Origin of the sequence: Rhizobium sp. Root1204, from assembly GCF_001424965.1 — a bacterium.
Taxonomy (GTDB): domain Bacteria; phylum Pseudomonadota; class Alphaproteobacteria; order Rhizobiales; family Rhizobiaceae; genus Pararhizobium.
On record NZ_LMCZ01000017.1, the window covers coordinates 1 to 57,671 of the forward strand.

At 52.7% G+C, this 57,671-nt stretch carries 50 protein-coding genes and 1 pseudogene (1 of these 51 running past the window's edge); 28 read left to right on the forward strand and 23 right to left on the reverse strand.

What is annotated here, in order from left to right; all coding sequences use genetic code 11:
• Nucleotides 1-164: 164 nt before the first annotated feature.
• The 4 genes from ASC96_RS16410 to ASC96_RS16435 all read right to left on the reverse strand — a co-directional run bounded on the left by ASC96_RS16410 (nt 165) and on the right by ASC96_RS16435 (nt 6,749).
• Nucleotides 165-2,060 (reverse strand): hypothetical protein, encoded by a 1,896-nt coding sequence (locus ASC96_RS16410; RefSeq protein WP_156397548.1) that lies wholly within the window; start codon nt 2,058-2,060, stop codon nt 165-167.
• A gap of 19 nt (nt 2,061-2,079) precedes the next feature.
• Nucleotides 2,080-3,501, reverse strand: a complete 1,422-nt coding sequence (locus tag ASC96_RS16415; RefSeq protein WP_060504225.1) for a tyrosine-type recombinase/integrase — start codon at nt 3,499-3,501, stop codon at nt 2,080-2,082.
• A 1,444-nt stretch (nt 3,502-4,945) separates the two neighbouring features.
• On the reverse strand, nt 4,946-5,938 hold the full coding sequence (locus ASC96_RS16430; RefSeq protein ID WP_082512116.1) for a CHAT domain-containing protein: 993 nt from the start codon (nt 5,936-5,938) through the stop codon (nt 4,946-4,948).
• The gene (locus ASC96_RS16435; RefSeq protein WP_060504274.1) at nt 5,916-6,749 is read right to left on the reverse strand and encodes an IS5 family transposase; all 834 of its coding nucleotides are present in this window, start codon (nt 6,747-6,749) and stop codon (nt 5,916-5,918) included. Before ASC96_RS16435 ends, ASC96_RS16430 begins: the two co-directional genes overlap by 23 nt.
• A gap of 902 nt (nt 6,750-7,651) precedes the next feature.
• Here ASC96_RS16435 and ASC96_RS16445 point away from each other — a divergent pair.
• The 5 genes and pseudogenes from ASC96_RS16445 (at nt 7,652) to ASC96_RS31815 (ending at nt 15,248) form a co-directional block, all read left to right on the forward strand.
• Nucleotides 7,652-9,070, forward strand: coding sequence for a GNAT family N-acetyltransferase (locus ASC96_RS16445; RefSeq protein WP_162246364.1), 1,419 nt, complete (start codon nt 7,652-7,654; stop codon nt 9,068-9,070).
• Nucleotides 9,071-9,208: 138 nt separating this feature from the next.
• A pseudogene (locus ASC96_RS31805) lies at nt 9,209-9,628 on the forward strand (transposase); the annotation flags it as partial.
• Between the two features lie 811 nt (nt 9,629-10,439).
• Nucleotides 10,440-12,371 carry an AAA family ATPase gene (locus tag ASC96_RS31810; protein ID WP_082512117.1) on the forward strand — a complete coding sequence of 644 codons (1,932 nt, stop codon included), beginning with the start codon at nt 10,440-10,442 and terminating at the stop codon, nt 12,369-12,371.
• 31 nt (nt 12,372-12,402) lie between these two features.
• Entirely contained in the window at nt 12,403-14,634 is a 2,232-nt protein-coding gene (locus tag ASC96_RS16470; RefSeq protein ID WP_156397554.1) for a hypothetical protein, read from the forward strand.
• A 296-nt stretch (nt 14,635-14,930) separates the two neighbouring features.
• A complete protein-coding gene (locus ASC96_RS31815; protein WP_244482105.1) occupies nt 14,931-15,248 on the forward strand; it encodes a hypothetical protein in 318 nt (105 codons plus the stop codon).
• 140 nt (nt 15,249-15,388) lie between these two features.
• Here ASC96_RS31815 and ASC96_RS32695 read toward each other — a convergent pair whose 3' ends face one another.
• The 3 genes from ASC96_RS32695 to ASC96_RS16485 form a co-directional block, all read right to left on the reverse strand.
• The gene (locus ASC96_RS32695; protein ID WP_156397556.1) at nt 15,389-15,790 is read right to left on the reverse strand and encodes a hypothetical protein; all 402 of its coding nucleotides are present in this window, start codon (nt 15,788-15,790) and stop codon (nt 15,389-15,391) included.
• Nucleotides 15,791-16,259: 469 nt separating this feature from the next.
• Nucleotides 16,260-16,709, reverse strand: coding sequence for a carboxymuconolactone decarboxylase family protein (locus ASC96_RS16480; protein WP_060504236.1), 450 nt, complete (start codon nt 16,707-16,709; stop codon nt 16,260-16,262).
• 89 nt (nt 16,710-16,798) lie between these two features.
• The gene (locus ASC96_RS16485; protein WP_082512118.1) at nt 16,799-17,419 is read right to left on the reverse strand and encodes an Rrf2 family transcriptional regulator; all 621 of its coding nucleotides are present in this window, start codon (nt 17,417-17,419) and stop codon (nt 16,799-16,801) included.
• Between the two features lie 306 nt (nt 17,420-17,725).
• On the opposite strand from ASC96_RS16485, the gene ASC96_RS32700 reads away from it, so the two are divergent.
• Entirely contained in the window at nt 17,726-18,430 is a 705-nt protein-coding gene (locus ASC96_RS32700) for an SH3 domain-containing protein (protein WP_156397558.1), read from the forward strand.
• Between the two features lie 66 nt (nt 18,431-18,496).
• On the opposite strand, the gene ASC96_RS16495 is transcribed toward ASC96_RS32700, so the two are convergent.
• On the reverse strand, nt 18,497-18,712 hold the full coding sequence (locus tag ASC96_RS16495) for a cold-shock protein (RefSeq protein WP_060504237.1): 216 nt from the start codon (nt 18,710-18,712) through the stop codon (nt 18,497-18,499).
• Between the two features lie 235 nt (nt 18,713-18,947).
• Here ASC96_RS16495 and ASC96_RS16500 point away from each other — a divergent pair, with 235 nt between their 5' ends.
• On the forward strand, nt 18,948-19,514 hold the full coding sequence (locus tag ASC96_RS16500; RefSeq protein ID WP_156397561.1) for a hypothetical protein: 567 nt from the start codon (nt 18,948-18,950) through the stop codon (nt 19,512-19,514).
• A gap of 153 nt (nt 19,515-19,667) precedes the next feature.
• Here the strand turns inward: ASC96_RS16500 and ASC96_RS16505 are convergent, their stop codons facing one another.
• The 3 genes from ASC96_RS16505 to ASC96_RS16515 all read right to left on the reverse strand — a co-directional run bounded on the left by ASC96_RS16505 (nt 19,668) and on the right by ASC96_RS16515 (nt 22,696).
• Complete coding sequence (locus ASC96_RS16505; protein WP_060504239.1) at nt 19,668-20,036, reverse strand: response regulator; 369 nt, start codon at nt 20,034-20,036, stop codon at nt 19,668-19,670.
• Nucleotides 20,037-20,099: 63 nt separating this feature from the next.
• Entirely contained in the window at nt 20,100-22,175 is a 2,076-nt protein-coding gene (locus tag ASC96_RS16510; protein ID WP_060504240.1) for a PAS domain-containing protein, read from the reverse strand.
• 107 nt (nt 22,176-22,282) lie between these two features.
• The gene (locus ASC96_RS16515) at nt 22,283-22,696 is read right to left on the reverse strand and encodes a DoxX family protein (protein WP_156397575.1); all 414 of its coding nucleotides are present in this window, start codon (nt 22,694-22,696) and stop codon (nt 22,283-22,285) included.
• 459 nt (nt 22,697-23,155) lie between these two features.
• Between ASC96_RS16515 and ASC96_RS16525 the strand changes: the two genes are divergently transcribed.
• Both ASC96_RS16525 and ASC96_RS16530 read left to right on the forward strand, forming a co-directional pair.
• Nucleotides 23,156-24,706: a PAS domain-containing sensor histidine kinase gene (locus ASC96_RS16525; protein ID WP_156397564.1), complete on the forward strand. Its 1,551-nt coding sequence runs from the start codon at nt 23,156-23,158 to the stop codon at nt 24,704-24,706.
• A 219-nt stretch (nt 24,707-24,925) separates the two neighbouring features.
• Nucleotides 24,926-25,699: an alpha/beta hydrolase gene (locus ASC96_RS16530; protein ID WP_082512119.1), complete on the forward strand. Its 774-nt coding sequence runs from the start codon at nt 24,926-24,928 to the stop codon at nt 25,697-25,699.
• A gap of 143 nt (nt 25,700-25,842) precedes the next feature.
• Here ASC96_RS16530 and ASC96_RS16535 read toward each other — a convergent pair whose 3' ends face one another.
• Together ASC96_RS16535 and ASC96_RS16540 are read right to left on the reverse strand one after the other, a co-directional pair.
• Nucleotides 25,843-26,592 (reverse strand): SDR family oxidoreductase, encoded by a 750-nt coding sequence (locus ASC96_RS16535; protein ID WP_060504244.1) that lies wholly within the window; start codon nt 26,590-26,592, stop codon nt 25,843-25,845.
• A gap of 196 nt (nt 26,593-26,788) precedes the next feature.
• On the reverse strand, nt 26,789-27,700 hold the full coding sequence (locus ASC96_RS16540) for a LysR family transcriptional regulator (RefSeq protein WP_060504245.1): 912 nt from the start codon (nt 27,698-27,700) through the stop codon (nt 26,789-26,791).
• A 93-nt stretch (nt 27,701-27,793) separates the two neighbouring features.
• Between ASC96_RS16540 and ASC96_RS16545 the strand changes: the two genes are divergently transcribed.
• From ASC96_RS16545 to ASC96_RS16560, 3 genes are all read left to right on the forward strand, one after another.
• Nucleotides 27,794-28,624 (forward strand): SDR family oxidoreductase, encoded by an 831-nt coding sequence (locus ASC96_RS16545; protein ID WP_060504246.1) that lies wholly within the window; start codon nt 27,794-27,796, stop codon nt 28,622-28,624.
• Nucleotides 28,625-29,545: 921 nt separating this feature from the next.
• Nucleotides 29,546-30,460 (forward strand): alpha/beta hydrolase, encoded by a 915-nt coding sequence (locus tag ASC96_RS16555; RefSeq protein WP_060504278.1) that lies wholly within the window; start codon nt 29,546-29,548, stop codon nt 30,458-30,460.
• Nucleotides 30,461-30,577: 117 nt separating this feature from the next.
• Nucleotides 30,578-30,991, forward strand: a complete 414-nt coding sequence (locus ASC96_RS16560; RefSeq protein WP_060504248.1) for a cupin domain-containing protein — start codon at nt 30,578-30,580, stop codon at nt 30,989-30,991.
• 72 nt (nt 30,992-31,063) lie between these two features.
• On the opposite strand, the gene ASC96_RS16565 is transcribed toward ASC96_RS16560, so the two are convergent.
• Nucleotides 31,064-31,549, reverse strand: a complete 486-nt coding sequence (locus ASC96_RS16565) for a MarR family transcriptional regulator (protein WP_060504249.1) — start codon at nt 31,547-31,549, stop codon at nt 31,064-31,066.
• 172 nt (nt 31,550-31,721) lie between these two features.
• Between ASC96_RS16565 and ASC96_RS16570 the strand changes: the two genes are divergently transcribed.
• The 3 genes from ASC96_RS16570 to ASC96_RS16580 all read left to right on the forward strand — a co-directional run bounded on the left by ASC96_RS16570 (nt 31,722) and on the right by ASC96_RS16580 (nt 34,082).
• On the forward strand, nt 31,722-32,780 hold the full coding sequence (locus tag ASC96_RS16570; RefSeq protein WP_060504279.1) for an alkene reductase: 1,059 nt from the start codon (nt 31,722-31,724) through the stop codon (nt 32,778-32,780).
• 43 nt (nt 32,781-32,823) lie between these two features.
• Nucleotides 32,824-33,171, forward strand: coding sequence for a DoxX family protein (locus ASC96_RS16575; RefSeq protein ID WP_060504250.1), 348 nt, complete (start codon nt 32,824-32,826; stop codon nt 33,169-33,171).
• Nucleotides 33,172-33,335: 164 nt separating this feature from the next.
• The gene (locus ASC96_RS16580; RefSeq protein WP_060504251.1) at nt 33,336-34,082 is read left to right on the forward strand and encodes an NAD(P)H-binding protein; all 747 of its coding nucleotides are present in this window, start codon (nt 33,336-33,338) and stop codon (nt 34,080-34,082) included.
• 788 nt (nt 34,083-34,870) lie between these two features.
• Here the strand turns inward: ASC96_RS16580 and ASC96_RS16585 are convergent.
• The gene (locus ASC96_RS16585; RefSeq protein WP_060504252.1) at nt 34,871-35,290 is read right to left on the reverse strand and encodes an Rrf2 family transcriptional regulator; all 420 of its coding nucleotides are present in this window, start codon (nt 35,288-35,290) and stop codon (nt 34,871-34,873) included.
• A 103-nt stretch (nt 35,291-35,393) separates the two neighbouring features.
• Between ASC96_RS16585 and ASC96_RS32705 the strand changes: the two genes are divergently transcribed.
• The 5 genes from ASC96_RS32705 to ASC96_RS16610 all read left to right on the forward strand — a co-directional run bounded on the left by ASC96_RS32705 (nt 35,394) and on the right by ASC96_RS16610 (nt 41,191).
• Nucleotides 35,394-36,059, forward strand: a complete 666-nt coding sequence (locus ASC96_RS32705) for a DUF1971 domain-containing protein (RefSeq protein ID WP_162246365.1) — start codon at nt 35,394-35,396, stop codon at nt 36,057-36,059.
• Between the two features lie 9 nt (nt 36,060-36,068).
• Entirely contained in the window at nt 36,069-37,280 is a 1,212-nt protein-coding gene (hmpA, locus tag ASC96_RS16595) for an NO-inducible flavohemoprotein (RefSeq protein ID WP_060504253.1), read from the forward strand.
• A 48-nt stretch (nt 37,281-37,328) separates the two neighbouring features.
• Nucleotides 37,329-38,495 (forward strand): hypothetical protein, encoded by a 1,167-nt coding sequence (locus tag ASC96_RS16600; RefSeq protein WP_244482106.1) that lies wholly within the window; start codon nt 37,329-37,331, stop codon nt 38,493-38,495.
• A 56-nt stretch (nt 38,496-38,551) separates the two neighbouring features.
• Nucleotides 38,552-40,075 carry a mechanosensitive ion channel family protein gene (locus ASC96_RS16605; protein ID WP_060504254.1) on the forward strand — a complete coding sequence of 508 codons (1,524 nt, stop codon included), beginning with the start codon at nt 38,552-38,554 and terminating at the stop codon, nt 40,073-40,075.
• Nucleotides 40,076-40,219: 144 nt separating this feature from the next.
• Nucleotides 40,220-41,191 carry an alpha/beta hydrolase gene (locus ASC96_RS16610; RefSeq protein WP_060504255.1) on the forward strand — a complete coding sequence of 324 codons (972 nt, stop codon included), beginning with the start codon at nt 40,220-40,222 and terminating at the stop codon, nt 41,189-41,191.
• 396 nt (nt 41,192-41,587) lie between these two features.
• On the opposite strand, the gene ASC96_RS31820 is transcribed toward ASC96_RS16610, so the two are convergent.
• A complete protein-coding gene (locus tag ASC96_RS31820; RefSeq protein ID WP_082512121.1) occupies nt 41,588-41,800 on the reverse strand; it encodes a DUF2934 domain-containing protein in 213 nt (70 codons plus the stop codon).
• Between the two features lie 199 nt (nt 41,801-41,999).
• On the opposite strand from ASC96_RS31820, the gene ASC96_RS16615 reads away from it, so the two are divergent.
• From ASC96_RS16615 to ASC96_RS16630, 4 genes are read left to right on the forward strand one after another with little or no spacing between them, the layout of a single operon-like run.
• Nucleotides 42,000-43,550: an ABC transporter substrate-binding protein gene (locus ASC96_RS16615; RefSeq protein WP_060504281.1), complete on the forward strand. Its 1,551-nt coding sequence runs from the start codon at nt 42,000-42,002 to the stop codon at nt 43,548-43,550.
• Between the two features lie 34 nt (nt 43,551-43,584).
• Nucleotides 43,585-45,126: an ABC transporter ATP-binding protein gene (locus ASC96_RS16620; RefSeq protein ID WP_060504256.1), complete on the forward strand. Its 1,542-nt coding sequence runs from the start codon at nt 43,585-43,587 to the stop codon at nt 45,124-45,126.
• A gap of 26 nt (nt 45,127-45,152) precedes the next feature.
• Nucleotides 45,153-46,007, forward strand: a complete 855-nt coding sequence (locus ASC96_RS16625; RefSeq protein WP_082512122.1) for an ABC transporter permease — start codon at nt 45,153-45,155, stop codon at nt 46,005-46,007.
• Between the two features lie 3 nt (nt 46,008-46,010).
• A complete protein-coding gene (locus ASC96_RS16630) occupies nt 46,011-47,000 on the forward strand; it encodes an ABC transporter permease (RefSeq protein ID WP_060504257.1) in 990 nt (329 codons plus the stop codon).
• Nucleotides 47,001-47,561: 561 nt separating this feature from the next.
• On the opposite strand, the gene ASC96_RS16635 is transcribed toward ASC96_RS16630, so the two are convergent.
• The gene (locus ASC96_RS16635) at nt 47,562-49,745 is read right to left on the reverse strand and encodes a PAS domain-containing protein (RefSeq protein WP_244482109.1); all 2,184 of its coding nucleotides are present in this window, start codon (nt 49,743-49,745) and stop codon (nt 47,562-47,564) included.
• Nucleotides 49,746-49,964: 219 nt separating this feature from the next.
• Nucleotides 49,965-50,612 carry a response regulator transcription factor gene (locus tag ASC96_RS16640; RefSeq protein ID WP_060504283.1) on the reverse strand — a complete coding sequence of 216 codons (648 nt, stop codon included), beginning with the start codon at nt 50,610-50,612 and terminating at the stop codon, nt 49,965-49,967.
• Nucleotides 50,613-50,894: 282 nt separating this feature from the next.
• Here ASC96_RS16640 and ASC96_RS16645 point away from each other — a divergent pair, with 282 nt between their 5' ends.
• From ASC96_RS16645 to ASC96_RS16655, 3 genes are all read left to right on the forward strand, one after another.
• The gene (locus ASC96_RS16645) at nt 50,895-51,305 is read left to right on the forward strand and encodes an EF-hand domain-containing protein (RefSeq protein WP_060504259.1); all 411 of its coding nucleotides are present in this window, start codon (nt 50,895-50,897) and stop codon (nt 51,303-51,305) included.
• Nucleotides 51,306-51,494: 189 nt separating this feature from the next.
• Nucleotides 51,495-52,274, forward strand: coding sequence for a hypothetical protein (locus ASC96_RS33850; RefSeq protein WP_060504260.1), 780 nt, complete (start codon nt 51,495-51,497; stop codon nt 52,272-52,274).
• Between the two features lie 62 nt (nt 52,275-52,336).
• On the forward strand, nt 52,337-52,987 hold the full coding sequence (locus ASC96_RS16655; protein ID WP_060504284.1) for a response regulator: 651 nt from the start codon (nt 52,337-52,339) through the stop codon (nt 52,985-52,987).
• 160 nt (nt 52,988-53,147) lie between these two features.
• Here the strand turns inward: ASC96_RS16655 and ASC96_RS16660 are convergent, their stop codons facing one another.
• From ASC96_RS16660 to ASC96_RS16670, 3 genes are all read right to left on the reverse strand, one after another.
• Complete coding sequence (locus ASC96_RS16660) at nt 53,148-53,420, reverse strand: hypothetical protein (RefSeq protein ID WP_060504261.1); 273 nt, start codon at nt 53,418-53,420, stop codon at nt 53,148-53,150.
• Nucleotides 53,421-53,872: 452 nt separating this feature from the next.
• Nucleotides 53,873-54,610, reverse strand: a complete 738-nt coding sequence (locus ASC96_RS16665) for a hypothetical protein (protein WP_156397570.1) — start codon at nt 54,608-54,610, stop codon at nt 53,873-53,875.
• Nucleotides 54,611-54,778: 168 nt separating this feature from the next.
• Complete coding sequence (locus ASC96_RS16670; RefSeq protein WP_060504263.1) at nt 54,779-55,741, reverse strand: SDR family NAD(P)-dependent oxidoreductase; 963 nt, start codon at nt 55,739-55,741, stop codon at nt 54,779-54,781.
• A 93-nt stretch (nt 55,742-55,834) separates the two neighbouring features.
• Here ASC96_RS16670 and ASC96_RS16675 point away from each other — a divergent pair, with 93 nt between their 5' ends.
• Nucleotides 55,835-56,764, forward strand: a complete 930-nt coding sequence (locus ASC96_RS16675) for an AraC family transcriptional regulator (protein WP_060504264.1) — start codon at nt 55,835-55,837, stop codon at nt 56,762-56,764.
• A 58-nt stretch (nt 56,765-56,822) separates the two neighbouring features.
• Here ASC96_RS16675 and ASC96_RS16680 read toward each other — a convergent pair whose 3' ends face one another.
• Nucleotides 56,823-57,155 carry a hypothetical protein gene (locus tag ASC96_RS16680; protein ID WP_156397573.1) on the reverse strand — a complete coding sequence of 111 codons (333 nt, stop codon included), beginning with the start codon at nt 57,153-57,155 and terminating at the stop codon, nt 56,823-56,825.
• Between the two features lie 103 nt (nt 57,156-57,258).
• On the reverse strand, nt 57,259-57,671 hold the 3' portion of the coding sequence (locus ASC96_RS16685; protein WP_060504266.1) for a hypothetical protein. It continues 133 nt past the right edge of the window; only the last 413 of its 546 coding nucleotides appear in the window; its start codon lies off the right edge, out of view — the gene reads right to left on this strand; the stop codon is at nt 57,259-57,261.

The following is a 57,671-nucleotide window of genomic DNA, read 5'->3' on the forward strand; positions in this document are numbered from 1 at the left end:
GCCAAAACGGCATCGTCGATCTTGTCCTCATCGATCTCCATCAACCGACGTTACCACGCGCGGCGCCCAAAATCCTGCGGCCCTGCTCGGATGGATACGGTTTAAGATTCTTCAGACGAGTCTGGGCCACCCAGACTCGATAGTCGAATTCAATGTCTTCCTGCTTAAGGAGTGACATAGCCTGCCGACCTCCTGCTCAGGATCATCGAGATGATCTTTTCGCATCGCGTAATGCGATCATGGATGACACTGTGAGCCGTTGCCGCAATCCCGACGTTACACAGGCGTTCAAGCATGTTGTTCCGCTCCGTCTGAATTAGGTCCAGTGCATCTGGAAACCAGCGCGCTCTCCGGCACCCATCTATGCAGGCCTGACCAACGCAGCGTCTCCCGTCCACTGTTCCAACATTAAAGCCTGGTGGTGGATCATAAGGATCGGAGCAGCGGTTTCCCCATCTTGTGAGGTGCCCGGTCTCAATAAGATTGTTTATCTCTTTCTGGGATAAACCTTGCCTCTGGAGCAGGAGTCTCAGGTTTTCTTTCGAGAATGTGTTTGCCTCGATTAACGCCATCGATAGCTCGAACACTTCCACGAACAGCGCGCTCCATCGGTTGTGGAGCTGCTTCCTGTTCCAGTAGTTTTTTGCTGAGCGCTTGTTCTTGTGGTCACCCAACAGTTGGGTAATGCTCTCCGTGGCACCTGACATATTAGCGCCGTACGCCAGTGCCGCGCTGCGTAGAGCACCAAGTGACGTGGGAAAATCAAGATTTTTCAACGCCATCCCGAACACGGTAGGACTAGCTCCGGTTTTTGCAAAAGTACCCAAAGAACCTATCTCGCCTGATGCGTAGTACAAAAATAGGTCGTCTTTAATCGTTTCGAGTTTGTCTAAGTATGATTTTTCTGAGGTATTCAAAAATTTCTTTAATTTCAGTTCTTTTATTTTCCTTTTCACTTCTTTTCGAAGGGGTGTAGTAAGTCTCTCCAAGAATTTTATGAGCTGATATGGATGCGCGTAAGGCCTAATAAGTGAGAGACAGTGCACGAAGTTGGGCTCGTCGTCTGCATTTTGAACTGTCCGATATTTTGGAGCGGCGAATTGGATGACTCGTTCACTTTGCCCAAATATGAGCGAAACTGGCTTAAAGGCATACACTCCAATGCGTAGCCCCATAATCACAGCTAGGTTGAACCGGGTCTTAATGAGCAAAAGGGCGACAAACGGCAAAAGGTCCCTTTCACTCGGGTAGAGGTAAGCAAGGTAGCCAGTTGGCCCCTTCAACCGTTTATGATTTCCATCTACCCTTAAAACCATTGCTCCAGGGTGGTTTTCTAGTCCGGCTATCGCCGTCCGCAACCCGTCATCTACTCGACGACCTCTAACTGATTGAATTTCAGTGCCAAATACGTGTAAAATGACATAAATTCGGTTTGCTAAGTTTTGCCAATCGCGAGATTTTCCTCCATGCTCCCGACGAGGGTCATGACCCAAAAGTTTCAGCGAATCGAACTCTTTAGATCGATCTATAATGATTTCCACCTCCCTCTTGAAGTGGATGTACATTTTGACGACGACCTCTATCGGGACAACGTCCTTAACTTCGGTGGATGTGCTAAGGAAGGTATTTAGCGGAATGTTTTCTTCCAGAATACCTAATGTCCTCAAAACTCTTCGAAAAAAGCTGATTTTCTTGTAGTTCCCGAGCCTCTCTACTAGAAAAATGTAGATCATTGAGGACGTATTCAGGTCAATGTCGTCGACATTCGAGACTGCGATCCCATGGTAGTTCTTAAGCCACGTTAGGAACTCTACTATGAGGTTGAGGCCTCGTCTTAAAACTATTAGCGTGGAGTGTGAACGACCTTTCAAAATGTGATCGTATATACGATCCGCGTTGTTAAATATGACCGGATATTCCTTGTAATCTTCGAAGGGGAACTCGTTTTCCTGTGCTCTCGTCGGACCACGGTAACTCGCTATAGAAATAGTGGTCTCGTTGACGGTTTTGCCGGGAAACCGCAGTACATCGTCGACTTCCACCGGTATTGAAGTGGACACTCTGAACTTTCCGATGCGACTAGAATGACGCTTCATTGCCTAGCGTCTCCTCCATCGCATCTAAAAAAAACTGCAAATAGCTTAGGCCAGCCTTCCCCAGGCGAAGTCGTCGGAGATAGCGAGCGGTGTCCTTCGGCAGCGCGTGCCCTAAACGTTCTTGGACTACTGCGACGCCCTCAGCGCCATAATCTTCTATCTGTTTGTGAGTTAGTTTTGAGGGGTCTTGCCCTTTGTCTCTGGCACGACCGGTGATAATCGCTTCTAATGAAATGCAGGCAAATGTGTGCCGCAGCACATGAGGCGTAATAAGAATGTCCTCCCCTGTGGTCTCTTTCGCGCGTCGTCTCGCTTCCGCGATGGCATAGGCTACCGATCTCGCTGTCAGCCTCCCGCGTCGGCGATTGATAAACATCGCTGACCTGTTTCCGCCGGAAGGTGTTGCGCGCACCAACAAATAGTAACGCCAAATCGCCCTCATCAAGTAACTTGGGATATATACCGTGCGGATTTTGTCGCCTTTACCCAGTATCCGCATGGGAAGCATATCTTCGCTAGATTCAAATGAAGCCTTCTCATCGGGCAGAACGCCTATCATCTCATCGTTTCTCGGATCGTAACGAAGTTGATACGCGTGACGTGGAAACTGTGGTTTTGCTAAAGAACGCTGTTTTTTGGAGCGGTTATGCAGCGACCCAGGCACCAGTGTGTTTTCAATCAGCTCATCGAGCCGCATACCCGTCCAAAGATAGAGGAGCACGACAAGATACCCTACAGGCTTGTCGACGTGTCGCATGATCGCACGTAACTGTTCTGGCGTGAGTGGTGTACTGTCCCCTGGGTCTATCCTTCTCCGATATTTTAGTTTTTGTTCCGATAGGCGTAGAGAGAGCGGAAGGGCTGTCGCCAACGCGTCGACAGACTTGAGCAAAACCTGCTGGCGCTCGTAGAGAGGAGGAACAGCCTTTGGCCAATCAACTAGTCCCTCTGTGGCCAGCCATTCGTAGCAAGCATGCGCTTCGCGTAGTCTCGTGCGAATTGTTGTCCTCATATCAAGACTGTTTTGAATCGAAGTAGCCCAATACTCCTGCGTCCAAAAGCCCCGCACCATATGTTCGCGGTAAAGGTCCTCTATGTGCCATCTCGCCAAGTTCTTCCAGTGAATTATTCCGTGGTCCGGATGGCATTCAATGCAATACATCCAAGAAACTATGTTTGTAAGGTTGTATCCTATGGCACGAATAGCATTATGAGATCGGTGATACGTGCCGACATTGTTGATAATTCCTTTAGCTAATCGTATTTTGCCGCTGCATCTTTCTTGTAGATAGAGATTCATTCCGTCGATATATTCGTCGTCATCACCAATTATGTAGGGGATGTGAGAAATACTTTTTAGGAACGGAGATCGGGTTCGAGGGGAAATCCAGTTCAGTGACGCCATCACGGTCCTCAATTCTCAATGTTCAGCAACTAGGAACAGCGCGCGCGGTCCTGCAGACGCCGAGCTTGTGCGGTGGTTTTTGAATTATCGGTGTATGTGAATCGAGTGCGACTACGGGATTTGCTGATCTAGATGCTCTAGGACATCCGCCCATTCCGTTTCAGCCATGAATAAGGATCGCTGTTCCGGGTAGAAGAATATGGCTGAAGGCTTGCGTATACAAATGTTAGCGATTTGCCCGTTTTCAAGAATATCAACGGTCGTTTCACATTCACAATCTAGACGATAGTGAAGCATTCGAAGGGCGGTGTTCGGCACTGACGCATCTCCGGCGAAGTAGGCCTCTAATATTATCTTGATCCCAAATAGTCCGAATGCCCTTGTCTCTCGTTCCTGTTGCCGAACCGTAGCGGTCAGCAAGCCTTCGTCGGACAACGTTGAGCGTATTTGGAGGACGGTTCTGTGGCGCGCACCCCTAGCATGCTCGTTGGGGCGATCTCCTGACCACGTCCAGGGAGGCCTCGCCGACATGCGTTCCCAAAAGGAGGCGTGAGTTTTCTCGGTCGATTGTGTTGCTACAGGCGTCTCGTTCACAGTGTAGCACCTTCAACATATTCCGCGTCCGTTCCTACCGCGTGCTTTGCGTCGCCCCCCCAGAACGCTATCCTACCATCGCACCAGCAGGCACGTAGCAGATCGACTGTGGCAGACCGATCAAGCCCTATGATGGTCAGGGCAGTGAGGTACTGTTTGATCCGGATTTTTTGTTCCGGCTGGCTGAGCTGCCGCATTCTTCTATAGCTTAGTTGGAGCGGGGCCGATCTCGTTGTGAGATTAAAGAGAACTTGCTCAATAATGTCATTGCGCATTGTAAAGCTCGCTACAAGGTCACGTGGAGCCCAATTGAACATGACTTGGTGTCAGATTGCAAATTTACTGTTCGAAGAAACTACTTAGACGAAGTTTATAATACTATTGATGACTCAAAGGAATTCTCGCGTTTTTCAATGTCGATAATTTTATTCTGTATTTATTTCCTTGCTGGCCAGCTGATTGATTTTTTATTAGAGGAGTCTGCTTTAATTGGTTTTGTTTTAAATTTTGGACATCTGTTTTTAAATCGTACTAATTTTTTAAAGATATGCTATTGGTTGGCCGATTGGTAAGTGTCAGTTGCGGGGTGATGTTGGCGCTACGACCAATACTTGGCCCGACCATCATCATTCGACACGGTAACAATTCCTTGTGTGTTGCCGACCAGGAGTAAGAACTCCTTTGATCGTCGTCTAAAATGCCCCTAAACCCGCCCGTTAGCTTGAGACGTCAGCGACGATTAATACTTTCTGCCTTCTTCAAAAAAATATCGAGCCCATAAGTATATTTTTCGTCCTCCACCGGCAGCTCATGCCTCAAGCCCCTCCGCGTTCGAGCCAAATAGAGAATATCATTCCAGCTTGTTCGCGACGAGTACAAGGCTGTCGACGTCCTGATCTTCACGTGCCAGGTACTGTGGGAGGTCGGCGTTGTCGAGCGAAGCACCACGCATACGTACCTTGGCTTGCCGCAATGCCGCCCCGACAGACTGCGCGCTGGCAATAGCCGCGTAAAACTGCGTGGCAAACACCGTTGCCGCAATATCTCCAATTGGCTCACTCATCGCGATTACGACGGGGACTGCTGGTAATATCGTCTCGGCACCATCAAGCGTTTCGCAGGCGTTGAGCACCAGCAATGTCGGGGGAGTGTCGGTCGCGGCCAAGGCCTCTGCGAGAAGGTCAAAACGAAGTTCGCTGCTCGCCGGAGCATCTAAGCTGCCGTTCTCCAGGAAAACCGATCCGCCGCCGCCGTGACCCGAGAAATGGACAACGTGCGGCCGGTGGTCATTGATGCCGTCGAGCAAGTCCTGAAACGTAGCCGCTGGTTTGTGTTCAAGGTCGAGGAGGTCGCGGTATTTCGAGCCCCGTAGCGCTTGCTTAACCTGGCGAACCTCAGCTTCGGTTCGAAGCCAATAGCTCTCCTTAACCGCCACGCCATCGGGCGTCTCATATTCCGTCTCGGTCGCCTCTGGGTTCGAAGTCAGATAGAGAACGCGAAGCTTTTCTGGCTTCGGAGCAGGGACCTCTACGAAGCGCACAGTCGGCGAGGTTAGCCGGGAGACCTCCCTGGCATGCTTGATATCCTCCTGACGTCGCTTTGTTAGAGCCCGGCCTGCGGCTTGCGAGATTGTCTTTTCAGCAGCTGACAGCGACTTCTGTTTCGCTGCTTGGTCTCTGGTATTCCTTGGGAGCTTCGCCTTCAGGTCAGCAATCTTCTTTTCCGCAGTCACGAGCTTTTTGTCTTCGGCTTCGGCTGATCGAATATACGACCGTTGGCTGGTGTCCGACTTCGTTCTAAGAGTCGGATTCGAAAAGGTCTCAGTAATCGCAATACCTTGCAATGCGGCGGGTCATAAGGCGAATGTGTGCAATCATGATCCATGCCTCGGCTGAGGCGATGGACCTTTCAACGTCTTTTGCCAATCTCCGGCATCTACCCAGCCACGCGAAGGTCCGCTCGACCACCCATCGACGTGGCAGAATTTCGAAGCCTTTCGCCTTGTCGCTGCGCTTGATGATCTCGACCGTCCAGCGTCCGATCTTATCCAGCCGCCGCCTCAGCTTTTCGCCCGCATAGCCACCATCGGCAAAGACGTGCAGCAACCATGGCCACCTGTGGCGGATGGATTTCAGGAGATCAGGAGCGCCATCGCGATCCTGTATGTCGGCGCTGTGCACCATGAGACCGACCATCAACCCGAGTGTGTCGACGATGATATGGCGCTTGCGGCCTTTGGTCTTCTTGCCCGCGTCATAGCCCCGGATACCGCCGCTTTCCGTGGTTTTGACGCTCTGGCTATCGATGACACCTGCAGTAGGGCTCGCCTCTTTGCCTTCAAGTTCGCGTGCTTCCATTACCAGGTAATGGTTGATGCGTGTCCAAAGCCCCAGCGCCCTCCATTCGTAGAAATAGCGCTGGACGGTTGAACAGGGTGGGAAATCCTTCGGCAGCATTCGCCACTGGCAACCGGTCGTGGCGATGTAGAGCAGAGCGTTTACGACCTCGCGCAAATCTGTAGTCCGGGGACGACCCAGGCGGCGGGGTATCGGCAGAAAAGGTCTGACCAACTCCCATTCTCGCTCCGTCATATCGCTTGCGTAGCGTGCCGTTCGCCGGGCATATTGCCGACGGGTGATTTTGGTCCAGGCCATCGTGAACTCCATCGAATCTTTGCAAATCCGAAGGAATCATAACCTACTGAAATCACCCACCTCTTTTTGAGGCAGCCTCTAAGGGCGTCGCTGCGCTTCTTCGATGACGCAGCACGGGCTGATGCGGCAACACCTTCCGCCTTGCTAACGTCCTTTCGTAGATCAGCCTCGGCTTTTTGAAGGCGAGCGATCTCGTTGCGAAGTGTGTCCACTCGTCCCATTCGGTGCTCCCGGCGGTGATTGAACAGTTCACTCGCAGCACTTCACAATTATTGTCGGCTACCTGACAAGTTGATTCTTTTTTAACGAGTAAGGTTCTGAAAAAGTTATTGAAACCTGCGCAGATGATCTGTGCCTCTCGCACAGGGGTGGTGGCGCATGCCGAAGAATCGGTGAATAATCAGCCGTATCAGGTGAAAGCCTGTAAGCGCGCGCCATCGCCTTTCGCAGGCGGCCCGTGATCGAATGATCCTGGCACCCATCAGACTTTTCAGAAGCTCTTATCAGGAGAACGCTTATGCTTGCCCAAAAGCAGCCTTCAGCCGACGTTTCCGATCCCATCGAAGCAGCCTTGGCTTACCATAATGGTGATGTCCGAGCGACAATTTCGACGCTGTTGGCAGACTGCGGCCATCTGAGGGACCAGCTGTCGGTGGCAACAGGGTGCATCAGCAAAGGGCTGACGCGCGGGTGGACGCCGGAGCTTGAGCGAAAAATTTAGCTGCGACCAGTTGGGATAGCACTCCCCCATGTGGCGAATAATGATGATCGCGCGGGATTGCTCGCTTATTCCGGTTGGAAATTCTCGCCAGCGCGCACATGTCACCTTGACCTTGTAGTGTCGCTCAAGAATGTGCGAGCCTTTTGCTGCGGACTACATAGGCAAGGATGCAAAGACAAAAATGCCGCCGAACAAACGCATAAAGGGGCTTAGTCCGCTGTCGCGAAATCTCCTTGCTGCGGGAGAGGGAGACGAGGTCGATTTCAAAAAAATTCCTGATGGCGTCAGCCAGGAAGACCTTGTGGCATTTGCGAACTCCGACACGGGCGGGCAGATTCTGGTTGGTGTCATCGAAGGTATCGTTGGCAGCGCTCAGGTCGGCGTTGTACGGGGATGCGACGTCAGTGATGGCGCGATCTTGCAGATAACTAACAAAGCCGTCAGCTGCATCCCACCCGTCTCCATAAAGATCACAATAGAGAATCTTGATGCGCAACCAATTTTGCGCATTGCAATACCCTCAAGCGAGACACGTCCTCACTGCACTTCAAAAGGTATCTACAACCGGCGGGACGGTTCCCGGAACCGGGCACTTCATCCCAACGAGTTGCTTCGCATATTCCTCGACACCGAAGCTCGCGCATTTGCTGAGCGGTTTGAAGCGGCGGCTGACCGGATTTCGAACGACCTGTCTACCCTTGAGCATTCGCTCGACAAAAGCATCAAATACATGGGTGATCAGCTTGGTTGGGCAGAGTCACAAATGTACGATACGGAGAGCAGCCTGGACGAAATCCTTCGAAGGACACGCGGCGTAGAACAGTCGACCGGAGATATTACGGAGCGCTTCAGAGCGCTCTTTCGGCAGGACGGCCGCGATGATCCGGTCCAAAAGCGAGAGCGGAACAAGCTAGTCAATAGGTTTATCAAAGCAATAGATGGGAGCGACGACCACCTCGAAACCATAAGGTCGGGAGGGGATTTGGCAATGACGAGCTTCACAGGATTATCTCCCGAACTGACTGAGGAGGATGGAAAACTCGCTTTGCAAGTAGCTGTTGATCACGTCCGCCGCCGCGAGGATATGCGAAACTATGACGTGTTCTGCAAAGCTCCAAAGAAGTGCGACGAAGGGGAGTTGGATGCGTTCTGCGCGATAGTTGGGGAGGGCGGAGAAGTCATCGATGGAATGAAGGATCGCGCGAAGGAAGCACTTCGCCTCGGTTTCATCACTTACAAAGGAGAAGTAGTTGGTACGGCGGGATTGAAGAAGCCAAAAGCGTCTTATCGCACCAAGGTGTTTGCGAAAGCGAAGAGCAGTCAGCCTCCTACAAAATACCCGTACGAGCTTGGGTGGATTTATCTGCAGGAAATACACCGGAAAAAGGGGCAGATGACCAGGCTCATCAATGAGCTGATGCCGCTGGCGAAAGGTGCTGGGATGTTTTCCACGACACGCTCAGCAAACGCGATCATGCAGGAGATGCTTGCTCAACTCGATTTCCGAGCTGAGGGCGAAGCTTATCCATCGACGCTTCAGCCCGACGAGACCCTGCAGCTGTTCCTGCTCGACGCCGAGGAAGCCAGAGCCATTGAATAGTCCCCTTGCATGTGTGCAATCTCCGCTTCCTGTTGTGACCGCACTGAAGTAGCGATTTCCAAGTGATACATGTCATTTTCAACAACTTTGGGTACTTATTCTCTAATTTTGCAGATAGGCCATGAGCGGACGGTCGCCCTCGCCGGGCGGCAGGAACGATCAGCGCCACTGGTCGCCGACATGCAGGTGTGGCACGTCCATCACCGCGCCCGCGTCGCAACCAAGTCCCCACTCGGCGAGGCTTTGGCCTACATTGCAAAATACTGGTATGGTCTGAAGCTCTTCCTGGCCGATGGGCGCATCTAGATCGACAACAACAGCGTCGAGCGGACCATCCGGCCGATAGCCCTCAATCGCAAGAATGCGCTCTTTGCCGGGCACGACACTGGGGCTGAGAACTGGGCGACCATCGCCTCGCTCATTGAGACCTGCAAGCTCAATGCCGTCGATCCGTTGGCCTATTTGACCGCGACGCTTACTGCCATTGTCAACGGTCACAAGCAGACCCGGATCGATGGGCTGTTGCCGTGGAATTATCCGGGACGAGCAAACGGCTGAAGTCTGCTGTCGGCCCGAAAATCCAAACGTCTTCTATGAAGCCGGTATCGCGCATACGCTCGGCAAGCATGTGGTGCCGATCACCCAAAATGGCGGCGACGTACCTGCTGACCTCCGGCATCATCGTTACCTTCAGTATCTCAATAACGGTGAAGGGCTGCAATCGTTGGAGAGGCAGTTGGCATCGCGGCTTGCCAACATCTAGCTGGCATCCCTACTTGGGGGCGTCTTGCCAAGGGCGGTCTGTTACAGAGGTGCAGGAGCGAACCCTGCCGCGACCAGCGCTGGTTTCACCCCCTCCAGGCATATCACTGGAACTCCGAAGACGAACAGATCGCGAGCCCGTGTAACGGCGACGTAGCCAATTCGACCTTCCTCAGTCGCGGGACCACTCAGCATCGCCAAAATGTCACTTCTCCGGGCTACATAGAACACGCCGCTCAAGCTCTCCCACTTCACCTTATGAACGGTCGAGATGCGGAACGTGACCCTGTCTTCGAGCGCGTTGGATGGGTCGATCAATGAGCTTTCGCCAAGCCTGTCTTCGCAAGGCGTCCACCAAGAGTGTCGGCTGGTTTCAGCCCGTGGTCCTTCTCTAGGGTAAGGACCACGGCTTTGATCCTGGGAAAAAGGGGCAATGTGCCAAGCTGTAATCTCATCGACCATTGCTCCTGTCGCTGCGGCCATTCGATCTGCAATGCTGGGTTTATTTCTCTGGCCTGATTGATCCCGTTGGAGGTTGTGTCAAACAACATGGTGGCATAACGAGGGATGAGTCGTGGCAAGCGAGAATCGATCAAAACTAGTCAGAATGACGATCAGAAATATCGGCTGTGTCGGGAACGATGGCTTGGAGATCGAACTCGACAACATTGTGTGCATTGTCGGCCGGAACAACTCCGGGAAGTCGACCCTGTTGAGGGCGTACGAGCTTGCAAAAGGTGTTGTTACTTTCGTCCTCGCTGAAGATCGGTTCCAGCACGCCGCTTCAGACCAGCCTTCTGAAATCTTGCTCGAAGTTCACATTCCTGACGGGATCGGCAACGTCGATCCACGATGGAAGACGGATCGTGACGGTCTGCGGATTGTGAAAAGCCGTTGGCAGTGGAGCGCCCCGGACTTTATACGCACTAGGACAACTTGGGACCCAACCGACGGCGAAAATGGAGAGGGAGACTGGTCTGCGGACGGTAAAGCTAGCGGAGCAGACCCTGTGTTCACTTCTCGGTTGCCCAGGCCGTTGCGGATCGGTTCTCTTGATGATGCTCAAAAGACAGAGGAGATGCTTTTAGCACTGGCACTGGGACCTCTGCTGACCAACGTCGAGAAGGAGCGGAATAACAAGGATTCCCCCTTGTTCAAAGCTATTGCCAGCGTCAGTAGCCATATTGACGCCCTAAGCACCGACCATACCCAACACTTCAATGATATTGCCATGAAGATTGCGACCGGGTTTCAGGGCGTGTTTCCGAAGATGGATGTCCGCTTGAATATCGCGGCGTCTCCCTTTGTACCCAAAGTCGCGGACCTTGTGAAAGCCGGTTCCAGTATCCGAATAAAGGATGGGCTCAGCGATACGATGCTGAAACAACAAGGAACAGGGGCGAGAAGGGCTTTGTTCTGGGCAATGTTGCAAGTCCACAACGAGCTGACCCGCGACAAGGAGATACGTGACGAGTACCGAAAAGGGCTAGGGTTGGAAATAGTTGGCGTCGAAAAGAAGCTTGCTAGCAAAAAGATTGGCGAACAGGAAAAAATCGAAACCGAAGGGCTTGTTGACGAACTAAAAGCAAAGCTCAAAGCGCATGACGATGGATCGCCTATCCCGGACAGCCCAGACGACCCAGCATTGCCTGGTTACCTACTTCTAATAGATGAGCCGGAGAACGCTCTCCACCCAATGGCAGCTCGTGCAGCCCAGCGTCACTTGTACAAGCTCGCCGAAAGCCCGGATTGGCAGGTCTTGATGACGACGCACTCGCCATATTTCATCAATCCCTTTGAGGATCATACGACAATCGTGCGGCTTGAGCGGACGGTGGACCAAAAGGCAGTTACCGTTGTCTCGCCCCGAACATACCGATCTGATCGGATCGTGTTCGACGGTGACGACAAACAGCGGCTTCAAGCGTTGCAGCAAATCGACCCTAGCTTCGCGGAGATATTTTTTGGTTCCTACCCGATCTTGGTGGAAGGCGATACCGAACATGCCGCGTTCATGGCATCAGTCGTGGAAAAACAGCATGAACTCATCAACGAGGTGACAATCATCAGGGCGCGGGGAAAGGCTATTCTCACGCCGCTAGTACGCGTCATGCAGCACTTCAAAATCGATTTCGGTATTGTCCACGATTGCGACCCACCTTTCAAGAAGAACGGTGATAACAACGGTATGTGGACGGAAAACAAAAAAATTCGGGACGCAATACTTACCGCACGTGAGGCGGGCATCACCATCAGGCACCGTGTCAGCATCCCCGATTTTGAGCGCTTCCTGGGTGGCGAGGAAGAGGCAAAGAACAAACCGGTGACGGCTTACCTGCGTATCACGGGTGAGGAGGAACTTGGATCGTCTGTGCAAGCACTGCTGGACGAGTTGCTTTCCAGCAAACAGTATGAACCGTTCGACCCCAATGTTTTCCCTGCCGGAGCCGACTATATGAATACCCTCGGCGGTCAGATCGCGAATTGGGCTAAGCTGAACGGCATGGCCGACGAAGTGCGGTTCAAAGGCAACGCTTAACCGACTGCGTTCTCAATTCTTGCAGGCACATATGACAGCAATACCCCATCCGAATTATGAGTTGCACACACTAGGTTGGAAGGCATTCCAAGATTTGTGTGTGACCGTCGCAGCTGAATCATTAGGTCGCCCAGTGCAGATGTTTCTGCCTTCCAAAGATGGCGGTCGTGACGGTGCATTTGTCGGAACTTGGCAGTCTGGGGAGAGCACTGGAACGTCTACGATCCAATGCAAGTTCACAAGCCTCCCGCATGAGCACCTATCGTTTGCGATGCTCCAGGACGAAATTGAAAAAGTGAAAAACCTCGTCGCGCAAGGTATTGCACGCGACTACATTATCCTGACAAACCACCCTGTGAGCGGCGTTGCTGAGGCTGAAATTAAAGCCCAGTTCGAGAAAGCCGGAGCCGAGAGGTGTTCTGTTTTCGGGAAAGATTGGATCGTTGGGGAGATTGTGAAGTCGTCCCGTCTCCGAATGCTTGTCCCAAGGCTTTATGGATTAGGCGACCTCAGTCAGATTTTGGATGATCGCGCATATGAGCAAGCTGGTATGATCCTAAGCGCTATGGGTGACGACTTGAAGAAGTTGGTCGTTACAGATGCCCACAAGCGGAGCGTCGAAGCGATATCCAGGCACAATCTCGTGCTCCTGCTCGGTGCACCGGCAGCTGGTAAATCCACAATTGGCGCTAGCCTGGCGGTGGGAGCAGCGGACATCTGGAAGTCGCTCACCCTCCGAGCTACTTCACCAGAATACATTGAACAGCACCTCAATCCTCGCGAGCAGCAGTTCATTTGGGTTGATGACGCTTGGGGTAGTACGCAGTACCAACGCGACAGGACGGAAAGTTGGAATCGGGTCCTTCCGCTGATCCAAGCGGCGATCAAGCGTGGCACCCGCTTCCTCTTAACAAGCAGAGATTACATTTGGGAGGCAGCGAAACGTGATTTGAAGGTTCACTCGTTGCCGCTTCTAACGCACAGCCAGGTGGTCATAAATGTGCAAGGCTATCATGAGGCAGAGAAAGCTCAGATTCTCTACAATCATATTCGTATGGGCGACCAACCTGCCGCTTTCCGGGCTGCGATCAAGGGGCATCTTCCCGCTATAGCTTCACGAGACGACTTCCTTCCTGAGACCGCTCGGCGGCTTGGTTCTCAGTTTTTGGCAGGCAACATCAAGACAGACAAGGCGACAGTTGAAAAATTCTTCGCTTCGCCAGAAGGGTTTCTGGTCGACACGATTTCCGGACTGGCGAGGGACTGCCTCGCTGCGGTGGCGGTAATCTATCTGTCAGGCGGGGTCATCGCTTCGCCCGTGCCGGACGAAGGCGTTTTGCAGGAGGTGACCGCTGTTTACGGCGTCAGCGCCATCCAAGTGCGTGATGCTCTAACCTCTCTTAATGGCAGCCTTTTACTCCTCGCTCACAACGAACAGGGCCGTTATTGGACCTACAAGCACCCTACAGTCGGAGATGCGTTCTCAACCTACGTCTCCAGAAATCCAGAATTCCTTGATTTTTTTCTCCGGGGTGCAAAACCTGAAACACTGATGCGAGAGGTTGTATGTGGGACCGTCGAATTGCGAGGGGCATCCGTAGCGATTCTGCCCAACCACTATACTTTGCTTCTTGAACGGTTGAAGGGAGTGTCGGTTTTTCTGCTCCGAAATTTTGTCTCTTATCGTGCCGACGCGGCTTTTGCCGCACTGCTGTTGCATGAGCGTAAGGACCTTCTGCGCGGGCTACAATCATTCGCGACTCCTATCGCGCAAGATGCAGACACCTCATTGCTGGTCCGGTTACATGAATATGGAATACTGCCACCGGACCTAAGACATGGCTTCGTGGAAGCGGTCAAGAAAGCTGCCGTCGAAGAGGCGGATACAAGCTTTTTGGATGATGACGGAGTTGCGAGCGTTCTCACCGACCGAGAAGAGGAAGAAATCCTGGAAGAGGTTAGAAGCGTTCTTTTACCCAATATCGATGATCAAATCCGGCGTGTCCGCACCCAATGGGACAGCGATTATCCGCCTGATGATCATTTTGACGAGTTGAGAGGTTCAATAGCGACGTTTGTGAAGGTGACTTATGGCGCGGAATTAGCGAAGGATTTCCTTGCCTCGACTGAGAGGCTCATTTCAAATGCAGTGGACGATATGCAATCGGACTACACACCTGCGCCTTCGGAAGCTTCGCCAATCAAGGGTGGTGACACGATGTCCTCGCCTTTAGTCGGGCTTTTTCGAGACGTCGATGCCTGACCGCCTTCAAGGCGCGTGCTTCACTTTCTAGGTTGTCGCTCAACGCGCACTGGTGATTGGTATGCGGTTTGCTTAGCTTCCGAACGAACCTTATCGGACATCAGGTCCGCAAACCCGTCTATCGAGGTGTTGGAAGTTCAGTACCATATGGTGTAGTAACCCAGTGATGACGCATGTGTTAGGGCTCTTGCACACACCACAGACACGCCTAGTTTCCCAAAACAGCTTTCAAGCCAGCGACCCGATCTCAACGCGCGTACCAGAATCCCCGGCAGCAGCAGGTCGTAGGAGTTTTAATGGCGTCTGATGATCCGACAACAATCAAGCTCGTCCGCGTGATCGATTTGGAGACGGCTGGTAATGGGCCGCAAGATGTCTGCGAGATCGGCTGGCAGGATGTGATCCAGGGTAGGGACGGGCGACGGGAACTCGATGCTGAGCGCGGTTCGCTGATGGTCAATCCAGGTCGACCGATTTCGCCTGAAACCATGGCTGTCCATCATATTCTCGACCGCGAGGTGCGAACAGCCGATTTTCAAGGGTTATTATCGTATACGTGGAAAGCACAACGGGCGCTCGACCCAATTGGGGAGCGCCCGTGTGTTGCGTACTGACGGCAAACGCTCAATGATCAGCAGGCCGTCGGCGTGGGACGGGAAATAGTCTCTGGATACTAGCTTCGCAACAACTGATTTTGCAGGCCAGCCATGTGTCTGCATGCCACCTGACACCGCATACCGACCAGACGGCGTGGCTAGCCTGAAGACGAAACGGATCGACGCTGTTCCCATCGCTTAAACTCTTCAGCAAGTCGGTTTCGCCGTGCTTCCTTCGCCGCTGCTTCAAGAGCCTTTCTCTGCTCTTTCGGCACAGCACGCACAGTTTTCGTCGTTGTTTTTAGCGTTTTCACCTTTGGCTTTTGTTTGCGGAGAACATTTCGCGCACGAGGTTGTTCAAAGTGAAATTCGATGTTTCCAGGCGAAAATCCCAGGCCTTTGTCAATCATTGCCACGAACCGATGGGATCGATAGTTGGGTGTCATCTCCCAGAGATCGTTGCAGAAGACCTCGAAATTATCACGCCAGGCAGAATACACAAATTCGCCAGAAGCAATTATCCGGTCATACTCGCCGCGAAGGAATTTCTCTTTCATCATTCCCGCACGATAGTCCTACAAAGAGAACAATTCAAGAACGAACGTGGGTACAGTGTTTCATTTGATGACCGACATAAGCAACTTCATCACTACGCGAACAAATCGCCATTTTTCGAGTGATACCCTCCAAGCCCACCGACTTCGGTGTAGCGTGGCAGAACCATTATCTGATCATCACGAAGGGGCCGCTGAAGCTTCTTCGCTTCCTTCCAGTCCGCACTCATTCAAATCTCGCATTCTTCTCTCGTTGTAAGCAGCACGGGCATTGCCTTCGGGTGGATCGGCTTCACAACGTTATTGGGGTTGGTCGTGAGAAACGCGTAAATGTCATGCGCACCTTCCCGGGGTGCCTTGACGGGCCCGCGTGCTCCAATCCATTTGGTATGAATGCCCGCAAGCGTGAACACCGGTTGGTCTTACATCAGGTGACTGCAGGGCGGTATCACCGCCCCGCGAACTTACACAAATATCAGGCGGCTTTAACCGACACCGGAAGCCGGAAAGGCGCACCCAATCTATTAAAGGCATTCATGGCGGCGATGGTGATTGTGAGATCGACCAGGTCCTTCGGTTCGAACGCCGAGGAAGCAGCCGCATAAGCTTCATCCGATGCGTGTGTTTCGCTTACCCGCGTCACTTCTTCGGCCCAAGCGAGAGCCGCACGTTGTTGGTCGGTGAAAATGTGAGGCACCTCGTCCCAGACGGGTACCAGCGCGACTTTGTCGACTGACATGGTCTTGCGGAGATCACGACCGTGCATGTCAATGCAGTGGGCGCAACCGTTGATCTGGGAGACCCTTAGAAAGACGAGGTGGATTAGCTCTTCAGGCAGATTGGTGTTCTTCATCACATAATTGTGGACTCCGAGCAGAGCTTTTGCGCCGTCCGGGGCGACTTCGTACCAGTTCATGCGTGTCATCGAATTGATCCTTTCAATTTCTGATGGTTGCAGTTTTCCGGCCGCCGACACGCAGTGTCGGCGTTAGGTATTCTCGAATTATTCTTCACTTACCGGGGCGGGCGCGCTGCCTTCAGAGCCGTCACGCGTGCGGTCTCACGTGCCGCCGTGCGGTCGCGAAACCAGTCGGCAACCAAGCTCTCGAAGGCTTCAGGCCGCCCCCCTTGAGCCAGATCGGCCAAGCTTGTCCTTGCCAACTCCGAGCGCATGCGTTTTTCAGCCCTGAGCATCACCGCATGGATACGACAGACACCGTTTATCGACCAAGGGGGCGGAGTGCCACCGAACAACACACAACCGCGACGCACTTCCTTGCAGTCGAACAGCTTACGATCACCTTCGATGGCGTCGACAACATCCAGAACCGACACGTCCGCAGGGGATTTAGCCAACTCATAGCCGCCACTGATCCCGTCGGCGGAGTTGACGATGCCCGCTTTTTCCAGCTTCGGCATGATCTTTGCCACCGTCGCCGCCGGTACTCCCTGCATCTCCGCCAGGTCGCGGCTGCTCGCGCGTTTGGGATGCTCGGCGACGAGCCAAAGAAGAGTATGGAGCCCGTACTCAATTGAGACTCCGAACAGGCTTACACCTTTGCGGTGGCCCGAGCCTTCGCTGTCTGCCAAGGCCTGACCAAGGTCGCCAATCGCGTCTACGTCTTCCTCTGTCATAACGCCACCTGTGTTCATCCGCGTTAAAACTATAACGCTACCTACATAAGTCCACGTTAGTAGTCAATCTGAAATCAATTGTTCGTCCATGTTGTTTTTGTGGTGGATTAGCATGCATTCCGAGGACGCGGGTCGACTTGGCCTGTGTCAGAACTCCAGACTTGGAGCGGCGTCAGCTTGTTGATTTCACCTGCGATTCTGATCGCTGGAAAGCGTGATATCGACGGGAAACGCCTTATTATTACACCTTAGACTTGTCTGGGCGCGTATTGTGGGCCAAATTTCGTTCCCGGGGGGGACTTGGCAATGCGGAAGCGATATTGGCTGGTAGGAGCGATTGTTATTTATGCCGTCAGTCGCCTGACGAGTAGTGACCCCGGTGGGGACGATGCCGGTGTCGCGAACGTTCCCTCTGCTTCTGAACAGCTAAAACGCCGCCCCTCGGTCAGCACCGAAACATCGAAATCGTCTTCCGAGACCGCCCTGTCCGAAGCAACGGATGCAGACGCGCGAAATTTTGATCCAGAGGAACAAGCTGAGAGTTTTCCGGCTCGGTTTGTCACCGGCAAACGCGTAGCGTTTCGAAAGGGGCCATCCACTGGGGATGAACTCATTGATCGCCTGGACAGCGGACGGCAAATCCTTCTGATGAAGCAGTCCGGCGAATGGTCTCGGGTAAGAGACCAACTGACCCAGCGCGATGGTTGGGTCGCCTCACGATTTCTGACCGAAAAGCAAACGCCGTATGGGGAAAAGCCCTCGAAGAAAGCGTCAAAGCAGCCAGAGCGCGAGAAGTCGATTCCGACAATTCCGGACTCGACGATAGTTCAGCGCATCATCGCTGAGTCTCTCGCGAGCTATCCCAGCTCTTGCGCGTGTCCCTATAACACCGACCGTGGTGGTCGGCGCTGTGGGAAAAGGAGCGCCTATTCGAAGCCGGGCGGTTACGCGCCGATCTGCTACCCACAGGACGTGACGCAGGCGATGATTGACGCGGTCCGACGACAATAGTGTTAGTTGAATATAGACCATGCCTGGGACAGCGCCCCGACATCGCAAGCGTGGTAAGCCTACTGGTCACGCTGATTGGAGGTGGATATTTACGGCTTTGGGGCCTTTGCCAGTACGATCTGGCTCGGCATCGAACGATATTTTCTGGCCATCGCGCAGAGACTGAATGCCCGAGGCTTGCAGGGCGGAAATGTGGATAAAAATGTCATTGCCGCCGTCGTCAGGCGTAATGAAGCCAAAGCCCTTGTCAGCATTGTAAAATTTGACGGTTCCCAAAGTCATCGACTTCCTCCGAATTTCACGCCGTCTATAAGGTGCAACGCAGCGCGCAGTAGCGCAACCAGTCTTGGTGACTGAGCGCACACACCGTGATCAATGATTATTGCTTTTACAACCATTTCTGATTACGAATGCAACCACACGATTTTAGCTATCGCATGAAGCCTTAGCACTTCCTCCCTGCCGCTATGATGGATGGTAGGCGGATTGAGGACTTACTATGTCAGCTATTTCAGGCGTGACCTCCGCTGCACTTCTCATATTGCAACAGACCAGTTCCACAAGTTCGATAAAGGACGACAAATCTGCCTCAGATAATTTGGTAGCCGTCGCCAATGGCGTCGGTGAAAAGATCGGAATGTCTGCACAGCCAGGACAGGCGCAGTCCCGAATTTCCGAGGCGATGTTTAGCGTCGACAACGTCAACATCAACAAGATGAAGCTGGAACTGATCGAACGTGCCGGTCAAAAACTCGGTTTTGATAAAAGCGATTTTGATAGCGAGGCCGATTTCGCTCGCCAGATGAGGAAGCAGGTCATAACCATGCATGCTTCCGGGGCCGATCAGAAGATCGCCGAAATCGAGAAGGAACTTGGCCTCGACAAACTCGGCATCTCGCTGTTGGACGTTGTCTCCAGTGCACGAAACCCCGATCTCGACGACGCTGTGACGCAGGCTCTGAAAGAGCGAGAAGGCGCGAAAAACAAGGAAGAGGCCGAGAAGGCGGAAAAGGAACGCGAGGCTTCGCCCCCATCGTCCCTAGCGCCTGACGAAATCGGCCTGTACGGGGCAGCCAACAACTAATCTCCTGTTGTCTGCTCAATGAATCGTGAGGTCGAGGGAGTATGCCACCAGTTCATCGGATGGTAGTGCCCACGACCTACCATCGATCTAAATGCTTCAGGTAAGTTTTTTGAACCGGGCATACCAGAGCCCGACGGCTTCGCTCTTTAAATTCTACTCTAGGCCTAACCTCTGACTGATCACAGATAAAAAAGCTTTACCGCTGAAGGGCTTCCTTAAAACTGAGGAGGCGTCTTCGGCTGAGAGTTTTTCAGCCAACTCGTACCGACCAGTGATCAATATGACGGGGAGTTGCGGATGGTCCCGGTGAAGGATTTCTCGTAGCCGGAACCCATCCAGTCCAGGCATGCCAATATCAGTCACGACACAAGTAATACGGGCAAGAGCTGGGCTGCACAAAAGTGGTTCAGCACCATCGAAGGAAAGGGCATCATATTCTGCCGACTCCAACAATTCCCGTAAAGCTTGCCTAACGCGGTTGTCGTCATCAACTATAGCGATGAGTTGACGCTTGTCAGACATCTACCTTGTTTCCTTCAGTGAAAGTGTCATGGCTGCAGTGCTCTTTGACAGCCCATAGCAGGTTTAAGAAGCAAATTTCGAGATATCGGCAGCGTCGTCATGACTAGGTTGAGCACCGTCTTCCTCTGTCCCTGAAATCGGCAGGGAAAACGCGAAGATTGTTCCTTGCGGAGAATTTTTTGTGTGCCATAGATCGCCATTGTGCGCTTCTACGATGGACCGGCATATTACTAAGCCCATCCCCATTCCATCGTCTTTTGTCGTGAAAAACGCTTGCCCGATCCCTGCCTCAGTCGGCAAGCCGACGCCGTCATCGATGACCTCTACGATGACGTGCGTCTCGTCGTAACGACTTCGCACGATGATGGGTGAAGCAGTTCCTTCGCTTCCATCTAACGCCTCCAGTCCGTTGCGAATTAGGTTCACGAGGATTTGTTGGATTTGTACGCGATCCATCATGACGGTAGGGATATTTGAAGCGAGTTCGGTGCGTATACCAACTTTCACACCGATATCGCTGACGCCAATAATCCGCGTGACCTCTTGGATGACCGTGTTGACGTTTTCAATGACCCGGGCCCGAGAGCTTCGGCGAAAGAGCGACCGAATACTGCTGACAATCTCCGCCGCGTCTGTGGCATTGTTAATCATCGCTTCCGCAGACGCAATCGCGCGATCCACGTTGGGTGAGGCGAGGGTGAGCCATCGGTGGCACGCTTCTGCGTTCGAGATAATCGCCGTTAATGGCTGGTTGACTTCGTGCGCGATTGAGGCGGCCAGTTCTGCCAGGCTGGCAGCCCTTGCAGCATCCCCTAGTTTCTCCTGCATGCTTCGCAGTGCGGCTTGCGACTGAACCTCTTCTTCTACGTCGATTAGGAAGCCGTATTGCCGCAATTTGCCCGAAGAGGCGTCTCTGAGGCCTGCATATCGTCCTTCCACCCAACGATATACCCCGTCGGCCCGACGCAAACGGTAACGCATCGTGACGACAGCGTTGTCTCCAGGATTGCTATTGTAAAGTGTGACTAGTGCTGGCAGATCGTCCGGGTGGACCAGTTCTGCCATCGCACGACCTGCATCCAGGCCATCTGTCCCCGTATTGTCTTCGGGTGAAATCCCTGTGAAAGTAAGCAGGGGCTTGTTAAAATACGTGTTACCTTTTTCGTCACCGACAGTCCAAATCATCATCGGGATGACATCGATAAGTTGTCGTAGCTCCTGTTCGCGGTAGCGGAGTGCATCTTCTTCACGCTTCAGTGCGTCAATATCGATTGCGACCCCGTACCATTGCAGGGGCTTCCCATCAGCGTCCCGCAACAATTCACCTCGCTGTTCGGTCCAACGATAAATCCCATCGGCCCGTCTCATCCGGTAACGAGCCGACAAAGGCTCTCCCGTTTCCAGGCTATGTTTTAGCAAGTCTTCAGCGGGGCCTGCATCGTCAGGATGAATCAGGCCAGGGTTTGAGCGGCTCACCCGTCGTTCGCTATGCGGGATGTCGTCAAGTTCACAGCCGAAAAACGACTGCAAACGCTTGCTAAAGTGCGTAACGTAGCCGTCGAGGTCGCAGCACCATATATTTATAGGCAAAGCTTCTATCAGCCTCTGTAGTTCCTGTTCTCTCTTTCGCAAGGCAAGCTCGGCAACCTTTTCGACTTCGATGTCGATTTGGGTGCCATACCATGCGGTTATTGATCCCGCGTCATCACGGGCAGGGTGCACCGCTAACCGGTGCCAGAGGTAAACACCATCCCAGCGTCGCAACCTGTATTCATAGGTTGCAGGTTCCCCTGATTTCAAGGTCTTTGCCCAATGGTCCAACGTCCCCTGCAGGTCCTCCGGGTGAATAATTTGGGCCAGCATATTTGCGTAAGCTTCATGGAATTGTCCGCGCTTAAACCCGTTCATCTTGATAAAACTGTCATCCAAGCCGTAATATCTAAGCGCAGGGGGGCTTACATAAGTGAACCGGCCATCAGGGTCGTTGGACCACCCGTGGCCTGGCATGCCTTCAACTATCGCGCGAGCATACTTGTCTACGAGGCGCTCATGGCGGGTAGACCAAACCCGCCAGACATACCCAGATGCGAATCCGACAATAACGGCGCAAATTACGGTCAGTAGAATATGTGTCGGCATTAACGCTTCCTAGGGGCTTCCTTCACCTAGGATAGCTTGGCCTTCAAACGCAGTCACGATGTTAATGGTTCACTGATTTAGGCCCCTGATTTTCGGTGCTCGACGCGTTAGGAAACCATCCACCTCTGTCTGGAACGACGACCGTCCAAGCTGGCAAAACCGGCTCCAAATGCAGCTAGTTGGAGCAGGCCGCCTGCCATCGCCGCATTTTTCCAAAAGTGGAGAAATTGGTTTTGGTCCGAAAAATCACTGTGGAACACCAAGGCTGTTAAAAGGCTGAAAAGTGCAAGGATCAAGCCCACGAAACGAGTTTGATATCCCAAGGCAATGGCCGCACCCCCGCCAATTTCCAGCACAATCGCTCCGACCAGCGCTATTACCGGAAACGGGAGCCCGGATGCCGCGATGTAACCCAGATATGATTCAGAGTTGGTGATCTTCCCAATTCCGGACGTTATGAATATCGGGCTGATAAGAAGGCGGCCCACCAGGGCTACAAGCGCGGTGTAGTTTGCGGCCATATCTCGGTTGCTAGCAGTGCTGACGGTGCTCATTTGGTCGATCCTCGCTAAATCCGGTCTGCCGCAATGAGATCGCTTGTCTCCACACGGCCAATGTGGAGGATCACAGCCCATAATGGTTCGGGAAAATAGTCATCTGCTTGTATACCTTGATAGGATGGAGCATGCAGCGCGACAGATGCTGATCTTCGCTTTCAGTCACAGGCCTACCCAGCCCAGGTTCCTTGAGTCTCCTATAACTGGCTCGGTATCTCAAGCTCGTATCATCGGAGACATGGCCTTCGCCTGTCCCGACATTGTTTGATGGAGTTTCAACGGTGCGTCTCCCATTGGGCAGACGGTATGCGTGTGAAAAACATGAAACGTTGCCTAAGCTCAATCTAGCCCCTTGCCCAAAGTGAAAGGTTTACGCTTTTATTGTGATAGGTGCGGTGAAAATTGCTTCGGCTGGTGAATACGTTGGCGCTGAGTGACAAGAACTTTCTAATTTATCTTGCCGACCAGGTAGAATTGGTCCCAGGCAATGGGTGGGCGTGTCTGGTCGATGGGAGCCAAATTGTGCTCAGCCAATCTATGGCGGCCCACCTACAGTTGCCGCCGCATCAACCGATGATGCCGTCTTCCATTCTACGACGTTTGCAACCCGATAATGTCGCTGCCTTCGCCCGTAAATGGTTGACGTCCATTGCGAGTGGGGAGCAATTCGACGCCATCCACCGGACGAGGTTCGGCAGCATTGGCTTCCGGTTTAGCAGCAAGCTTTTGTCGCGCACCGATTCGCCCGCCTCGTTCTGGATTGGCACTGCCTTGGAAATTGACAGTGCTCTTAAGCCGGAGCAGGTGGGGGGCTACAGCAGCTATGCGAAAGGCATTGGTGAAAATGCCGCCTCTCAAAAGGCCCTGAAAGACCGGGAGGAACAGCTTCGTCTCGTCGTTGGCACGATTCCCGCCGTTGTCTGGGAGACCGAGACTAACGGTAAAACAACTTTCTTCAACCGTCGACCAGGTGACTTTCCGGACATTGTGTTACCGGCGACAGGCGATCCGAAAGAAGCGCTTTTTACCGCAATGAGGTCTGTGATCCACCCTGATGATCAAGCGCAACTGCAAGAGGCGATGGAGAGGAGTTATCGGACTGGGGACGGGTGGCAGGCGAGATACCGCCGACGGTCAGACAGCGGATACCGCTGGCTGGAGGGGCGCACGACACCTTTGTTAGACGACAAAGGCAATCTAGTTCGTTGGTATGGCATTGGAATCGACGTTGAGGACGAAGTGCGAGCTAGAGAGCAATATCGCCTTGCGCAAGAAGACCTTGAGAGGGTGACCCAGATAGCAAGCTTGGCCGAATTGTCTGCTTCGATTGCTCATGAAATAAGCCAGCCGCTAGCTTCCGCAGCGGTTGGTGCGGATGCCTGTGTCAGGTGGCTGTCTGCTGAACCTCCAAATATTCAAAAAGCAAAACTGAGCGCAGCGGGTGTCCATCGTGATACCGAGTTGGCGGCTGAGATTGTAAGCCGAGTCCGGGCTATGTTTCAGCTGGGCGAGGGGCACAAGCAAACATGCTCAATAAACACGATTGTCAGCGATGTTTGCTCTATTTTTTCGCACGGGGAAGGAGCCCGAGGCGTTCTGGTTTCGAAACGTCTAGATGCGGAAGAGCCGCTTGTCGTGGTCGATCCCTTGCAAATCCGACAGGTTTTGATGAACCTGCTGAGGAACGCATCAGAGGCGACGGCGGTCAACGATGACAGAGCACGTTCGATAGATGTCCAGACATCCACAAGAGGGCAGCAAGTGTTGGTTTCCGTTGAAGACCGGGGACCTGGTATCTCTGAACTAACAAAGATTTTCGAGCCCTTCTACACCACAAAAGATAGCGGAATGGGCGTTGGTCTCGCTATCAGCAGATCAATGATTAGTTTGCACGGCGGAACGATCTGGGCTGAGAACACTGGCGAAGGAGCCCGTGTAACATTCTCTCTTCAGCGTATGAATACTAATTCCTGACGATTAGATTCAAGACGGTTTTCAACCAATCTCCATCGGCTTGTAGCGATGGGATAAGCATGTAACCGGATTCCACGACCTAACTGCCAACTCACTGAAAACCTCTTCGCTCGCCCCCAGGAGCACACTCACGAATGAGTGAACGAGTCCGTCAAAATTAACATTGTACGCAATTAAATTGTGCGCTAATTAATTTGCGGGCAAACGAAAGGAACTCTCATGTATAGCTTTTTGAAACTCGCGCTGGTGACAGCAGTTATCGCAACGCCTGCTGTGCCAGCATTCGCTAGCGATAAGCCTCCAATAGTTTTGGTTCATGGGGCATTCGCTGATTCTTCGAGTTGGAACGGCGTTATCGAAAGGCTCGAAAAGGACGGCTACAGCGTCACAGCAATCGCTAACCCACTTCGCGGTGTTAAATCTGACGCTGAATATGTCCGCAGCTTCGTTGCAAGCTTAAAAACGTCGGTTGTTCTAGTTGGCCATTCCTACGGGGGCTCCGTGATCAGCGAGGCCGCAAAGCCGTCAAACGTCAAGGCACTCGTATACGTGGCTGCTTTTGCACCGGAGGTTGGTGAAAATGCTGTGGGACTTTCCGGAAAGTTTCCTGGCGGTACGCTCGGCGATGCACTTCAAAATCCCGTCAGTATTCCCGGTGGCGGTAGCGATTTGTATATACAGCAAGCCAAGTTTCACGATCAGTTTGCTGCAGACGTTCCTGCCCAGGCTGGTGAGTTGATGGCTGCAACTCAACGCCCAATCGCGGCGTCTGCACTAGCTGAAACCGCCACAAAAGCGGCCTGGAAAGACATTCCGTCTTGGTTCATCTATGGCGACGCTGACAAAAATATTCCGGAAGCTGCACTCAGCTGGATGGCTGAGCGTGCGAAGTCAAAGAAGACTGTCGTCGTAAAAGGCGCATCACATGTTGTTATGGTATCAAATGCGGACAAGGTCGCCGAGCTAGTTGAAGAAGCTGCGGCTGCTAAATGAGCGTCGGCCCGCGACAAAGTCGACTCGGCATTTGTCGCGGGCCATCGCATGCAGTTAGTCGCGTGCGTAGGATGTATCAGCTACACAGCGCTTGGGAGCGCATTTTCCCCGGCCAGTGATGCGAGGCCTCCGTACATCGGTTTTCACTGGGCCAAAGAAGTCAGCCACTGGCTGAAGTTTGTTTTGCCGATACGCGCTTCTCCTACGGGCACAAGGGTATCACGCTCAAGTCGAGCACCAAAGTACGGTGCGTCAGGGTCGGCTACCACACGGCGAGCGTCGCCCTTCGCCGTCAAATAACGACTTACGGCATCACTCATTGGCTCACGGTTTGGCCCAGCCACTTCGACGATGCCTCCAATTGGGTCTCCCATTAGGACATCGCTAAGGGCATCGGCTAGATCGTTCGCCGCGATCACTTGGACATGACCAGTCGAGATGCGCGTTTCCTCGTTGGTCCCGCCAAGGTCTGCAATCGCCCCCAGGAATTCCATAAATTGTGTTGAATGCACAATTGTGAACGGCACGCCGGAATCTCTCACCAACTTCTCTTGGAGAATTTTTCCTTGGAAATAAGCATTGTCGGGGAGCCGGTCCGTGCCAACAATAGACAACAGAACGTGGTGACGAACGTTCGCCTTCTTTTCGGCATTCATGAGATTTGATGTAGAAACCCCGAAAAAATCCAGTATGCCTTGCGGGTCGAACGTTGGCGAGTTGGTTACGTCTAGGACCGCGTGAGCGTTAGCCATGGCCTGTTCGAGGCCTTCACCAGTGATGCTATTCACACCGGTCTCCGGCGCTGCAGCAATTACTTCATGACCAGCCGACCTTAATCTGGCGACGACCTTCGTGCCGATGAACCCTGTTCCGCCTACTACAACATATTTCATTTTTCGCTTCCCTATTTTCCTTCAGACAGGGTCAACTCAAGTCGGGAATCAGGCAAGCTATACGGATGTATGCCGTCTACCTGGCGTAACCGGTCGTCTTATAGGTTCGAGCGTTAGCCAATAGCGAGATCGCGTTTGTCCTATGACATCTGTGGTTGCGGTAACTAAGGTCAGCAAAATTGTCCGAGTTGGTAGCCTAAGTGCCACCCCTTAAATTTTGTCGACGCCATTCGAAAGCGTGATCTATGAACGCTCGGAGCCCAGCTGAGGGAAGCCGTCGGCTTGGATAATAGAGACAGACTCCAGGGTATGGGGGCGTCCACTCCGGCAGAAGCTGGACAAGTTTTCCGCTGGAAATATCGTGTTCCACCGCACGAAGGGCCACATAAGCGATGCCTGCATGTTGACGTGCCGCCAAAACACTAAGTTCGGTGCTGCCCGCGACTAGTCGCCCTCGAACATCGACCGATATCGTGTCACCGTTGCGCTCAAGCTCCCAATTCACCAGACTGCCGCTTGGCAACCGCGCCCTTATGCACTCATGCTGCAGTAGGTCTCCCGGCGACGTTGGAATGTTTTTCCGCTCAAGATAAACAGGCGAGGCAACTATGACAAAAGACTCTGTTTGGCCGAGCGAGACCGAAATCATGTCCTTTGGTATCACCTCCTGAAGCCGGATACCGGCATCAAATCCCTGGGCAACGATGTCGACCAGTCGCCCTTCTGTAACGAGATCAACTTTCATGTCTGGATGGTTCGCCAAGAAGTCGATGACGAGTGGGAGTATTCTTTCAGCTCCGCCTTCTGACGTGTTCAGCCTCAATGTCCCCGACGGAGTGCTGCGCAGATGGTCGACCGCAGCAAGTGCGGCATCGATATCGTTTAGCGCTGGACGAACCCGTTTCAATAGCGCCTCGCCAGCCTCAGTGATGGAAACACTTCTGGTGGTTCGATTGAACAATCGAATTCCTAAACGCTTCTCCACGGTCGCAACCTGATGGCTGAGCGACGATACTGACACCCCCAGCTCCCTCGCGGCTCCACGGAAGCTTCCAGCAGCTTCAACTGTAGCAACTGCCCGCAGGTCCGAAAGCGTCATACCCGACATTGTCCAATTTCCTTCAACGAGGCGTCCAGCATTGTCCCGGTTATATAGTGGATCAAGCGTTGCTAGATAGGGTGGGTATCAAGGAGTGAAACTATGACAAAAACCGTTCTGATTACCGGCTGCTCGTCAGGCTTTGGCGAAGCGAGTGCATGCCTCTTTGCTGAGAGGGGGTGGAACGTTGTCGCAACCATGCGCAATCCCAGTGATCTCTGCGAAACACTGCCAAACGTTTTCGTAACCAAGCTTGATGTGCAAGATCGGGCTTCGATCCGGAGCGCATTGGATGCTGGGATCGAAAAGTTCGGTCGGATCGACGTTGTAATTAACAACGCTGGGTACGGACTGTCTGGTGTTTTTGAGGGTACACCCCGAGAGAAAGTTTTGGACCAGTTTGAGGTCAACGTTTTTGGCGTGATGGACGTGGTTCGCGAAACGCTTCCCCATTTCCGTGCACATCGTTCTGGTCTCTTCATTAACGTGAGTTCGGGAGCCGGTGTTTTCGGCCTGCCGATGATCTCGCTATATAACGCGTCCAAGTTTGCCTTAGAGGGCTTCTCAGAATCGCTGTCCTATGAGCTGAGTGCGCTCGGGATCGGTGTCAAAATTGTCGAACCAGGGGGCGTTCTCGAAACCAAGTTCGGTGAGCGCAGCGGTCAAGAATTTACCTCGACCTCAACACCTGCAGACTACGATGCATTCGTCGCTGGAGCTGGCGCGATCTTCGAAGGTTTGCGCAAGTCGCGCGGTCTGGCAACTAGTGAAGAGGTAGCTGAAGTCATTTTCGGCGCTGCAACCGACGGAACCGATCAGCTACGTTATATCGCGACTGAGGATATAAAGCCGCTCATCGAGAAAAGGCGCGGAAGCTCAGAATCGGAGTATATGACCTTTATGCGCAGCCGAATGATGCCCAAGCTTGATTGATCAAGACTAGGCTTCGGCTTGTGGCGGCTAGTAATGGCCGCCACGCATTTGTTGCCTTCCGATCATCGGCGAGCTTCGGGCAGTGGCAGTCTCTATGAACGGCTCCACTTAAACTGAGGTCGAGCCCGTGGCTATATCTTTGTATACTTTTCAAGTGACGACATTCCGTCGATTCTCCGAGCAATCGCATTGCTAGGATGAAAACATGTCAAAGATTTCTTTCACCATTGTATGGCTTATACTTTTTACACTTCCGGCCGGAGCCATTGAGCGTATGTACGCAGCACGCGCTAGCTGCCAGCAAGTTCAAGGCATCATCGCGCGAGATGGTGCCGTAATCTTGAGGTTCCCTTCTAAGAATGTGCCTGGCCTGACCCTTTACACTCGGTATGTCCGTTCTGAATTCAAATGCGACAGTGATTTTGGAATCTCCGTACGCAATATCGAAACTGCGGATGACATCAACTGCAGACTGAAGGAGTGCACCCGAAAGTCGCGTGGCTCGAACAGGCGATAGCCAGGTTGCGCGAGATTGGTAAAGTTTTGTCAAATGCCTAACGCGATGAGACGTCAGCGGCGAGCAATTGAACATATCAATAAGGGTGACTGTGATAGCAAGCCGCTTTCTAGCTCGTCAGTGAACTATTGCTCCTAACGCTTCCTACTTGGCAGTCGTGCCAGCACCTCGTGGCGCAACTCTGTATGTACCAATCCTTCAAGGCAGCAATAGGTGGTGAAATTGCAGCGTCCTGGTCCTGGTTACCAACTACCGTATAGCTGGTGCTGGATTGATCGCATTGTTCTAATCCCTGAGATTTAAATATCAGGAGTTTTAACGTGCAACGACGAACCCTTCTCTTGGGAACAGCAACAGCAGCTTTAATTGGCACGGCCACCGAGCCACGCGCTGAGCGCGTTAATCTGAAAGAGGAGGCTGTTTTGTTCAGGACGGTAAAGCAAATTAATGCAGGCGTGTTGAGCGTCGGGTACTTTGAGGCTGGTCCTAAGGATGCCCCAGTCGTCGTGTTATTACACGGCTTTCCATACGACGTGCTGAGCTTTGTCGAGGTTGGGCCGAGCCTCGTAAAAAAGGGCTACAGGGTAATCGTCCCATACCTAAGAGGCCACGGGACAACCAACTTCCTTGATCCGAAAACCCCGCGATCCGGTCAACAGGCAGCAATCGGCCGAGACTTAATTGAATTGTTAGATGCCCTGGAGATCAAAAATGCAATATTCGCAGGGTACGACTGGGGCGGTCGCGCAGCCTGCGTTGGCGCGGCGCTTTGGCCCGAAAGGTGCAACGGCTTGGTTTCGGTCAACAGTTATCTTATTCAAGATATTGCTAAGGCGAACCAGCCTGCTCCCGCTCATGTCGAGCGCGGATTTTGGTATCAGTTCTATTTCCAAACCGAGAGAGGGAGAAAAGGTCTCGCTCGAAACCGGACGGAAATAGCGAGGATCATGTGGCACGAAAATTCCCCGACATGGCGCTTTGACAACGAAACCTTCGAACGTAGTGCTCGATCATTTGAGAACCCGGACTACGTGGACGTTGTAGTCCACTCATACCGCCACCGTCTTGGCGGCGCGAAGGGTTACCCGGATTACAACGAGATTGAAGCGAAACTCGCTATACAGCCAGTCATTCAAGTTCCTTCCGTGACCCTGGATGGAGCTGCCGATGGTGTGGTCTCAGCCACTGACGGTACGGCCACCGCTGCCAAGTTTGGTGGCAAGAGAGTACACCGAGTTATTCCTGGTGTCGGGCACAATCTTCCACAGGAGGCACCCTCCGCGTTCATTGACGCTGTGATCGAAGTGGCTTCCCTTTAAAAAAATTGGCCAACTAAAATGCCGAAAGCAAACCATCGTATATCTCATCTTCTGTGGCATTCGCCCGTAAGTTCGGCCTGTGCCGCTGCATAAAGGTACTCAACGGAGCTGATAACGATGTTAAAACTACTCACAGCCACGACTTTAATGATCGCCACTTTGACGACGCCGACATGGGCAGCGCAAAAAGCGCATAAGGCAAAAATTTCGGTGATCTTCGACCACAAGCTGCCTGATCTTCCGGGAAAAAGCCTGCGAGGTGTCTTGGTCGAATACGGACCAGGCGGCTACAATCCTTCCCACACTCATGCGAAAAGCGCCTTCATATCGGCTACCGTCATTGAAGGTGAGGTTAAAAGCAAGGTAAATGGCGGGGACGAAAAGGTATTCAAGACCGGGGAAAACTGGATCGAGGTGCCCGGTGACCACCATCAAGTGAGTGCCAACGCGAGCACCACAAAGCCTGCGAAAATTCTCGCTGTTTTCGTCGTCGATACGACTGAAACAGAACTCACAACCCCTGATCCTTGACATTGGGGTAAACGACCGGGCCCTCTGATTGCTGCCCGAAATCGGTGGAGAGACCGCATGGCGTGAGGTGTTCTAAACGCCCAGTGACTTCGTTAGTTTGCGAAGCAGTCCGTCTAACTGAACAATCTCGCGTGCGGTCAGCCCGGTCAGAAGCTCACGTTGCGTGACAACGTGATCAACGATTGCTTGTTCAATACGCTCCAGGCCTTCGGTTGTCAGGCACACAATAGCTTTGCGAGCGTCATCCGGGTCGGCTGTTCTTAGGACGAGCCCCGATTTTTCTAACTGATCGATCCGGTTCGTCATGGTGCCGGACGTGATCATCATTGATGCCAAAAGATCGCCAGCAGAGAGAGAGTAGGGCGGTCCAGACCTTCGCAGAGCGGACAACACATCGAACCCGGCCATGTTCAACCCGTGAGACGCGAATGTCTGCTCCGCCACGGTATGCATATGCTTGGTTGCTCGCGATAAGCGTCCTATCGGCCCCATTGTGGTCACATCCAGATCGGGACGTGCCACGCGCCACTGCTCAATGACTTTATCTACTTGATCCATGGTACCCCGATAAACCTAATACGTCTTGACGTCAAGATAAAAGAGGCCATTTATTTTGACGTCGAACATCTTGACATCGAGATAATGCAACAATATATTTATCTCGACGTCAAGATTATCGATGTCGCAACAGTCCCAACATTCTGACCCGACAACCGAGGATTTATTCGAAATGTCTGACCTATTCACTTCCGTCCGAGTAGGACCCTACTCTCTGGCAAACCGTCTGGCGATGGCTCCGATGACCCGCAGTCGAGCCAACACCGACGGGACGCCTACGCCACTGATGGCCGAGTATTACGCCCAGCGCGCCAGCCTGGGCCTGATTTTGACAGAAGCCACCCAACCCTCAGACATAGGGCAAGGCAATGTAAATACCCCCGGCATCTACACAGCAGCGCACGTGAAGGGCTGGGAGCAGGTCACGTCGGCGATCCACGCCAAGGGTGGTCGTGTGTTCATCCAGATTATGCACGTTGGCCGCATGTCGCACCCCGAAAATGTAGTAGGTAACCTGCAAGCTGTCGCGCCGTCCGCTCTCGCACCTAACTTACAGCTCCACACCCCGTCCGGAATGAAGGAAGTGCCAGTACCGCGAGAAATGACTCTGCAGGACATTAAGCAAACTGTCGCAGATTTCCGCCATGCGGCTCGATCTGCCATCGAAGCCGGTGCAGATGGTGTCGAGGTCCACGGCGCGAACGGCTACCTCATTCAGCAATTCCTTGCTCCCAATGCGAACGTACGCACCGACGAATATGGGGGCTCAATACCGAATCGTGCGCGCTTTGCTATCGAGGTGGTAAGTGCGGTTGTTGAGGAAATCGGCGCGGAGCGCACAGGCTTCCGCGTCTCTCCCGGTGGTCCATTGGGCGATCTCGACGAGGGCAGCGAAGGCCCAGCCCTTTATCGCTACCTGGTAGGCGAACTAGACAAACTTGGGCTTGCCTTCCTTGATGTAATGCATTGGGGCAACGAGGAGCTACTCAAAGATATACGCAATCTCTGGCACCAGACGTTGATCCTGAACCGTCCTGGTCGTCCGCGCGAGCTGATTGGCGCTGACGTAGCCGCCGGTCTAGCCGACATCGAATCCTATGGCTCGATGACACTGGCCAATCCAGACTTCGCGCGCCGCACACAGACCAAGGCACCTTTGAATGAGGTGGACAAGGCAACCTTCTTTGGTGGCAGCGCACGCGGTTACACTGATTACCCTAGCCTGGCGTGACCATGACTGAAGATTTAGTCAATCTCAGTAGAAAGGTATCTCGATGTACATAGTTTCTGAAGTGCTCTTCTGGGCTCTCGCCATTTTTTTCCTTTATGGAGCCCTTAACAACTTCCTGGCTCGCGGCAACCTCCGCGAGACCTACCGCAACTGGGGGTATCCTGACGGATTTCACTACGTGACAGCAGTCCTAGAATTTATCGCTGCCATCCTTCTCATCGTACCTAGCACAAGGATTTTTGGTGCGGCGCTGGCATCCTGCGTAATGGTGGCGGCAACTGGTACGCTTTTGAGGGCGGGTCTACGTAAGCAGGCAATCATACCAGGAATTATATTAGCGTTCTCTGGCCTTGGCGTCGCTGCCGCATACAGCGCGGTTTCACAATCATAGCTGCCTGTTTCCTACTCAAGCGCTCTGAAGCGAATGCACTTATGAAGGTGATCCCGGCCCGCGAGTATACTAGGGCTTCAACAGCGAACTACTATCCTGGCCTCGGCGGGTGAGACCAATGCACAAGTCCCCATCAACACGACTAAGAAGATAAGGAAAAGCAAATGAAAGCCGTAATTATCGGTGGAAGTGGCTTCATCGGATCAAAGGTTGCCAAATTTTTGAAAGATGCAGGCCACAAAGTCGTCGCCGCTTCCAGACGAAGTGGGATCGACGCAGTAACCGGCACGGGCGTAGCGGAAGCGATGAAAGATGCGGACGTCGTGATCGACGTTTCAAATTCGCCATCGTTTGAAGAAAAGGATGTCTTTGAGTTCTTCACGAAGTCGTCGTCGAACGCCACGCGCTGCGCAAAAAATGCGGGTGTCGGGCACTACATTGCCCTGTCTATTGTCGGGGTGGATGATCTGCATACCAACGCATATTTCCGCGCAAAGGTTGCCCAGGAAGAGATCGTCAAAAATTCGACGGTTCCGTACACCATCGTTCGAGCGACGCAGTTTTTCGAGTTTCTTAGTGCCATCGCATATACCCCGGGCGCTGAGGATGTCGTGCGTGTCTCAACGGCTTTCCTCCAGCCCGTTGCAAGCGATGACGTATCGACATTTATCGCCACGACCGCATTGAGTGCTCCAAAAAATGGAATTGTCGAGATCGCAGGCCCGGAACGCGATCAAACGGATGTGATCATTAGAGCCTATCTATCGTCTAAAGGCGATGCACGGAACGTAGTGGGCGATCCGGAGGCTGAATATTTTGGAGCAAAGCTTGAACCGACTTCTCTAGTTCCTGTTGGTGAATATCATAAGGGAGCGACGAGTTTAAGTGAGTGGGGGAAAATCCCGACGTGAGGTCGGGCAACGTGAAATTGGGGGCACGTCTGCTGCTGATGAAGCAGGGGGCCAATTACCGACTAGTCCATCTGCCGCGTCAAGTTCAGTCAAAGTGGACTTGGCGCGGTTGATGCGTTGTCTGCACACACATGGCCCGAAGGTCTCAAGACATAACTACGTGACGCGTCTTGGTGAGACCGGCGGGCGGTATTTGTGTTGTTACGACTATGTCTTAGCGTTGATTTGAATTCGAAAAGAATTCTGATCGGGAATAATAACCTGAATGGCTTTGTGAGGTTTTGTCACCGGTACATATATAAAAAGGTATGATGAAATTATCATAATTGACATTATAATAATAAAGAAAATTTGCCCTTGAGAATCGGAGTGTAGCTGATGATATTTTTCTTTATGCATTGTTTTTGATCCGATTAAACCGGATATATGTTTAGAGAGAATTCTAATGTATTTTAAGTATACGAAGGTTTAGCGTCTCCTGTGGCGATAATGCTGCGCTTTGCGATGTTCGGGGCCTCAAGGCTTGCGCCGGTGATTTCGGATCACTGAAGAAGGTGAGAGAGCTGGAGGGTTCTCCGACGCATTCTGGTTCGGCAGCTGAAAATCTCCTCGACGAAGCTGAACTGCTTGTGAAGGCGGTGCCAGGCATTGGGTTGAGCCCGGCCGAGCGGTAATTTCATGTTCTTAGCTGCAATAAGGGTTTTCGCCGGGACGCCCAAGCCCAGTCTTCACGCGCTAAAAGGTCCGCGCTTCTATCGGAGGCTCTTGAGCTGCGGTCCACCCAAAATTTATGCTCTCTCCAGAAGCGTACGAATGAGAGTACGCTGGCGCACTAGGTCAGCTACCGTATATTTGTCAAACACTGCCACGAACGCTTGTGTCGCCTCCGACAATATGGGCGGTAACCCGCACGCAGGAGCAATGAGGCAAACCGAGCAATCCAGAAGGTCGTCGAGACCTTCTGTATGACGAAGCACTTTTCCCAGATTGATATCACGTGCTTCTACAGCAAGGCGAATACCGCCATTTCTTCCTCTGACAGACTGGATAAAGCCCGCTGCGGCTAGGTCTTGGACGACCTTCATCAAATGGTTTTGCGATATATCGAAGGCCTTCGCAACCTCCCGTATCGAGCCTAAACCCGCATCGCGTGAACCAAGGTATATCAATACTCGGACTGCGTAGTCGGTGTAGCGTGTCAATCTCATGGTTAGCCTGCGTCAAAATGCTCAATCGGATAACATGCATTTCAATAGCATGTTTACACAAAACGGAATAGATGCATCTCATATGCATATTTATGGGGCGGTTATGAGCACCGAGCTGAATGAAGACAAAATCAAAGAAATCCTGGTCGCTTTCTACGCAAGGGTAAGAGCCGACCCGTCGCTGTCAGTTCCGTTCTCGGTCGTCGAGGACTGGGATGAGCACATGGAGCGGTTGTCCGATTTCTGGTCGTCACTCATGCTGACGACGGGCCGGTATAAGGGTAACCCACTTTCCATGCACGCTATCCACTCTGATCTCATTCGACCAGAGATGTTTCAACGCTGGCTAGAGCTTTGGAAGCTCACCACGAACGAACTTTTGGAGCCTCAAACTGCCGAGCAGATGCAGGCTAAGGCGACCAGGATAGCCTCACGATTTGTCCAATCATTGTTTGGCGAGGTTTCGCCTGTCGCAGTTGTCGTGAAACCAGACAATCCCCGCCCATACAAGGTGAGCAGATACTTCGATGAGCACACTGTACCGCTTGGCTTGCTTCATTCGCATTCTTTGAAGCCTGGCACATGGGGGGTCGTCCGCGTGGAGGAGGGCTGTGTGCACTACTTCGAGGACAGCGTGAAAACCATCTTATCTCCTGAGATAGCGCAGGTCATCCAACCAAATGTACCACATCACCTTGAACTGTCGGGGCCTGTCAAATTCAGGATCGAATTTTACGACGCCCTCCCAACCCTAACCGCCAACAAGTAAGGAATTGTTATGCCCCGTCCGTTAACTCCACAAACAATCGAATTGGTAAAGCAAAGCGTCCCCGCTTTAGCGGTTCACGGCGCTGAAATTACCAAACGCATGTACGCCAAGCTATTTGAAGATGATCATATCAAAAGCTTGTTTAACCACGCCAACCAGGGCGAGGGTGGTTCGCAGGTACACGCTCTCGCAGCGGCAATCCTTGGCTACGCTCGAAACATAGACAACCTTTCTGTCCTTGCGCCAGTCGTTGAGCGTATTGCTCACAAGCACATCGGCTATCACATCCTTCCGGAACACTACCCATTCGTTGCGCGCGCATTATTGGCAGCCATCAGCGATGTATTGGGAGAAGCCGCCACACCCCAGTTGCTCGAAGCATGGGGAGAAGCTTACTGGTTTCTTGCAGATATTTTGACGGAGCGTGAGCAAGAGCTGCGCCAAGCCATCGAGAACAAAAGTGGCGGTTGGACTGGATGGCGGAAATTTGTCATCAGCGACAAGGTTCCAGAAAGTGATGTCGTCACTTCTTTCGTTCTGCGACCAGCTGATGGAGGCCGTGTTCTCCGACATCGCCCCGGTCAGTATTTGACATTTAGGCTCGTTCTCGATGGTCACGAGGTGAAACGGAATTATTCAATATCATGCGGGCCTAACGACGAATATTATCGCATTTCGGTAAAGCGGGAAGAAGACGGGCAGGGGGGCTCAAGATATCTCCACGATGACGCCGAGATTGGTACGATTTTGGAGGCTACTCCACCCGCTGGCGATTTTTTCCTCCCTGACGAGCCATCTCGGCCTGTTGTCCTTCTGTCTGGAGGTGTCGGGTTCACCCCAATGCTGAGTATGCTTGAAGCAATTGGCAGCGATTATCCCGAGCTGGAAGCACACTTCGTCCATGGTGCTCTGAACAGCTCTACCCATGCGATGGATCGGCACGTGAGGTCCATTGCGTCTGCGCACGGGCGTGTTTCAGTCACGACGTTCTACAGCGCTCCCTCAGTGAGCGACGCTGTTGGGCTCTCCCATGACCAGGATGGATATATCACCGTCGATTGGCTCAGCCAAAGGACGTCTTTGCAGACTTCAGAGTTCTATCTTTGCGGCCCCAAACCTTTTCTCAGGTCGCTCGTAGGGGGGCTGACTCGCGCTGGGGTTTCCAGCGACCGTATCCATTATGAGTTTTTTGGACCTGCAGATGAACTGATTGCAGCCTGAACCCGTCAGGGGGCAATCCCCAGGCATTCAACCTAGCGAAGTGAAAACATGAGCACGCTTCAGAGATTTTGCGGACCAATAACCTTATTTGCAACAGCAATCGCTTTTACACCTGGATCGGCCTCCGCGCACGTCAAGTGGTTCGCTCCTTACATTGTGGGTGCCCGCCCAGAGCCAGTTGTCGAAACATTAGTGAACCAATGGTTCTGGACTGGTATCGCACTTGTCCTGATCTTTTTCGTTGCGACGCGAATGATCGAGAAAAGTCGGTATGGGCAAACGGTAATTGAAGGCCTCAACACGGTGACGTCGCCGCTGTGGCGGAGACAGGACGAGTACATTCGCGCGATTATCGCGGCATTTTTCGTAGCCATTTTTGCCGTAGGGGGTGTGTACTTAACCCCCGATCTAAAAACACCAGCGGAGTGGGTTTCCTGGATACAGCTGGTAATTGCGTGTTGTATTTTCTCACGGCGAACTATGCCTTTAGCGGGTATTGGCATAGTCGCACTTTGGCTTTTGGCGTTGCGCGACTATGACCTCTTCCACCTCTTCGATTACCTAGCTCTTGGGTTAGGTGTCGCTGCTTACCTACTTCTTGAGCCGTCAAAGAATGAGACCATGCGCGACCGTCGTTTTGAGGCTCTGCGATGGGGACTTGCAATCGCATTAATGTGGTCAAGTCTTGAGAAGTTTGCGTTTCCGAGTTGGTTCTATCCCCTTGTGATAGAGAAGCCTTTTCTCACCTTCGGAATGCCACGTGACGTCTTTATCCCAATGGCTGGTGTAACTGAGTTTACACTGGGTTTTGGACTCTTGTGGACACCGCTGATCAGACGCCTGTCTGCGATAGCACTTTTGGTAATTTTCACAGCCGCCGTTTGGCCCTTTGGGCGTGTTGATCTGATTGGACACGGCCTAATCATGGCCATTCTTCTAGCTGTTGCAGCAGACCAACGCAGTGGTGTCGATCTTATGACCGTATTCAAACGTCGGGTCTCAAGCATACCTGTGGGCCTCTCAGCCGCGTTAATTGTTTTTTGCACAAGTTACTGGGGTCTGCATGTTGCCTTCTACGGCCACGATGGTGAAGTCAGGGTCGACGAGGCATCGAAGACAACGCACTCCTTTGATCCCGAACATCCACATGGGCAAACCGAACCTGAACATGGACAGCAGTCGCGCGACCAGCTTGGCGCGTCGCCCGAAAAGTGACCGGTGGACGTGGGCTCGCGTGATGCACACGCGGGCCCACGCTCGGGTTAGTAAACATGCGTATAGTGTTGCCGAGGCTTCGCGCTGAGTACCTTGCCCTCATGGGATCATCGACGCTCGATCTGTTTGTCGTTCAAGTTGGCGTGCTTTTAGCGGGTACGATACCGCTAAGATTTGCAGTGCGGCACCACACGCGTGTTAAGCTTGGGCTCGATGTTTTCGTATTTGCTATGCTTTCAGCGATGTTTATTTCTCGCGGGATTGAGCCATTTGCGGCAGGTTACCGTGGAGGGCTCTTCCAGGGTATTTCGCTTGGCGCAGCAAAGGCAGCCTGGTGGATCAGTCTCGCCCTGCTTCTGGTTAATATCATCCGACATTTTGTTGTTTTCGAACACAGACCAAGGGAAGGACGCCTCGTCCGAGACCTGCTCTCAGGCGTTGTATACATAGGAACCGCACTATCTTTGATCGCCTACGTCTTCAATGTGCCGGTGGGCACCTTGATCGCCACATCAGGTGTTTTTGCAATTGTAATCGGTTTGGCGTTGCAGAGTACCTTGAATGATGTGTTCTCGGGCATCGCGCTGAATTTGGGACGCCCCTATCTCGTTGGGGACTGGATCGTGTTGGATGATAACGTCCAAGGCAAGGTGATAGAGACAAATTGGCGTTCTACACATTTGTTAAACTCGACGAACGACGTGGTTATCGTTCCAAACTCTACCCTCGCCAAATCGAGACTTACGAATTTTAGCAGTCCTGATGAGAGCCACGGAATGTCGGTTGCGGTCCGTTTTCTGCCAACCGAGCGACCTGAGTTAGTCGTCGAAGCTATGAAAGTTGTCTTGCTGGGTTGCACCAAAATCATGCGGCCCTTGTCCCCATCTGTATCAGTAACAGGGATGGACAGCGACGGCATTGGCGTGGAGTTGACATGTCGCGTCAGAAGCGTCTCGAAGATTGCCGAAGCCAGAAACGAAATTTACGACTTAATCTACCGGCATGCCCGATCATATGGTTTGCTCATGAGCCCATCCGTCACACGTGGCGCGACAGCGGCCGAGCCGTTCAGCAGTCCACAGACCATTGATCCCCTTAAATGCCTCCTTTCAGTTTCGCTCTTCCAAGGGTTAAGCCTGGAGGAGAAATCAGCTTTGTCACAATCAATGATCCCGTTGGAGTTCGCAAAAGGGAGGATGATTGCAAGGCAAGGCACATCTTTGACTTCGCTGATCCTCATTCAGAAGGGCGTGATCGTGGTCGAGCATATTAACGAAGGGCACCGAACTGAGATAACTCGGCTATCGCCTGGAGAGTTCTTTGGGGAGCGTGGAGTATTGATGGGCGTCGTTGAGCCTGGCGACATCACTGCCCTAACTGCGGTGAAATGCTTTGAAATTCCAAAAGACCGATTTGCGGGGTTATTAAGAGACCGCCCGATCATTGCTGAAGAGGTCGGCAATGTCCTTGCGCACCGGATTGAAATTGAAAAAGACCTGCTGCAAGCAGTTAGCGGGTTCTCCATCACCCTGCCAGTCTCCTTTTCAGCCCGGATCAAAACACTATTCGGTCTGCATTAGGGTGCACTGCAATATACTAATGTATATCTGAAATCTCTTGTTTTTTTGTCTCAATCTCCTCGTGCCCGATCAGGGTCCACGTAGACAAACCCGGCTTCTCGGTTGACGACCAGGACGCCTCCGGCGTGGCCAAGGAGAAAATCAATGTCAGAGAACAATGCCTTTAACAGGCCAGGATTGTTGCGACGAGACGTGCTGGCTCTTGGGGTCGGGGCCACGGCTGCGACCGCCCTACCACTTCATGCACTCGCTGCTTCAAAGCAGCCCACAAGCCAAAAAGGGAATTTGAACATGGGAACAGTGAAGACCAAAGACGGCGTTGAAATATTTTATAAGGACTGGGGCACGGGCCAGCCAATTGTTTTTCACCACGGCTGGCCCTTGAGCAGTGATGATTGGGACGCTCAGATGATCTTCTTCGTTGAGAAGGGGTTCCGTGTTGTCGCGCATGACCGCCGAGGGCACGGCCGCTCTGCGCAGGTCTCTGAAGGTCATGATATGGATCACTACGCCGCAGATGCCGCTGCGGTGGTGGAACATCTTGACCTATCTGACGCCGTCCATATTGGTCACTCCACAGGGGGCGGAGAAGCCACTCGGTACGTCGCCCGTCACGGCAAAAAGCGCACGGCTAAGCTTGTTCTAATCGGCGCAGTCCCACCAATCATGCTCAAGACAGCCAGCAACCCTGGGGGGCTGCCGATGGAAGTCTTCGACGTTTTTAGAAGCGGCATTGCGGCGAACCGTGCTCAGTTTTACATCGACATCCCGACAGGACCATTCTATGGGTTTAATCGCCCCAACGCCAAAATCTCCCAAGGAAGCATCGATAATTGGTGGCGGCAGGGTATGGCCGGTAGCGCTAAGGCACACTACGACGGCGTTAAGGCGTTTTCAGAAACTGATTTCACCGAAGACTTGAAAATGATTGAGGTGCCTACGCTGGTGATGCACGGCTCGGATGACCAGGTGGTGCCCATCGAGGATTCGGCCAAGCTTTCCGTAAAGCTTTTGAAGAACGGCTCGCTGAAGGTCTACGACGGTTTCCCCCACGGAATGTGCACGACACATGCCGACGTCATCAACGCTGACTTGCTGGACTTCATCAAATCCTGACCTGGTGACATGTTGGACCAAGTTTCGATCTAGGATGCGGGCCTACGGGTCCGCATTTTTTTATCGACAGAGTCGCTTTTCAGCGTGGGCGAATTGCCGTTCTTGCAACAACTATTCGCTCACGCAGCACCAGGTTCGAACCGCAGATGGTCATATTCATGGTCACCCTCATACGCAGCTCGGCTTCGCCTTGCTGCGTACTCTTGCCCAACAATCGATCCGCGAGACAGGTACCGCTCAGCAATTGTCCACCTGCCCATACACGCATTAAAGCAGCGACCGACATTTGCCTTGAACAGAATGAAAAGAAAATGGGGGGCAGATCATTGCGTCTGCCCAACGGACAGGCCGATGCGCCGATCCTTGTTTCGACAGTGCTCAAGAAGATTAGTCTGATTAGCGCTTCTTGCGGCGGGGTGCATTGGCAACGGTGGTGCAATCCAGCTTTCTACCTTCGGTGCCACTTTCCGGGGCGGTAGAATTTGTCATCACCTCGTATTCTGAAGAGGCCTGGAACCAATGCGCTTCGTCTTGACCATGTGGCCGACCCATCGCGTCCCATATTGCGTATGCCCGGTCGTTTACCCACTGTAGCTGTTCATCGCTCATGTGTTGTCCCCTTTAAGTGTTCTGTGGACCTATCTTAGCAAAAGCTCAGGGCTGTACGTCGTATACGGAGGTTTACTATGGAACAGGGCGGTTGGTTTCCGCTGCAACCGACTGTTTTGGGCCGAAATCTTCAAGTGCAGACTAGTAAATCTTGGCTATATGGGCGGATGATAGACACATCGGGGCCATAGATTTTAGAATGCTGCAGTTCGGAATTTCTCCATGTGCTTACCGCAAGTCGGTTCCCCTAAAGCTTGCCCGACTGATCCTGGCGCTGGTTTTACTGTTCCCGGTTACTGTTGCCAGCGCTCAGGAGGTCCTGAGAGTTCCTCTTTCTGCGGATATAAGTACCCTCGATCCCGACAATGGATTTGAGGTCGCGGGATTGGCGGCACTCGACAGTATCTACGAAGGGCTCGTGGAGTACGAGCCCGGTTCGACGGCCATAGTAGGGCAGTTGGCAGACCGCTGGGAAGTCTCCAATGACGGCCTGACATACACCTTTAAAATAAGGGACGGAGTGAAGTTCCACGATGGCAACGCTCTTAACGCGGCAGCGGTCGTGACGTCTTTGGATAGGCGTCGAACCGGAAAACTCGTCCAAAATTATACACTCGCAAATGTCGAATCTCTGGATGCGGTCAGCGGGTCGTTGGTCCGCATCAAACTTTATAAGCCTCAGCCGTCTTTTCTCGACAGCCTTGCCAGTCCATGGGGCCCGAAAATCTTGAGTCCGGAGGCGTTGAAGGAGCATGATTCCGACGATGCCGCGACGGGATGGCTTACTAATCATGCAGTTGGGACCGGACCATTCAAACTGGAAGAATTTAAGCGCGGCGACCTCTACACACTCCGGAGAAATGACGACTACTGGGGCAAGAGGGCATTCTTTTCCGTGATCGAGCTGCCGGTGGTACCAGACCTAGCGCAACAGATTCTAATGCTGAAAGCCGGTAAAATTGACGCTGTTCCCACGAACTACCCGTTCGCTCAGTTGAACAGTCTTCCGGATTCGCTTGAGGTATCAACGGCCCCGAGCATGACACAGTTCGACGCATTCCTGAAACCCGGGTCCCTTCTAGATGACGCCAGTTTCCGCAGCGCCGTACTTACCGTCATTAACCCAAGCCTGTGGGCTAAGGACGCATTTGGCGATCACGCCAGCGTATCGACGTCTATTTATCCCAAAGCGCTGTTCGTTCCGCAGCATCCAATTGTGTTTCCGACCGACATCCATGTTGCCAAAGCATCGGTTGGGAAAACTCCAACGTCCCTGACAATCGGTCTCTTCAGTGCAAATCCAAGCTACGGTCGAATTGCTGATCTATTAATCGCGCAGTTAGCCACGATTGGCATTCAGGCAACATCAAGCATCATGCCACCTGGTGCTGCCTATGCTATGAAAGGCAACGATGCAGCTCCAGATATGTTGCTTATCATTGCCTCACCTGATGCAGCCAATTTAGAAAGCCAAGCAAAGGCGTTTTTCACAAAAGATGCTCCTCTCAACCTCTACGGACGGATTGTACCTGGAGCAGATGCTATTGTGGACAAAGCTAGTGCCGTGACCAACGTCGCAGAGCGAAACCAGCTCTTCGAGCGAGCAGGTCAGATATACTTCGACCAAGGTGTTGTGATCCCATTGGTCGACGTTGATGATGTCATAGTTCACGCGAGGGGTTTAAAGGACCTGGGGTTAAGGGCTGTTTTCCCTAGGGGAACCATTGATTTCGCCACCGTGCGAAGATGACGGTCACAATGGCTGAAAAGCGGGTAACACCGACGTGATTGCCGAACCGATACTCTCCGTGAGAAACCTATCTGTCTCGTTGAGCCGGGACGGATTTTCCAGACGTGTCCTCGACAATCTGACTTTTGACGTGATGCCAGGCGAGATATTAGCGATTGTAGGCGAGAGCGGTTCCGGGAAATCCACACTTGGAGCTACCATTCAGGGACTTATCCCATTCGCGGCCAATCCTAAAATTAGCGGTTCTGCCAGACTGGACGGACTGGAAGTTGTCGGTGCAAAAACCTCTCAGCTTCGGACAGCCCGCCGAAGTATCGTCCGTTCGATCTCGCAAGACCCCTTGAGCGCGTTAAATCCAACCATGCCTATAGGACGGCAACTTAAAGAGTCAGTCGTATGCGACGACACATTTATCGCTGAGTGGCTTCGCGCGGTTGGCTTGGGAGACGTGGAGGACATTGCAGCAAGGCTTCCTCACTGCCTATCGGGGGGGCAGCGGCAACGAACCTGTATCGCTATGGCGATGATGGCGCACCCGAAACTCCTCATCGCAGACGAGCCGACTACGGCTTTAGACTCGCCGCTTCAGGTTCAAATTTTAGACCTCATTCGGCAGCTGGCGAAAAACTGTAACACCGCAGTTCTGTTCATTACTCATAATTTAGGTGCGGCAGCGAAGATAGCTGACCGACTCCTCGTCCTCTGCGGAGGGGAGATCGTGGAAATCGGCAACTGCAACGACGTACTGCTAGACCCTCAACATCCCCATACGAAACAGTTGGTAGCGGCGCAATCTGCGATTAACGTAGGAGGTTTGACCACAGTGAGAGCGCGGCGGACACCTGCTCCGTTCGCTGTGCTTCAGATCGAGCACGTTTGGTTCACATTTGCGAAAGGGCTACTGACGCGCAATACCTATAAAGAGACTTCTGTCTTGCGTTCCATCAATTTGACCATAGACAAGGGCGAAAGCGTCGCTCTTGTCGGGGGCAGCGGATCGGGTAAGACAACTCTCGTGCGATTGGCCGCAGGTCTCCTCGCTCCTACGGCTGGTCAGGTAATTCGTCACGACGGTCGAAACCCGCAAGTCGTATTTCAAGACCCTGTCACGTCTCTGACTCCGTGGCTAACTGTAGGGGAGCAGATTTCAGAGCGCCTTCGTCCGCTTCGCCTTGATCCCGACCGGCGTAATTTTTTCCTGGATGCAGCGATGGAGTCAGTGGGTCTTGATCGGACGGTCCTCGCTTCAATCCCATCGGAACTGTCGGTGGGACAGTGCCAGCGCGTCTCCTTGGCAAGAGCTGTAATCGTCCCCCCAGAACTGCTCCTCTGCGATGAGCCGACGAGCGCGTTGGATACCACCCATGTCGTCGCTACCCTCAACATCATCGCTGAACTTCGTGCCCGTCTCGGGATGGCGGTACTTTTTGTCACGCATGATATGGTTATTGCGCACAGAGTCTCTGATCGTGTGATTACCTTGCGGGACGGTGAATTGACTGCGGAGGTCGACCATCCGGCATCGTCTTTGACCAAAAGTGCGACCCTCCTACCAGCCTCTAACGTCGGTGAGTGACACATGTCATGGTATGGAAGGTAGATATGGCGAAGCTGTCTTGCGGAAGAGCGTTGGGCATTCGAACGATTACCAAGAGATTCAGATCGGTTGGTTACCCAGAACAGGTGGGTTTGATTGGAATTATATTGGTTACGGCCACGGCACTGTTTGCTGGTCAACTGACGCCGTTCGACCCGCAGGCACGCGTTGCGGCTGCCTATCTTTCCCCTTCAGATGAGCATTGGTTCGGTACAGACGAGATTGGACGCGACTTGTTTTCCCGCGTGCTGCTGGGCTTGCAATACACCTGGCTTCCCTCGGTCGCCTTTGTCATCATTTGTCTCATTTTCGGAACGTTGATAGGTCTGCTTCCAAGTCTCGTTAGCAGAAGCCTCGACACAGTCATTCAGCGCATTGTCGATTTCTTCCTCGTTCTTCCTTCGACGCTTGTCGCACTCGCCGTGATAGCAACGATTGGCCCAGGATTAATCAATACAATGATCGCGATGAGCGTAGCCTGGTGGCCTTGGTATGCCCGAATTTCCCGCGACGAATTCCACCGGGTTAATGCTCGACCCTATATTGAAGCTGCGCGCGTTGCCGGTGTGGGTCGCGCCCGTCTGACGTTCCGATATGTTCTTCCTGGAGCAATTCCTGCGTTAATCGTTGCAGCCACGCTGGATGTGTCGAACGTCATCATGACATTGTCACTGATCTCATTTCTTGGGCTGGGGCAGCCCGCACCAGCTCCTGAACTCGGTGCCATGACATCCCGCGCTCTCGACAGTCTGACGGTTTTCTGGTGGCTTCCGGTCCTGCCAGCAGTGGCCATTTTCATGATCTGCTTGCTTTCGAATTTGTCCGGGGACGGTTTGCGAGCCATAATGCAGGGAAGATAACGGATGTTCGCTTATCTCTTGCGACGTTTGTTGGGACTAACCCTCGTGTTAGTTGCGATGACCTTGTCTGTCTTTTTTCTGCAAAATGTTCTTCCCTCAGACCCTGCGCGCTCGTTGGCTGGACCTATGGCACCGCTTTCCAGAGTGGAAGAACTGCGTCAGGAGCTTGGTTTGAACGACTCGATTGCCACGCAGTATGGCCGATTTCTGGCTCGTCTCGTTCACGGTGATCTTGGTACGTCGATTCGAACCCGTCAACCGGTCATTGCGGATATTCGAGAAAGGCTTCCGGCCTCGCTTGAGCTGTCGGGAGCCGCGTTCGCATTCGGTTTGGGGTTCGCCACGTTGGCCGGAATTCTCCCACTGATTTTTAAAAACGCACGGCCGCTTCAGTATTTGCTGACAGTTGCCGCTTCAATTCCTATCTTCGCAACTGCTCTGCTACTGGCCTATACCTTCTGGTTCCAATTGGGCTGGCTCCCAGGATCAGGGAGAATGGGTGACCGATATTTTTCTGGCCCGACGGGTTTGAACATATTGGATGGGCTTCTCAAAGGGGAACCAGCCGCAAGCTTTGACGCATTGGCTCACATTTTACTTCCGGCGTTGGCCTTAGCCCTACCGATTGCAATCGCAGTGGGACGAACAATGAGCAGCTCCTTGGTTGACGTAATGCGGCAACCTTACATTGGAACTGCGAGAGGGAAGGGGCTTAGCGAAAGTCGCGTCGTTCTTCGCCACGCTGTGAGGAACTCGTCGCCCGTCGTTCTGGCCATGATCGCACTACAGTTCAGACTATTATTTGGTAATTTGCTAGTCGTGGAACTGGTTTTTGGTTGGCCAGGCCTCGGTTTCTACATGGTTCAGTCTTTGGCGACGGCCGACAGCCCGGCGGTTCTGGGGGTAACGATAGTTCTGGGAATCTTCTATCTCGCAGTAAGCCTGCTTACGGAGGTCCTCCAAACGTGGGCCGATCCTCGGATCGAGCTTTGAGCACCTATCCTCAAGCATAGCCTACCTATTCTTGCGCCCACTAGATTTTGGGCATCAACGTCGCAGATGGTGTCGTTATGATGGGGAGCAAGAAGGCTTAAGATATGGGGTGCAGCTTTCAAACACCGCGTAGCGGGTTGAACCAGTTAACGCTCGGTAAGACAGACGGACAGGCATTGCAGCCATTGCCGCCGACCGAGGACAGGGCGATGAGATCGGGTTTGTGCGAATGGCAGCTGGAGCGGGTCGCCGCTCTGGTAAACAACAATTTGCATGGGCCAATACGTGTTGCTGATATGGCAACCAGTGTGAGGCTTAGCCCTAGGCATTTCACGCGTGCTTTCTCCATTAGAACTGGTATGTCGCCGCACGCATTCGTGATGCAGCAGCGAGTAGAGCGTGCGCGCGAACTATTGCTCACGCTGGATATGGAGATAGTTGAGGTCGCTCTAGCTTGTGGCCTATCGGATCACGCTCACCTGAGCCGTCTTTTCAAGAGGTTCAGCGGGACGACACCAAGCCAATGGCGTGAGGCATCGTTAGAATCGAACTTAAGTCTAGTCAGGCCGATGCAGCGACCCGTTCGGGCCAAGGGTCCGGATTGCCGGAATCGTTTGCCTCAATCGGCCTGATCGGCAGGCTGAAGGTCACCGCTGCGCCGCCACCGGGAAGCGTTTCTGCTCGCAGTTGTCCTTGATGAGCCTCAATAATCGAATGGCAAATAGCTAGACCCATTCCCATCCCATCTTGCTTCGTAGTGAAGAACGGTTCGAAGATTTTGTCTGGGTCGATGATACCCGTGCCACGATCACGAACTTCAATCTCAATCATTTCGCCTCTTACACGGGACGAGATCGTGACCAGTTGTCTCTCAATCGTTTTTTCCTGCATGGCTTCAGATGCGTTCCTGATAAGGTTGAGCAAAACCTGTTCAAGCTGGACGCGATCCGCGCTTGTGGCTGGTACGTGCGGGTCCAAGTCGATTTCAATCTTCACGGCTTGAGCAATAAGTCTGTCAGTAATTAAATCTCTCAGGTCGGTGATCAGTGCGTTTACGTCTACTTTGTGCTTGGGGAACACGGCCTTTCCAAAGAGGGCTCTTATACGGCTGACGACTTGCGCAGCTGCATCGGCATCTCGAACGATCCATTCAGCGGTCCTGTTCGCTCTGTCGAGATTGGGTGGAACAGCGTCGAGCCAACGTTTAAAGGCATGAGAGTTCGCGACTAATGCTTGCAGCGGTTGATTTAGTTCATGCGCAATTGAGACCGATAGTTCCGAAAGGCTCGCCGCTCTGAGGGCGCGTGCCAAACGTTCATCGGACCGCCGGAGTGCTTCCTGGGCACGGACCTCGTCGTCAATGTCCAGGTTCACTCCGTACCATCTTATTATTTCGCCATCTTCGTTGAGGAGTGGTTCTATTCGGGACTGCATCCACCTGTATTGGCCGTCTTTCCGGCGCAGTCGTCCCTTGTGACTAAAGGGTTTTCCCGCAGCAATCGTCTGCTTGATCGCACTATCGACTGCAACTCGATCTTCGGGATGTATAAATTCGACCATTTTCAGCTTATCGCCGTCCAGAAGAGCGGAGGCGACCGACAGCCCTGACCAATCCACAAACCGCTTGTTGAAGTAGTACGGCATTCCCTCGGGCGTCATAAGCCAGATTAACGAGGGAACGGTGTCAATTAGCAACCGAAGCTCGTTTTCGCTCTTGCGAACGGCTTCCGTTGCTTCGACTTGATCATTTATATCAAGGCAGACTCCATACCACTGGATGATGCTACCATCGTGACCACGGAGAGCCTCCGCCTTCCCATCGATCCAGCGGTAAACACCATCATGGCGACGTTGACGGTATCGAAGAGCGAACGCTTGCCCACTATTCAGCGCCTGCTCAAGGGATTGCTTCCAGATGGCGCGATCCTCAGGATGTATCGTTGCCATTATTGCCTTAGCAAACTGGGCCGAGTCGCCTGGGTTCGTCGACTCTAGTGGAATACCAGTCCAGATTCTGAGGGGAGTGTTTATATAGGAAGGTTGCCCTTCTGCAGTTGCGCACCAAATCAACGCTGGAACCGTGTCGATCATCTGTTGAAGCTGAGTTTGGCTGTCCAGCAACGCCGCTTCAGCTTTGCGTTGATCATCGATATCAACCGTTGTTGCGAACCAAGCCACAATGTGCCCATTTTCATCGCGAGATGCTATCGCGGCGTCTCGCATCCAGCGGTAAGTGCCGTCATGTCGTCTGACGCGCTGTTCCTCGAAGATTGGTTCGCCAGTGCGTAGGCTGTGATCCCAGCGGTCCATGCAACCGTCGCGATCCTCGGGATGCACAAATTTGCTCCACCACGAGTGATTGTCTATCTTGGATATCGCACTCATTTCGGCGGCGGTGACGCCGACATAGTTTAGAGCCTTTGGATTTAGAAACCTAAGGCGACCGTCAGCGTAGGCCGACCATCCAAAGCCAGGTATGTCCTCGATATTCGGCTGAACCGTTTCATAGACCCGGTCGAACAGAGTCTTCGCGTTCGCAAGCTTCATTAGCATTGCCAGGCAAATGGCGCTGGCACCAAACCCAAAAAGGCGCTCGGTCGGCTCCACGCCGTCATAAAACGGAGAATTTAAAAAGCACGCCGTCGCAAAGAAAATTGCCAAGAGGGTAGGGATCGCGTGGCGACATTTCGCTAGCAAGCACGTCGCAGCGACCGTGACCAACATTGCAGTCGGATCAGACAGCACGAATGTCAAAACGGTTCCTGAGAACCCGATAACGTATACTAAACAGCGCCGACCTTTCGACGTTGCGATGTGGTTGAAAGCCCAGGAAACGGCCACGGTAGTCCCCACTCAAATGTCCCGAACATTTTTTCCGAGTTTACATTAAGATCGCACAAAATCGACTATCCCAAAGGATAGATAGGCGACTTAGAGGGGAGGGAGGCTAAAAGGCGGAAGGTGCTACAACTGACCGCGAAGTTCTGACGGCAGCGACTGCCAGGCACTAAAGAGCTGAGCAAACGAGGTAACTTGCATTTTTTTCATGCCATTACTTCTATGAAGCTTGACCGTGACTTCTTGTATCTTCAGAGCGTGAGAAATCTGCTTGTTCAATTCCCCTGCTACCACCATTCGGAGCACTTCCCGCTCTCGGGACGACAGGGTTTCAAACAACGCAACATACTTGTTGAATGTGTTGGCCAGCTCGCGCTGACTAATGTCGATGGCGATTGCCTTCGATACAGCGTCCAGAAAAGTTTGTTCTCGAACTGGTTTAGTCAAAAAATCTTGCGCGCCAGCTTTCATCGCTTGAACGCTCATTGCGATGTCGCCATGGGCAGTCAAAAACACGATAGGGGTGGAGACACCATTTCGTGTTAAATGGGTTTGCAAATCGAGGCCGCTAAGCCCCGGCATTCTCACGTCAAGAATGAGGCATGCTGGCCGATCTGGCAGAGGTTCGCTGAGAAAAGCGTGCCCTGAAGAATACGTAACGGCATCGATGCCGACAGAATTCAAAAGGTTTCCAAGTGACTCGCATACAGCAACGTCATCATCGACCAAAATCGCAATTGGATTTTTGACCTTCATCTCTCCCATGAGAGTCATGTGTCCCCCCATTGATCCGACGACTGCCTTTCCTTGAGAACCCGTAATCGAAAAATAGTACAATAAATCCTCTCCGGTTTGAAGACTATGCCACGGGAATTTGGCTGCATTCGTGGGTTTTTACCGTATTGTTGCGGGTCAGGTGTTTCACTGGGTGACAAACCCAACGGGTAAATGGTCCGGGCGAATAGGTTTCAATCATCCAGATTCTAGGACAGCTTGACGCAAGCCTAAGGATGCATTCGTGGGTTGCAATTATTTCCGTTAGCATTGGAGTGTTCCATGAGGATCGGGTCTGGCTCTGACTCAGTATATCAACTCTTTCTGCCACGAACGAAGAACGACAACCTAGCTGATGGGGGTGGGCAGCGGCCATCTGGGCCTTCTATCCGAGGCGTCGGTGGCAGCGCTTCCGATAATTCAATCGCAGCCGCGTTACAGGCTAAGTTGGCGCAAAGTGCCTTCGACCGTAATGATTCTAATGGTGATGGCTTTGTTGATAAGCAGGAGTACATCGACAACAGTTTGAAGCCGCGCTCAGACGGTTACGTGCCGGACCAGGCGGACGTGGAGCGGAGATGGAGCGAATTTGACAAGGAGGGAAAAGGCCGTCTCTCCAAGGAGGAATTTAAAGAAGGGTTCTCCTCTGTTGTGAGCGTATCTGTGGGTCATTTCAGCAAGCCTATACGGTAAAACTCTGGGCCTTCGACCGGTTTCGGTTGGAGGCCTTCGTCTCTACACAGAAGCAAACGACTAGACCAAAGCACAGGTAGACTGTTCTCCGAGCCAGCTAGACGCTCCGAGTGAAGGCTGTAATCTCTTTACGAAAAATCGAAGTTCGACCGTTCTTAAGTCGGCTTAGTGGTTATCATGGAGAGGGTGATGGACGCGACAGGCTATGTTAAGCGGCAAAAAACCAATATAATCTCTGCGTTGGCGACGCTTAAAAGAGAGACAACGCGGACGGCGAGCCTCGTAACGCTGAGCCAGATAGCCTCATCCATTACCCTTGATCTTCGTCAACCGCTTGCAGTTATCGCGACAGACTGTGCAACTGGCCGTCATCTGCTCGCTCAGCCTCATGCAGACGCACCGAAGATTCGGCTTCTGCTCGACCGAATATTAGAATGCGTCCACTGGGCAAACGAGGTGGTCTCCAAGATCGACCAATCTGATCCCCAAAGGACACCTTTTCCGTCCGATCAAGATATCAACGAAGTTATAGCAACCTCCATTCAAGTTGTGGGCTGCGAAAGCATTTCCAACGGAGTGAAGGTCTCGTTCTCGTCTAGCGAGCCTGGATTGCTGGTATTTGGGGACAGGGCGTTGCTCCAACAGCTTTTGGTGACGCTGTTAGTTGTTGTCATAAGAAAACTAAACACGTCCACACTGCACCCGTGTGAACTTAGAATCGAAACTTGCCGCAGGGACGGCCATGTCTTTATCACCGTCGCAGCGAGAAATCCGCGTAGGCAGTCAATCTACGGAACGGGAGACCCAAAGGTAGAACTGTTCGGCACTGGACAGCAGCTCGAAGAGAAAGCCTATCTTGAGTCCTGTGATGCCATCGTCGCCGCACATGGTGGCATCTTGAACCGAATTCAAACTGAACCCATCACCTGGTACTCAATAGTTCTGCCGTTATCTTGCCGTGCCGCCTGATCCTGAGCCCTTGGGGCCAATACGAGGGCGAGCTTTGCCAGCAGACAATCTTGGAGGTTATCATGCCAAATTCCAGCCAATCTTTGGAGCGAGCGCCCACAATCTATATTGTTGATGATGAGGAGCATTTAGGCTCATCTCTGGTCAATTTGTTTGAATCGATGCAGCGTAAAGCAGTGACCTTTAAAAGCGCAGCAGACTTTTTAGCAAACGTTGATGCTCGTGATCGAGGCTGTATCCTACTTGATGTCCAGATGCCCGGCATGACAGGGTTAGAAATGCAGGAGAGGCTTGCCGAAATTGGTAGCCAGCTCCCTATTATCTTCATGACGGGAAACGGCAATGTTTCAGTTAGCGTGACAGCGATGAAGGCTGGCGCATTTGATTTCCTTCTCAAGCCCTTCAGCAGCAACGCGGTAATTCAGGCTACAGACAAGGCCATTGAGTATGACGAAAAAAATCGAGTTAAAGGTGCTTTTCGTCAGAAGATTCAAGATTGCAGCGATAAACTCACTCCCCGGGAGACCGAGGTGCTCAAGTACGTTAGCCAGGGTCTCATGAACAAGCAGATCGCACATGAGATGAGTATTAGCGAGATCATGGTGAAGCTTCACCGAGGCCGAATGATGCGAAAAATGCAGGCTACATCGATTGTTGATATTGTCCGTAAATATGATTTTTTGAGCGCGTCGGGGGTTGGAGTCTCCACCTAGCCCACAACCTCGGTGGTGTCTGAGACAATTTTGACTGATTTTTGGTCGGCGCAGATGAACCGTCGCCGACCGCCGTTGAAGCCAAAACTTTCTGAGAGACCGCCAACTTTGAGGCTCAGGCCTAAATATCAGCTTAAGCGCCGTTTGAGAGCATGTCGGTTTACGCGTGACGGAATGGAATCACGTTGTTGCCCCGCATAAATGCAAGGGCACCCTCTGCCTCAATGGCTTTCACCGCTACGTCCCGCGCCTCTGCGTCGGATTGGAATTGCTCATCCCAGACGTGACTTGTGTTGTTGTGGTCGACCACCTCAAGCGTCCATGTCGTATCGGTTTCCAGTCGGAAGATGTCGATGGAGAAGGGAAAGCCATCAACGACGATCCTCTTACTTTTGCCAGAGGTCACCAGATTGGGTTCGTCGTCTTCAATCATTTAGCGCGTCCAGCTTCTGTATCACGACGACGAATATGCCAATGGAGCTGAACCCGTCAAGCGGCTTGCTTGACGTCCTTTTTAGATGCCCACGGCAGCGACTCGTTGATCCGTATCGGCCTGTGGCCATTTACGATAGTGGCGAGCGGCTCCGTATCAGGGACGAATTTTTCCAAACTGGCGGCTAGCTTAGGTCGATTGCATCTTGGCGGACTTTCAGATGGAAGGACGCCCTCGGGAATTTGCGATGCTGAGCCATCTTGGGGGTATAGCGTCTGTTTTGCTGGTGATTAAATGTCCTCGTAAAGACGCACACATTATGCCTTTGCCGCTGCTGACGGGGTTGCGGCATCCCTTGCACAAACAATCGAAAAGTTTGCACTGCTCTGCCACCATTGTCGATTGGGGGTCAGGTCAACCTCTTGTCAGAACCGGCGAAAGCACGAGCGATGTCAACGTGTCAGGGCTCGCAGCGAGTTTGATTCCCTTTGGATTTTCACTTGTCGCAGAAGACGGGCGATAACCGAACACAGTGGGCGCGACAACAGGGATGTATCCTCGAAAAGCTCTTCGTAATGATATGAGGCACTCTGCTCTGACTCGATGTCGAGCAGCCGATGGAACGCGACATGAGACAATCTCCAGCCATCGGATGTGACGGGTAGCGCGATTGCGTGGCTCGGCGAGCTGAACATCGCAGCGGAGGGGGTGTCGCACATGCATACCACCAGCTCATAACCACTGAGGCTTGTCGTGGCGGGAACCGGTAAGCTGACACCGATAACTATTGATACTCTTCGTGCCCTGGTCTCCGTGACCAGGGGATCGGCGATTGGTGTGGGTGTATGAAGCTTTACAGAGGCTCTTATACAGTTCGACAGGATGATCTGTAACGAGTCTAGCTCCTCGGCGAATTCGTGATTGCCGGTAATCACGACTTCATCCGCCTCTAAAAGGGCGTGCGCCACGTCCGCTAGGACTGCACTCCAGCCTGAAACGGTATAGCGGTCGGTTGTTTGGTCATACTGCATTGGAAATGGTAAAACCCCAAGCTCTGAGAGCGCGGTCTGAGGCCAAGCTTTTAACTGAGACACAGAATTGGTGGCGAAAAACTCGGGTCCGGCTTTTGGCGTCCGGGGGAGCGTAATTTCCATTCCGGTGCATTTTGCATTCGATAATGACGATGTCATAATAACCCCCACAAAGTCGTGCCGTACCTGTTCAAAGGTTGATCGTGCGGCAAGATTGGCCAGTAGCCTCTTGCGCAGCTAAGAAAGCCTAACCTTTTGTGACAGATACATAAACTATACAAAGGTTTGCTGCGATCCTGCCTCGTGAACTGAACCGCAGCGCTGTAACTAGACGTCGTTCAAACGAGTTAAACGAAGGCTCTCTGCCCAAAGCAGCTCAGAGGTTTCTATGTCTATCGCGTAGGGTCGGACGCCGAATGAGTTTTCGTCCTCAAGCGAAGCGATGTTGCAATTTTCGCAGTACACTCCTCCCAAGCTCGCCAGCAGGGGACTAGTGGCGCACCAGACTGTTGTCGCTGCTCCCTGAGCGAAGTTTTTCCGATCAGACGCAGGATCGATGATAGGGTTTCCATCCGCGTCAAGGGCGTTGAAACTCGCAATCTCTTCTGCGGAAAGATGTCGAGCGAGCGGGCCCACTATTGATCCGGGATGAACCGAATATGCCCGTATTCCCCGGTTTTTTCCTCGGCGATCCGCTGCTACAGCGAATAAAGCGTTCGCCGTTTTCGCCTGCCCGTATGCAACCCACTTGTCGTACGTTCGAGATGAAAACGAAAGGTCTTGAAGGTCGAAACCTGGGATCATGTGACCTCGGGAAGACAGAACCACAATGCGTGATTGCTTGGCAGCAACCATCGCGGGCCAGAGCCGGACTGCTAGTCGAAAGTGGCCAAGGTGGTTTGTTGCAAATTGCCCCTCGTTACCTTCTCTATCACGAAACAAGGGGGTGGCCATGACGCCCGCGTTTAGGATCAGGACTGACACGGCTCGTCCAGACCCCATAAGCTCCGTTGCAAAGCGGTCGATGGAGTCCGGGTCGAGGAGATCAAGTTCGAAAACTTCGACTCGTGGAATATCCGCTACTGCCGTGCGAGCCCTGTCTACATCGCGTGTCGCTACGATTACGTTCGCACCGATTGAAGAAAGGACCTTAGTGGTCTCAAGCCCCAATCCCGACCCGCCGCCTGTGACAACCACCAATTTACCAGTCAAATCAATGTTCTCTGCTACATCCAATGCTCGCGTTTCTGGCCCCCAACCTGTCTCAAGGGGAATTTGATAGTGCGTCATGGCTCTGAACTCCTGAGTTTGATATTCCAAATCTTATCGCCTAAGATCAGAACATCTATGTTCAGGAAGCCGAATTTCTGTAGAGATCGTCCTATGACCCACGCTGATCCCCTATCTGACGTCCTGGTCCTCACCAGGGCGCGAGGCGTTTTGTCAACAGGTCTAAGGGCGTCGGGAAGGTGGGGAATATCCGTCGAAGTGGCGGACGACCTGAAATTCAACGCGATCAGCGAGGGGCAGTGTTTGATCCTCGTAGGGGATGCTTCGCCTTTGGTTCTGGAAAAGGGGGATTGCTTTTTGATCAGGGGGCCGCTCAGTTTCGTTTTGACAAACGATCTTGATAGCACCGTTATTCCTGCGGCCGACGTATTCGCCGATACGACCGATGGTTTTGCCGTTCTGGACAATGGCGGTATGCCGAGAGTGACGTTCATCGGCGGAAGAATGAACTCCGTCGAGGGGATGGATTTACTCACAACCTCATTGCCGAATTTTCTGGTGCTGAAGTCAGGCAACAAAGGCGCGACGACGGTTCAGTGGCTGCTCAAGCAGTTAGAGACCGAAGTCAACGAGGACGCTCCAGGGAAGCAGGTGATGTGCGAACAGATCATGCACATGATTTTCGTAGAGATGATCAGAATATGCATTGCGCAAGACAACCTCGGCACGGGATGGCTCCAGGCATTAATCGATCCGAGAATTGGACCTGCGCTTCATCTCATACACTCAGACGCGAAAAAACAATGGCGACTTGAGGAGCTTGCGCTCAAATGCCATCTCTCGCGGTCACAATTCTCTGCAAGATTCAAACGCGCGGTGGGCCTGTCGCCTCTCGACTATCTGCTCCGGTGGAGGATGAACTTGGCGAGACACGCATTGCAAGTTCCGAATGCATCAATATCAAGGGTCGCGGACCAAGTCGGATATAGCTCTGAGGCAGCCTTCGGTGCCGCTTTCAAACGCGTTTTCGGCGTGTCTCCTGGACGACGTACTCAACAGACTGAGAAGCGGCTTCGGCATTGAAGGGCTACTGCATTGATGAGCCAGCGACATTCCTACAAGCGAAGCCCCTTTTCCACCTTCATTTAAATGGAAGGATTTTGGCCGATTTTAAGTTCCTCCTACCCTTTTCCCTGTGATTGAGCGCCTCTTCGTATTGGCTGATGACCTCATGGGCGAGGGAAAGCCGTTTCTCGTAACGTTCGTGCTGTATTCGTGCTTTGCGTACGCTGATAGTGTTGATAACGACCCCGCCAAGTACCAGGGCGCAACAGATGACGGACGCGAAAAGCAGCACCGATATCGTGATGGTAGGTCCTGGCCAAAATTGGACTTCTGGATTCAGGGCACTCAATAAATTGATCGCCTCTTTTTCGAGGGACTGAGAAAAAGTTGAAATATGATCCCGAGCCATGTGCATTCCATCCTCCGGTATTGTTCGTTTCGACGCTCGAAATCAGCGCGGCGTCTTTACGGCAAGGTGCGTGGGAAGTTGGAGCGGCAATCCCAGACTAAAGTCAGTCCGTGACCATCGCAGGTTCAACGGCAGATTCCGTGCGTGACGGAATTTTCCGCCATTCATAAAAATGGGTTCCAGTTCCGTGATCGTGGACTAATATATCGCCATCGACTTCAACCGAGAATTCTGCATGGACTGGGTCTTCGAAGCCCGCGAACATCATGCGCTGCTCAAATATGTCAGACCCGCTTAGGAAGGATATCTCAAACATCGCCACCGTAGCATCCCAGTGTGCAATCAAAGCTGGATTGCGACCGCGACCGAGTGCTCGTTCAGAGTACGCGAATATCTGAGGCAGGCCGAAGAACCGGTCAACTTCCTTTGACATCCGCTCGTCGGTGTCCGGCTGCCAGTCGGTCGATGATATGGGACCGCTCCAGGCCTTTTCTGAAGGTGGGTCGCCAAAAAAGC

Excerpts from the sequence above, each read along its gene's own strand:
- ASC96_RS16415 (WP_060504225.1), bottom strand. The coding sequence starts at position 3,501 with ATGGCGTCACTGAACTGGATTTCCCCTCGAACCCGATCTCCGTTCCTA.
- ASC96_RS16435 (WP_060504274.1), bottom strand. The coding sequence starts at position 6,749 with ATGGCCTGGACCAAAATCACCCGTCGGCAATATGCCCGGCGAACGGCA.
- ASC96_RS16445 (WP_162246364.1), top strand. The coding sequence starts at position 7,652 with ATGCCGCCGAACAAACGCATAAAGGGGCTTAGTCCGCTGTCGCGAAAT.
- ASC96_RS31810 (WP_082512117.1), top strand. The coding sequence starts at position 10,440 with ATGACGATCAGAAATATCGGCTGTGTCGGGAACGATGGCTTGGAGATC.
- ASC96_RS16470 (WP_156397554.1), top strand. The coding sequence starts at position 12,403 with ATGACAGCAATACCCCATCCGAATTATGAGTTGCACACACTAGGTTGG.
- ASC96_RS31815 (WP_244482105.1), top strand. The coding sequence starts at position 14,931 with ATGGCGTCTGATGATCCGACAACAATCAAGCTCGTCCGCGTGATCGAT.
- ASC96_RS32695 (WP_156397556.1), bottom strand. The coding sequence starts at position 15,790 with ATGATGAAAGAGAAATTCCTTCGCGGCGAGTATGACCGGATAATTGCT.
- ASC96_RS16480 (WP_060504236.1), bottom strand. The coding sequence starts at position 16,709 with ATGACACGCATGAACTGGTACGAAGTCGCCCCGGACGGCGCAAAAGCT.
- ASC96_RS16485 (WP_082512118.1), bottom strand. The coding sequence starts at position 17,419 with ATGACAGAGGAAGACGTAGACGCGATTGGCGACCTTGGTCAGGCCTTG.
- ASC96_RS32700 (WP_156397558.1), top strand. The coding sequence starts at position 17,726 with ATGCGGAAGCGATATTGGCTGGTAGGAGCGATTGTTATTTATGCCGTC.
- ASC96_RS16495 (WP_060504237.1), bottom strand. The coding sequence starts at position 18,712 with ATGACTTTGGGAACCGTCAAATTTTACAATGCTGACAAGGGCTTTGGC.
- ASC96_RS16505 (WP_060504239.1), bottom strand. The coding sequence starts at position 20,036 with ATGTCTGACAAGCGTCAACTCATCGCTATAGTTGATGACGACAACCGC.
- ASC96_RS16510 (WP_060504240.1), bottom strand. The coding sequence starts at position 22,175 with ATGCCGACACATATTCTACTGACCGTAATTTGCGCCGTTATTGTCGGA.
- ASC96_RS16515 (WP_156397575.1), bottom strand. The coding sequence starts at position 22,696 with ATGGCCGCAAACTACACCGCGCTTGTAGCCCTGGTGGGCCGCCTTCTT.
- ASC96_RS16530 (WP_082512119.1), top strand. The coding sequence starts at position 24,926 with ATGTATAGCTTTTTGAAACTCGCGCTGGTGACAGCAGTTATCGCAACG.
- ASC96_RS16535 (WP_060504244.1), bottom strand. The coding sequence starts at position 26,592 with ATGAAATATGTTGTAGTAGGCGGAACAGGGTTCATCGGCACGAAGGTC.
- ASC96_RS16540 (WP_060504245.1), bottom strand. The coding sequence starts at position 27,700 with ATGTCGGGTATGACGCTTTCGGACCTGCGGGCAGTTGCTACAGTTGAA.
- ASC96_RS16545 (WP_060504246.1), top strand. The coding sequence starts at position 27,794 with ATGACAAAAACCGTTCTGATTACCGGCTGCTCGTCAGGCTTTGGCGAA.
- ASC96_RS16560 (WP_060504248.1), top strand. The coding sequence starts at position 30,578 with ATGTTAAAACTACTCACAGCCACGACTTTAATGATCGCCACTTTGACG.
- ASC96_RS16565 (WP_060504249.1), bottom strand. The coding sequence starts at position 31,549 with ATGGATCAAGTAGATAAAGTCATTGAGCAGTGGCGCGTGGCACGTCCC.
- ASC96_RS16570 (WP_060504279.1), top strand. The coding sequence starts at position 31,722 with ATGTCTGACCTATTCACTTCCGTCCGAGTAGGACCCTACTCTCTGGCA.
- ASC96_RS16575 (WP_060504250.1), top strand. The coding sequence starts at position 32,824 with ATGTACATAGTTTCTGAAGTGCTCTTCTGGGCTCTCGCCATTTTTTTC.
- ASC96_RS16580 (WP_060504251.1), top strand. The coding sequence starts at position 33,336 with ATGAAAGCCGTAATTATCGGTGGAAGTGGCTTCATCGGATCAAAGGTT.
- ASC96_RS16585 (WP_060504252.1), bottom strand. The coding sequence starts at position 35,290 with ATGAGATTGACACGCTACACCGACTACGCAGTCCGAGTATTGATATAC.
- ASC96_RS32705 (WP_162246365.1), top strand. The coding sequence starts at position 35,394 with ATGAGCACCGAGCTGAATGAAGACAAAATCAAAGAAATCCTGGTCGCT.
- hmpA (WP_060504253.1), top strand. The coding sequence starts at position 36,069 with ATGCCCCGTCCGTTAACTCCACAAACAATCGAATTGGTAAAGCAAAGC.
- ASC96_RS16600 (WP_244482106.1), top strand. The coding sequence starts at position 37,329 with ATGAGCACGCTTCAGAGATTTTGCGGACCAATAACCTTATTTGCAACA.
- ASC96_RS16605 (WP_060504254.1), top strand. The coding sequence starts at position 38,552 with ATGCGTATAGTGTTGCCGAGGCTTCGCGCTGAGTACCTTGCCCTCATG.
- ASC96_RS16610 (WP_060504255.1), top strand. The coding sequence starts at position 40,220 with ATGTCAGAGAACAATGCCTTTAACAGGCCAGGATTGTTGCGACGAGAC.
- ASC96_RS31820 (WP_082512121.1), bottom strand. The coding sequence starts at position 41,800 with ATGAGCGATGAACAGCTACAGTGGGTAAACGACCGGGCATACGCAATA.
- ASC96_RS16615 (WP_060504281.1), top strand. The coding sequence starts at position 42,000 with ATGCTGCAGTTCGGAATTTCTCCATGTGCTTACCGCAAGTCGGTTCCC.
- ASC96_RS16625 (WP_082512122.1), top strand. The coding sequence starts at position 45,153 with ATGGCGAAGCTGTCTTGCGGAAGAGCGTTGGGCATTCGAACGATTACC.
- ASC96_RS16630 (WP_060504257.1), top strand. The coding sequence starts at position 46,011 with ATGTTCGCTTATCTCTTGCGACGTTTGTTGGGACTAACCCTCGTGTTA.
- ASC96_RS16640 (WP_060504283.1), bottom strand. The coding sequence starts at position 50,612 with ATGACTCTCATGGGAGAGATGAAGGTCAAAAATCCAATTGCGATTTTG.
- ASC96_RS16645 (WP_060504259.1), top strand. The coding sequence starts at position 50,895 with ATGAGGATCGGGTCTGGCTCTGACTCAGTATATCAACTCTTTCTGCCA.
- ASC96_RS33850 (WP_060504260.1), top strand. The coding sequence starts at position 51,495 with ATGGACGCGACAGGCTATGTTAAGCGGCAAAAAACCAATATAATCTCT.
- ASC96_RS16655 (WP_060504284.1), top strand. The coding sequence starts at position 52,337 with ATGCCAAATTCCAGCCAATCTTTGGAGCGAGCGCCCACAATCTATATT.
- ASC96_RS16660 (WP_060504261.1), bottom strand. The coding sequence starts at position 53,420 with ATGATTGAAGACGACGAACCCAATCTGGTGACCTCTGGCAAAAGTAAG.
- ASC96_RS16665 (WP_156397570.1), bottom strand. The coding sequence starts at position 54,610 with ATGACATCGTCATTATCGAATGCAAAATGCACCGGAATGGAAATTACG.
- ASC96_RS16670 (WP_060504263.1), bottom strand. The coding sequence starts at position 55,741 with ATGACGCACTATCAAATTCCCCTTGAGACAGGTTGGGGGCCAGAAACG.
- ASC96_RS16675 (WP_060504264.1), top strand. The coding sequence starts at position 55,835 with ATGACCCACGCTGATCCCCTATCTGACGTCCTGGTCCTCACCAGGGCG.
- ASC96_RS16680 (WP_156397573.1), bottom strand. The coding sequence starts at position 57,155 with ATGGCTCGGGATCATATTTCAACTTTTTCTCAGTCCCTCGAAAAAGAG.